This is a genomic window from Marinobacter sp. DUT-1 (assembly GCF_050379415.1).
Taxonomy (GTDB): domain Bacteria; phylum Pseudomonadota; class Gammaproteobacteria; order Pseudomonadales; family Oleiphilaceae; genus Marinobacter.
In genome coordinates, this window is record NZ_JBNRLS010000006.1 from 1 (window position 1) to 57410 (window position 57410).

The following is a 57410-nucleotide window of genomic DNA, read 5'->3' on the forward strand; positions in this document are numbered from 1 at the left end:
TAACGCGCGGAGCACAGCGGCGGCCCGTCAGGGACGTCCGGCGGCCACCGGCCGCGTACTGATGCGGCTGGTTATATTTTGCTGGCTTGGGCTTCAGGCTCTCGCCCACCACGCAACACCAAATATAGCAGCGGACCTGCAGATACAAACACCGCTGTCAGAACTAAAAACGGGATGACGTAGCCCAACCCTTTGCCGCGGCTTTTGGCGTCCTGGTACATCCAAATACAGGCCAACGCGGCGAGAATGTAGAGATCTATGACAACCTGGGCGGTATCCGGGCTAGACATCAGCTGAACACCGAAGGCCAGAAGCGACTGCTCGGCGCCTGCCATTACCCAGAAGGTAAAGCCCATGAACAGGCAGAGAACGATTAGGGGGATTGTCGATATTCTCATAATCTTCCTTGATTGAGGTTTAAGAAATATAACGCTTGCAGCATGCGCGCCCTTGGAATGGAGCCGAAGGCGCAATGTAAAGGGCGTCGCCGTGCCTGCACTGGTTAAGTTCTCTCAAACCCAAGCTGCGAGAGACACGATTAATACCAGAAATCCTACATTTACTCCGAGCGCATGCTTCCGGTACCTGTTTCCTTTCTCGTTGAACAAGGATGAATCGAATAGTGCCAGCGGCAGTAAGGCGACGATCCTCATCCTTCCAGGTACTACATTCAAAAACATCATGACGAAACAGAAGATGCCGTAAAAGCCTACCGCGAGAGCTATGATCACCAAAGAGAAAAGCAGAATGACATTCATGTTTTGAACTTAACGCCTGAGTTCAGCGGCATTTGAAGCGACGCCCGTTTTTGCGGCAGCAAAAATGGGTGGCGGGTCAAATGTCCGCAGCAACGATTTGTTGGGCCTCAGCTCCACAACCAACAACTCCATATTGGTGCGGAAACTGCGGCACCGAACAACACGTATGGGAACAGGAACTCAGCCACAGCATTACCGAAGAGCAGGCTTCGAACAAATGATATTGGCCAAATTAAAAGTACCGATGTCGACTTAAAGGATGCGCGCTGTTGATTCTTGCCTACGCGATGCCCATTTTCTGTGTAAATGAAGGTGCAAGCGGCTTGGATCGTGGTGCCGTTCAACTCCGGCGCGTGCACTTCTGGCGTATAGCCGGGTTCTAGGCGGTCTTTTCCGCCAACCTGCCTCTCGGCATCATCGATAAGTACTCGAACCCAGGGAAATGGCACTGACCAACCCCGAATTTCTTGCTTGAAGCGCTCCCCAAACTTAAACCGAGTGGATTGCCAAAACCGAATCTGGAACCAGACGAGAAGCCCCCAAACGAAGCCGGCAAGAACTTCAGGATGCTTAAATGAGACGTTTACAACTGCTAAACGAACGGTTGGATCGGTAACGAACCCTTCAGCTGCGTAAAAAACTATGACGCAGAATGCCGTAACGACGAGGTTTCGTCTCTCTGGTAACGCGTCGTTTATCGCCATGATTTCCCTGAGGCCCAACGCCAATATTAAGCGGCGCCCGACTAGGGCGTCCGGCGGACGGCCGTCAGGCCGGTAGCGAACTTGAATGACTTGTTAATGGCCGTTCACCACCGTGGTTGAGCCTGGCACCCAAGGCCCCATGCCCTCTTCCGGACAGCTTGCACCAACTCGACGGATGGCGAAAGGAACCAGAACGCAAAAGCGGCCAGCCCGATTACAGTCTGAGACGGACTGCCCCACAACTGGGGCACGCCATGAATACCAACACCGCTGACCTTTGTGGCACCCAAACCAGACAGCGAATTTTCCGGCCTTGGCGATCACCAGAGTGAACGGGCTTTGCAGCCAACCCTGAGGCCAAGGCCTTTGCACCGCACCCGCCAAAAACCCACAGGCGCCTGGCCGTTACCGCTTGGGCTCAGCCGCCGGTTTGGAGCGGCAGCGGAAAACCGGTCGGCTGGAGCCCCTTGTTAAATGCATTTGCGGGTCTCACCGACGATGGGCACTGTACGCACCTCAACGCCATTTTCGTCCAACGCGTTGAATATCTCCAGAGTATGGCCGCCAGTGAATTCGATTAACAATCTGGTCCAAATCTCCACCTCTGCCTCACCGATAGACATGTCACCTCGGCCAAGCGAGACGGACACGATTTTACGGCCCACGATTTTATCTAAAGCTTCAACTTTGTCGCACAACCAGCGAACAGTTGAGCCGCAAAGCGCAAAAGGCAACACACGACCATTCTCTATTGCTAAGTCATCAAACTTTTGCCAGGAAATAGATAGAGTTGAGCCGCCAATGCAGATAAAAAGAGGCAAGTCCATCCAATCAGACCACTCCTTGTCCTCTTCGACCCACAGTTGCGCCAATTCATATCCCACTAACTTTTTACCCACCAAAGAGGCGAAGCTCTCTCGAATCAGCTCAATCTTATCTTCAACAGTGGTCACATATTTCATGGGCATTTAACGCCAATGATAAGCGGCGCCCGTCTAGGGCGTCCGGTGGACGGCCGTCAGGCCGGGAACGAACTTAATTGACTTGTTAATGGCCGTTCACCACCGTGGTTGTGCCTGGTACCCAAGGCCGCATGCCCTCTCCCGGACAGCTTGCAACAGCTCGACCCATGGCGACAGGAAACAGAACGCAAAAGCTGCCGGCTCGTTTATCGTTTGAGACGGACGGCCCCATGACTGGGGGACGCCATCAATACCAACGCCGCTAAGTATTCTGGCAACCAAACCAAGCAGCGAATTTTCCGGCCTTGGCGATCACCAGAGTGAGCGGACTTTGCTACTGAACCTGATGCCAAGGCCTTTGCACCGCACCAACCCAAAACTCACAGAGACCTGGCCGTTAACGCCATGCGCAGCGGCCGGTTTGTGGAGCGCAGCGGAACAAATCGGTCCGACTGACGCTACTTGTTAGGGGCGTGCCTCATGTAAATGGCTGCCTGTCTACCCAACTGTTCCAGTTGATGTGCCCATCGTCAAACCCCACAATTCTCAGTATGCTCAGAGCGACTAGCTGACTGATGTGGAATATATAGTCGATAACCCTAAGGCGAACTATACTGCCGTTGATGTTCACCTCGGCTTCCAGCTCACTGTTATGGAATAACGCATTCCTTAGCTGAGCATACGTTGAAACTGCACGAACAAGTTCATCAGGACGATCTTGCGATACATCAAAACCCAACTGAGTTAACGCGGTACATATCGGTACAGATACATTTTTTGACGCTCGGTCATTCGTGACAGCCCTGCTATAGGACTCCAGACCAGAGAAAAGAAAGAAATACGATGTATCCAGGAACTGCTTTCTCTGCCGAAAAGTCTCCACGCACTTAAAGAATAGAATCCGAAACTGAGTGGACTCGCAGAATGCTTGGTCGCTTAGCCGATCAAGAGCACTGGCGATGAAGTCTTTTCGTGACTCCGGGAGAAATGCGTCAGCCATTAGTACCGCTCCGCCACCGTTATGCCTCTTGTGAGCGGCAATACTTTCTGGAAATTTCTCTGTGATGTTCGATTCGCCGCAGAAAACTGGAGATGTGACTAGGACTTCGAGGTGTTCAATGAAAGAGAGCACCGCCTCCAATTCAAATACAAATTCATCATTGGGCTGGTCAATGTAAGCCACCCCTGTTAAACGAAATTCGCTGAGATCTCGAGCTGCGTCTTTCACGCGGCGGTAGTCACTATCCGTCGGAACAATACGAAGTCCCGGAAGATCAATCTCCCGGGTTATGTTGTAGCCGTAAACACCACACGCGTATTTAAAACTCATAGCACCTAACGCCAGCCATAAGCGGCGCCCTGACAAGGGCGTCCGGTGGAGGGCCATCGGCCCGGAACAACCTTGATGGCCTTGTTAGATTTTATATGCATACCCCGTACATCCTGCACCAAAGCCATAAGCTAAAATAAGCAATAGCAACAAGCATTAATGGGCTATAAACCAACAACACCAGGCCACGTGGTCTGATTCCCATTGGCAGTTGCCATAAGGCAACGATGCCCCCTAGTGTGGAAACTACTGAAAGAACATGAAGATCGAGCTCAGTCCCTGATGCAGTAGTTGCTACTGATAATAAAATCACTATCAGTGGAGGTAATGTGGTAGCACCTATAATGCTAGCGGCTATACGCATTTCTGTCCGATGACAACTAACAGCTAATTATACGAACGCGTTCGTATATCACCCGTTCGTAAAACTCCATCTTATAACTCTCAAGATTTTTTAAAAAAACGCCTCAAAACCAGTCACTTGAGAGCATTCCACCACGGCTACCGCCGGAGTTATACGCCCACCTTCGAGCCACCCCTGCTCACCATTGCGGGCGTATAACTCCGCCCATTGTTTTCCATCTTTCCAACCCTATCAGATAGTTACACGGATTTCTCATGCGACTTTTGCAGTTTTGCGAACGCGTTCGTATAACTCCGCGCTACAGCTCTGTCTTGACTTCTGAATTCAGCGAATTACTGTATATAAAAACAGTACCTCAAGGATGATTGGATATGGATATCCCCTCCCCCCTTCCGGCACGGCCAACCCGCTTCTTGGACAAGGTCCGAAGCTTCATTCGGCTGCGTGGCATGGCGTTGAAAACCGAGAAAACCTATCTGTTCTGGATCAAACGGTTCATCCGGTTTCATGATCGGAAACACCCTGAAGCCATGGGAGCGGCCGAGGTGGAAGCCTTTCTGTCTCATCTTGTTTTACAGGCAAACGTCAGCACCGCTACCCAGAGAGTCGCGCTCAATGCGCTTGTGTTTCTGTACCGTGAGTTTCTGGGTCAACCATTGGAGGAGCTCAGTTTTGAGCGTGCGAGGAGGCCCAAGCGGTTACCCACCGTGTTCAGTCCTGAGGAAGCAAAGGCAGTCATCAGCAACCTGGAAGGCGAATACAGGCTTGTCGCCATGCTGCTCTATGGCTCGGGCCTGCGTATCAATGAAGCGTTGCGGTTACGGGTTAAAGACGTGGACTTTGATATGCAGCAGCTGATCGTTCGAAGTGGCAAGGGCGACAAGGACAGAATTACTTTGCTGCCGGACCGCTTGATTGAGCCATTACGGAAACAGATCGATTCTGCCCTGCACCAGCATCAGGTGGATCTGATCAAAGGGGTCGGTTCAGTCTATCTGCCTGCTGGGCTGTCACGAAAGTATCCGAATGCCAGCAAGGAGCCCGGCTGGCAGTACGTTTTCCCTGCAGCGGAGCTTTCCCGGGATCCGCGCTCGGGGGTCCGGAGACGTCATCATCTGCTCGACCGGACGGTTCAGAAACACTTCCGGCGCGCTATCCTGGATGCCGGTATTCGCAAGCATGCCGGCAGCCACACCTTCCGACACAGTTTTGCTACGCGGCTGCTTGAGGCAGGTTACGACCTGCGTACTATCCAGAAGCTGCTGGGGCATGCAGATGTGCGAACTACAGAGATCTACACTCACGTGGTTCGCAAAGGCGGCTTCGGCGTCCGGAGCCCCGTTGACACCGGTTTCTAGGAGTCCCGGTTACTGGCCGGTATCCGTTTGATGTGAATGTGCCTGACCAGTCGGATGGTGAGGTGTACAGAGGGGCAGTAAGGCCGGGATGGCCTCACTGCATGTTCTGGTAGGCGTCGTCGGTTCGGGCCGCCATCACGAAGTCGTTTTTGTGCAGGCCGCCGATCTTGTGGGTCCACCAGCGCACGGTGGTTTTCCCCCACTCCAACAGGATGGCCGGGTGGTGATTTTCGGCTTCGGCCAGGTCGGCCACCTTGTTGGTGAATGCCTGGGCCTGGACAAAGTTGCGGAATTTGAACACGCGCCGGAGCTGTTCCTCGCCATCCAGCTCGACGACTTCCCAGTCGGGAATGGATTTGAGCAGTTCGGCTTTCTCGTCTTCAGTGACTTGCGGTGCATCAGCACTGCAGGCTTCGCAGGTTTGCTCTTTCAGATCGCTCATTTTCACCTCCTTTTGCCTCTCTTTTCACCATGGGCTTCAACGCTCGTTTTATCAACCCGGTGCTTGAAATCGGCCCCTGTTCGGAATACTGTATATTTAAACAGTATTGGAGAGATTTTCCCATGAGTGAGCTGCTGAACACACTGATGCAGGATGCCCGTGTCTGGCAGGGGCAACGGCATCGCCGGACCACACAACCTTCAGAGCCCACGGGCTATCAGGTGCTGGATAACCAGTTGGGCGGTATTGGCTGGCCGCGGGGGGCGCTGAGCGAATGCCTGCTGGATGCCCCTGGCATCGGGGAACTACACCTGCTGCTACCGTTGATGCAAAGGCTGACGCACGCGGGCAAGACCGTGTTCTGGCTGAACCCTCCCCATACCCCCTATGCCCCGGCGCTGGCCCGGGAAGGGGTGGATCTGGATCAGGTGGTGATGATTCACACCGAAGACGCCGGCGATTTCCTGTGGACCCTGGAAAACTGCCTCCGTTCGCCAGTCACCGGGCTGGTGCTGGCCTGGCCGGGCAAACTGGCCACCCGCGAGGTGCGCCGGCTGCAACTGGCGGCGGAGGCAGGCAGCAATGTGTGCGTGCTGTTCCGGGAGCGCAAATATGCAGAACAGAACTCTCCGGCGGCCCTGCGCCTGGAACTGACACCGGGCGATAACCAGGACCTGAAGGTCAATGTGATCAAGCGCCGGGGCAGCTGGCCCGGGCAGCGGTGCAGCCTGGCCATGGCACACCGGGCCGACCTCGCGTTCCGGGAAGCTCCCCGGGTGGTGCAAGGCCCCTGGCAACACACACAACGATAGGGTTTCCATGCTCTGGCTGTACCTGCACTTTCCACACCTGCTGCTGGACCATATCCGCCGTGACCGGGAGGATCAACGCCCCCTGGTTATTGTGGAAGGCTCCGGCCAGCGCGTTATCCAGGCCTGCCCGGCTGCCCGGGACCAGGGCGTGCGTGCCGGCATGCGCCTGAAAACCGCCATCAACCTGGTCCCGGAACTGGGCATGGTGCGGGCACAGCCCGAGCAGGAAGCCCGGATACTGGAAGACCAGGCCCGGTGGCTGTACCGTTACGCTGCCCACATCGTATTGGTATCCCCGGATGGCCTCCTGGCGGAAATCGGCAGTCTGCAGAAGCTGTACGGCGGCCTGCCGGCGGTCTGGCAAACAGTGGAACAGGCCCTGAACGAACACCGGCTCACCGCCTGGATTGCCATTGGCCATACTCCGCTGTCAGCCCGACTGATTGCCCGGGCCGGAAAGGGGGAATGCACAGCGGACAAGGGCCACATTCTGCGGGCACTGGAGAATATGCCTCTGCTGGCCGCGGAGTTTGATGGCAAAACCTGCACCCGTCTGCAGCGTCTGGGCCTGAACACGCTGGGCGAGGTATTCGCCCTGCCAGCACCGGAGCTGGCCCGCCGGCTGTCTCCGGAAACCCTGGCCCGCATCCAGAAAATCCAGGGTACAAGGCCGGATCCGCAAACACCCTGGCAACCGCCCCACTCGTTTCGCCAGCAGGCGGATTTCATTCAGGAGATCGAACACACCCAGGGGCTGCTGTTTCCGCTGCAACGCATACTCTCGGAGCTGGAAGACGACCTGTGCTGGCGCCAGCAGGACACCGACAGCCTGCACCTGATCCTGCGCCATCGGCACGAGGAAGACACCCGACTGCGCATCCGCACCTCGGGGCCGGAGCACCGGGCCGAGGCCTTCCTGAACCTGATCCGGCTGCGATTGGAACAGCAGCCATTGCGGGCTCCGGTGGTTGCCCTGGTGCTGTCGGTGAAACGCTTCCTCGCCCGGGAAACATCCGTGGGTCAGGATCTTCTGGGCGAGAACCAGGACCTGAACGAGGCCTGGCACACTCTGATGAGCCGGCTACAGGCCCGGCTGGGCGAGCAATCCCTGAAACGGTTATCCCCCCAGGCGGACCATCGCCCGGAGCGGGCCTGGTCGGCCACAGAGGTGCAACAGAAACACAAAACCCGTCTTTCAGCCACGGAAAACCTGCCCCGCCGCCCACTCTGGCTGCTGCAGGGCCCGCAACCGCTGACCGAACCGCCGGCGGCCTGGTTTGCCGGGCCGGAACGCATCAGTGGCGGCTGGTGGGACGGCCAACGGGTACATCGGGATTACTACATCGCCCAGCTGCAAAGCGGCCAGCTGGCCTGGGTCTTCCGGGATGTGCGCAAGGGCTGGTTCATCCATGGCTGGTTCGGGTAACGCGATGTCCGGCTACGCCGAGCTCTTCTGTTTCAGCAACTTCACCTTCCTGACCGGCGCCTCCCACCCCCACGAACTGGCGGAACGGGCGGCGGAGCTGGGCTACACCGCCCTGGCCATCACCGATGCCTGCTCCGTGGCCGGCATTCCCCGAGCCTGGGCGGCCCTGAAGGAAAGCCCGGTCAAGCTGATTACCGGCAGCTGGTTCGAGCTGGAGAATGCCCCGGCTGGAGCTGCAATACCTCGCTTCATCCTCCTGGCCCGCACCCGCAGGGGTTATGGCCAGTTATGCCGGTTGATCACCACAGGCCGTCGCCGCGCCGAGAAAGGCCAGTACCAACTGTTTTTCAGGGATGTGGAAACCCACGAGCTGGACGATTGCCTGTGTCTCTGGCTGCCACCGGCCATACCCGCAGCGGATGCTGACCAGGCTCTGGCCTGCGGCGAATGGCTGCAGCGGCTGTTTGATCACCGGTTCTGGATTGCCGCCGCCCGCACCCTGGAGTCCGGGGAAGAGCAGCAACTGGCCCGCATCCGCTGGCTGGCCAACCAGCTCCACTGCCCCATCACCGCCTGCGGCGAAGCCCACATGCACAGCCGGGAACGCCAGCCCCTGCAGGACGTACTCACTGCCCTGCGCCACCACACCACCCTGGAAAACGCCGGCCACTGCCTGTTCCAGAACGGCGAGCGCTATCTGCGCCCCTTGCCGGTTCTGCAACGGCTGTTCCCGGAGGCCTGGCTACAACAGACCTTGCGCATTGCCCAGGCCTGCACCTTCGAGCCAGGCAGCCTGCGCTACGAATACCCGCCGGACCTGGTGCCGGAGGATGAAACGCCTGCCGGCTACCTCAAACGCCTGACCCGTGAAGGCGAGCGCCGGCGCTACCCGGATGGCACCCCACTCCAGGTCCAGGGCCTGATCCGCAAGGAGCTGGAGCTGATCTCGGAGATGAAGTACGAACACTACTTTCTCACCATCCAGGACATCGTCGCCTTCGCCCGCAGCCAGGGCATCCTGTGCCAGGGTCGGGGCTCGGCGGCCAACTCGGCGGTGTGCTACTGCCTGGGCATTACCGAAGTGAACCCGGCCAACGTGGAACTGCTGTTCGAACGGTTCATCTCCAGGGACCGCAACGAACCGCCGGATATCGATGTGGATTTCGAGCACGAACGGCGGGAGGAAGTCATCCAGTACATCTATCGGCGCTATACCCGGGAACGGGCCGCGCTGGCGGCCACAGTCATCCGCTACCGCCCCCGCAGCGCCATTCGCGATGTGGGCAAGGCCCTGGGTTTCGATCCGGCCCTGGTGGAACAACTGCTGGACGGCATCGACTGGCGGGACAAGGCCACCAACTGGCGCCAGCAGATCCTGGACAAGAACCTCACCCGCAACCCGAAGGTAGCGGACCAGTTTTTTACCCTGGTAAACACCCTGCTCGGCTTTCCCCGGCACCTGTCCCAGCATGTAGGCGGCTTTGTGATCAGTTCCGGTCCGCTGGCCGAACTGGTGCCGGTCGAGAACGCTGCCATGGAGGGCCGTACCGTGATCCAGTGGGACAAGGACGACCTGGAAAGCCTCGGGCTGATGAAAGTGGACGTATTGGCCCTCGGCATGCTCTCAGCCATCCGCAAGGCACTGGAGCTGATCAGCGAACAAAAAGGCGGCCCATTCACTATCCAGGACATCCCCCAGGAAGACCCGGACACCTACGCCATGCTCCAGAAGGGCGACAGCATCGGCGTATTCCAGGTGGAATCCCGCGCCCAGATCAACATGCTGCCGCGACTGAAGCCGGAGACTTACTATGATCTGGTCATCGAAGTCGCCATCGTCCGCCCCGGTCCCATCCAGGGCGACATGGTCCACCCCTACCTGCGCCGCAAACACGGCCTGGAACCGGTGGACTACCCCAACGACGCCGTCCGCCGCGTACTGGAGCGAACCCTGGGGGTGCCCATCTTCCAGGAGCAAGTGATCAAACTCGCCATGGTCGCCGCCGGCTTCTCCGCCGGCGAAGCCGACCAACTCCGCCGCGCCATGGCCGCCTGGAAATCCCACGGCGATCTCACCCCGTTCCGGCAAAAACTCATCACCGGCATGCTCGAACGCGGCCACGACGCCGACTTCGCCGAACGCCTGTACCAGCAGATCTGCGGCTTCGGCGGCTACGGCTTCCCCGAATCCCACGCCGCCAGCTTCGCCCTGCTGGTGTACGTCTCCGCCTGGATCAAACGCCACTACCCGGCAGCCTTCTACTGCGCCCTGCTCAACAGCCAGCCGATGGGTTTCTACTCCCCATCCCAACTGGTCCAGGACGCTCGCCGCCACAACGTCACCGTGTTACCACCGGACATCAATCACAGCCACTGGAACCACACCCTCGAAGGCCCGGACCACCACCTGCGCCTGGGCCTCAGAATCATCCAGGGCCTCTCCGCCAGCGGCGCCGACCGCATCCACCAGAACCGCCCGGCCAACGGCTACCGCTCCGCCGCAGAACTCCGCCGCCAGGCCGGCCTCAACCAGCGGGACATGGAACTCCTCGCCGGCGCCAACGCCATGCCCGGCTTCACCGCCAACCGCCACCAGGCCTACTGGCAACTGCTCGACCACGAACAGCCCACCGAACTGTTCGCCGCAGAAGACCCGGACGACTATCAACCGGAGCACTGCGACCAACTCCCCGAACCCACCGAAGGCCAGAACGTCGTAGCCGACTACGCCAGCCAGGGCCTCACCCTCCAACGCCACCCCCTGGCCCTGCTCCGGCAGCAAGGCCACCTGAGGTTCTGCCTCACCTCCGAACAACTCAAAACCACCAAAGCCGGCATCCCCGTCCAGGTCGCCGGCCTAGTCACCGGCCGCCAACGCCCCGGCTCCGCCTCCGGCGTCACCTTCGTCACCCTCGAAGACGAAACCGGCAACGTAAACGTCGTAGTCTGGCTGGAAACCGCACGGCGGCAACGGAAGCCATTGCTGACTGCCCGGCTGTTACATGTGAAAGGCGTGCTGGAGAGAGAGGGGGATATTGTGCATGTCATGGCGGGGAAACTGTCGGACCTGAGCCATCTGATCAACTCGTTACCGGTCAGTTCGAGAGATTTTCACTGATCTCGAATCTACACATACCTTCAGGGTCTCGTTTCCGGAATCCCACTGAATGGTATGGGCGCCTGTCAGGGTCTCCCTCCCGGGAATGTTGAAGGCCATGGATGGCCTGAAACAAGCGCACATGGACGTGCTCGTAGCGGTTCCCGGGAGGGAGACCCTGACAGGTGCTTGCACCTTAAGTTAACGGCCAGAAACAAGAAAACCCCGCCCAAAGGCGAGGTCTTCTCAAAGCAACGGCAAGTGATCAGCTCAACAACTTGATCATCACACCCGCAGCCACCGCAGAGCCGATAACACCAGCCACGTTCGGCCCCATCGCGTGCATCAGCAGGAAGTTCTGCGGATTGGCCTCCAGACCAACCTTGTTGGACACCCGCGCTGCCATCGGCACCGCGGATACACCGGCAGAACCGATCAGCGGGTTGATCTGCTCCTTGGTCAGCTTATTCATCAGCTTCGCCATCAGCACACCACAAGCGGTACCGATACCGAATGCCACAATACCCAGCGCCAGAATACCCAGAGTCTGGGCGTCCAGGAACTTGTCCGCCATCAGCTTGGAGCCAACAGACAGCCCAAGGAAGATCGTGGTGATATTGATCAGGGCATTCTGGGCCGTATCGCTCAGACGCTCCACCACCCCACACTCACGCATCAGGTTACCGAAGCAGAACATACCCAGCAGCGGCGCCGCGTCCGGCAGGAACAGAACCACCGCGATAAGAACAACCAGCGGGAAGATGATCTTCTCCTGCTTGCTCACCGGGCGCAGCTGGCTCATCTTGATGGCGCGCTCCTTCTGGGAGGTCAGCGCCTTCATGATTGGCGGCTGGATCATCGGCACCATCGCCATGTAGGCGTAGGCCGAAACCGCAATGGCACCCAGCAGATGCGGAGCCAGAACGCTGGACACGTAGATGGAGGTCGGGCCGTCCGCACCACCGATGATACCTATGGCCGCCGCTTCCAGGATGTTGAACTCCAGAACACCGGTCCAGTCCAGCAATGCAGCACCCAAGACGGTTCCGAAGATACCGAACTGAGCTGCCGCACCCAGCAACATGGTCTTCGGGTTGGCCAACAAAGGACCAAAGTCAGTCATGGCACCCACGCCCATGAAAATCACCAGCGGCCCGATGGTGCTGCCGATAACCACCGAGTAGAAGTTATACAGCATGCCATTGCCGTAACCGAAGTCCTGGGCAATGGAATTGGCCATCGCCATCTCGGAGTAACTGGCCTCCTTGACAGCAACCTTGAAGGCTTCCTTCAGCTCGGGCGTCACCGCCTGGCCGGCCTGATAGGCCACATCCAGCGGTGCGGCCAGTGCGGCCAGAATCTGGGTCGCGTCGCTCTTGAGCGCGAAATGGATGGCATTTTCCGCCGCAGTCAGGGCGAGCCCTGCCTCCGGGATGTTCGCCAGGATGCCGCCGAAACCGATCGGTACCAGCAGCAGTGGCTCAAAGCCCTTGCGAATCGCAAGGAACAGCAGAAGCAGGCCGATGGCGATCATGATCACCTGGCCGAGCTCGATGTTGAACAGGCCACTACCTGTCCAGAGTGTCATTAATTTATCCATGGAATGCTGGCCCTTATGCGATTGTCAGCATTTCATCATCAGGGGATACGGCGTCACCGACCTTGATGAAGACCTCACCGATGGTACCGGCTTTGGGTGCGCGAACTTCGGTTTCCATCTTCATGGCTTCGAGGATGATCAGGACATCGCCCTCTTCCACGGTGTCACCCGGGGAAACCAGAACCTTGAAGATGTTGCCGCCCAGCGGTGCCACCAGAGGCTCACCTTCGCCGGCAGCAGGGGCCGGTGCGGAGGACGCCGCCGGTGCGGAAGCAGCACCACCCTCACCCTGGATCTGGGTGATCTCACCGCCTTCGGAAACAGCAACCACAAACTTCTTGCCGTTCACTTCCACGGTGTAGGTCTCGGGGCCTTCAGATTTCTTGGCCGGAGCAGCGCTTTCGGCGGTCGGAACCGGCTCGAATGCATCCGGGTTGCCACGGTTTTCCAGGAACTTCAGGCCGATCTGCGGGAACAGCGCGTAGGTCAGCACGTCGTCTACGGTGTTTTCCGCCAGTTTGATGCCCTTCTCGTCGGCCAGTTTCTTCAGCTCGTCGGTCAGCTTGTCCATTTCCGGCTCAAGCAGGTCGGCCGGACGACAGGTCACGGGCTCTTTTCCGTCCAGAACCCGCTCCTGCAATTCTTTGTTCATGGGCGCCGGTGCTGCACCGTATTCGCCTTTGAGGATTGCAGAAGTTTCTTTGGAGATGGACTTGTAGCGCTCGCCGGTCAGAACGTTCAGTACCGCCTGGGTACCCACGATCTGGGAAGTCGGCGTTACCAGCGGGATAAAGCCCAGGTCTTCGCGTACCTTGGGAATCTCGTCCAGAACCTGGTCGAACTTGTCGCTCGCGTTCTGCTCACGCAGCTGGTTTTCCATGTTGGTCAGCATGCCACCGGGCACCTGGGCAATCAGGATGCGGGAATCGGTACCCCGGAGGCTGCCCTCGAACTTCGCGTACTTCTTGCGAACTTCGCGGAAGTATGCAGCGATTTCTTCCAGCAGGTTCAGATCCAGGCCGGTATCCCGGTCGGTGCCTTCCAGGATCGCCACCACGGCTTCGGTGGGCGAGTGACCGTAGGTCATACTCATGGAGGAGATAGCGGTGTCCACGTTATCGATACCGGCTTCCGCCGCCTTGATGGCAGTGGCGGTCGACATGCCAGTCGTTGCGTGGCACTGCATGTGGATCGGAATATCCAGTTCTTTCTTCAGACGGCTGACCAGATCGTAGGCCACGTACGGCTTGAGAATACCCGCCATATCCTTGATCGCGATGGAGTCGGCACCCATGTCGGCCACTTCCTTCGCCAGCTCGACCCACATCTCGATGGTGTGAACCGGGCTGGTGGTGTAGGCAATGGTGCCCTGGGCGTGCTTGCCGGTCTTGCGAACGGCCTTGATGGCGCGATCCAGGTTGCGAGGGTCGTTCATCGCATCAAAAATACGGAATACGTCGACGCCATTCTCGGCGGCACGCTCACAGAAACGGTCCACCACGTCATCCGCATAATGGCGGTAACCCAACAGGTTCTGGCCACGCAGAAGCATCTGCTGCTGAGTGTTGGGCATGGCTTTTTTAAGCTCGCGGATGCGGTCCCAGGGATCTTCGCCCAGGTAGCGGATACATGAGTCAAAGGTAGCTCCACCCCAGGATTCCAGAGACCAGAAACCGACTTTGTCGAGTTTCTCGGCAATGGGCAGCATGTCATCCAGCCGCATACGGGTGGCAAGCAGGGACTGGTGGGCGTCACGCAGAATTACGTCCGTAATCCCCAGCGGTTTCTTTGTGTCAGTCATCGTGTCAGCCTTCTGTTAAAAGGTTCTAATCTGTTACCGGGTCACTTCTTGTGGCGTGACCGGTATTGTGCAATCGCCTTCTTGATGGCCTCGGCGGTGTCAGGATCAACCGACGCGGGCGCCTTTGGCTTGGCACGTGGTGTTCTGGCCGGGGTTGCCGGCTCTGGTGGCGCAAACCGTCCAATGAGTTTGGACATGAGGAGTGTCGCGAATACCAGGACAATCAGGAACACGAACACGAAGCCCATGCCTGCGATCATCAGATCAACGGCTTGTGACATCAGCTCATTCATATCGAACAGCTACCTGTATTGGTTTGTGTGATTTCCCCGCCTTGCCCGGTCCGACCACTTAGACTAAGGTCTTACAGCCTTATCGGGACAAATCGGGAGGCAAAATCCTGCGTAATTTACCGTTTTCGCCTGCCGCGAGCAACCTGAACGAGTTTTTCCATACGGGCTTTCCGAGGCGCGTGGCCCGAATTGACAATTCTCCACAGCCCGGAGCCGTTCCGAATTCAGGCATATCTGACACGTATTTTCCGCCCCTTGATCCGCCCCTGTTCGAGGCGCTTCAGAGCCTTGGCTGCAAGCTCCCGGTCGATAGCAACAAAGCACTGAAAATCAAACAGATCGATCTTGCCCACAGCCTTGCCGGGAATGCCCGCTTCACCGGTCAGCGCGCCCAGAACATCACCGGGTCGCACCTTGTCCTTACGGCCGCCGGCAATACACAGTGTCCTCATGGCCGGTGCCACGGGCCGGCGCGGCACCGCCAGCAGGACTTCGGTATCGCCCCACTCCACCGGCCGCTTCCGGGCAGCTTCGAGCTGGCTGATCTTGTGGCCTTTGGCCGGTGTGCAGAGTGTGACCGCCAGGCCCTGTTCACCCGCACGGCCGGTCCGGCCCACACGATGGGTATGAACTTCGGGATCCCTTGCCGGCTCGGCGTTGATCACCAGGGGCAGGGATTTGATATCCAGCCCCCGGGCGGCCACGTCAGTAGCCACCAGTACCGAGCAACTCTGGTTGCCGAAACGCACCAGCACGCTATCCCGTTCCCGCTGCTCCAGATCCCCGTGGAGCGCTAGAGCAGAAAAGCCACTGTCCCGCAGGCTGTCGGCAAGCTCATCACACTGCTGTTTGGTGGTACAGAACACAATGCAGGATGCAGGCTGGCGCTCAGATAGTACCGCCATGACCGCTTCGGCGGTGGCTCCGGAAGGAATCTCATAGAAGAGCTCGCGAATGTCCGGATTCTCCGCGGACGACTCCGCCCTCACATCCACGGGTTCGCGCTGGTAACGGCTGCTGAGTTTGCGGATAGCCTCCGGCCAGGTGGCGGAAAACATCAGGGTCTGGCGGGTATCCGGCGTGTGGGAAAGGATGTCCTCCATCGCTTCCTGAAAGCCCATATCCAGCATCCGGTCCGCTTCATCCAGGACAACCGTACTGGCCTTGTCCAGCTTCAACGTGCCCTTGCGCAGGTGATCCTGGATACGCCCCGGCGTGCCCACAACGATATGCGCCCCGTGGCTCAGGGAGCCGATTTGCGGGCCGATGGCAACCCCGCCGCACAGGGTCAGCACCTTGATGTTCTTCCGGGCCCGGGCAAGTTCCCGCAGGGATTTCGCCACCTGATCCGCCAGCTCCCGGGTCGGGCACAATACTACCGCCTGGACAGCAAACAGCCGCGGCCGGAGACCCTCGATCAACCCGATTCCGAACGCCGCCGTTTTCCCGCTACCGGTCTGGGCCATGGCAATCACATCCTTACCTGCCAGACAATGGGGCAATGCCCGGGTCTGGATCTCGGTGGGTTGTTCGAAGCCGAGCTGCTCAAGATTGGCAACCATGGCGGGTGACAGACCAAATTCTTTGAAGGAAGACATACAAGAAAATCCCGGGGACAGCCGATGCTGGTTATGGAGGCAAAAACGAGCGCGTATACTACACCATCAGGATACCCGATTTGGTAAATAATAAACGGAGCTACCGATGGCATCCCTACAGGATCAGTTACTGAAAGCCGGCCTGGCTGACGAGAAGAAAGCCAAGGCCATCCGCAGCGAAAAGCGCAAGCAACGCAAACAGCAGCCCAAGGGGGCGGTACAAGTCAACGAGGCGGAAATCCGCGCCCGCGAGGCCCGGGAAGAAAAGGCCGAACGGGACCGCCAGCTGAACCTGCAGCGTCAGAAAGAAGCGGAGAAAAAAGCCATACAGGCCCAGATCCGCCAGCTGGTGGAAACCAACCGTCTGGATCGCAGCCGGGGCGAAACCTCCTACCAGTTCGTGGATGGCAAGAAGATCAAGAAAATCCTGGTGGACGACACCATGGTGGACCAGCTCTCCCGCGGCCGCCTGGCGGTGGTTCGCCTGGACGAAAATTACGATATCGTGCCGGAAAAGGTCGCCCGCAAGATCATGGAACGGGACGAAGGCGCCGTCATGGTGCTGCATGACCGCAAACAGGATGATCAGGGCGAGGACGACCCCTACGCCGGCTACGAGATCCCTGACGACCTGATGTGGTAGGTATTAGTAATAACTTCCCGCCCGGCGGCGCTGAACTAGACTGCAGGAACAGTCTCATTCGGGAGGATAACACCATGAAACTGAAAACCTCACTGATTCGCACCGCCGGCGTTGCCATGCTGGTTACCATGGCCAGCTTTCCCCTCGCAGCCCAGGAAGAAGAAGCCGTCTTCGGCCGGGAGCTGATGACCCAGCAGGAGATGCAGGAACACCGCCAGACCATGCAGAACCTCAACACCCAGGCGGAACGGCAACAGTACCTGCAGCGGCACCGGGAACGCATGCTTGAGCGCGCCCGCGAGCGCGGCGTAGAGCTTCAGAACGGCCAGGGCCCTGGGCAAGGCATGGGCAACGGACAAGGCCAAGGCATGATGAATGGCCAGGGTCAGGGCATGATGAATGGCCAGGGTCAGGGCATGATGAACGGTGGCCAGGGTCAGGGTAATCGCCAGGGTATGGGTGGCGGACAAGGCCAGGGTAATGGTCAGGGCATGATGAATGGCGGACAAGGTAACCGTGGCAACAAAGGCTCCGGCGGTGGTGGCAACAACCAGGAGTACAAGATCAAGGGATCTGGCGGCCAGGGTGGCGGTGGCTGATTTCGAGCCCGCCAATTTACCCGGGAATAAAAAACGGGGCTGAAAATTCAGCCCCGTTTTCGTTTACGACTTATAAAGTACTGACTGAATCAGGCAGCCCCGTGACGCTTGCGCGCCCACAGACCGGCCAGAGCCGCCAGCACCATGCCCGGCAATACCGGATCAAAGGGACCACCCGGCTTGCCGGCGGTGCAGCCAAGGATCGGGCCGTCGCCCTCAGGAACAGGCGTTGCGGGAATATCTGGTACCTCGGCAGCGCTATTCAGGCCGGTGACCCTGAGCGTAAAAGTACAATTTGTCTCGACACCATCCCCGGTGCAGGTCGGCCAGGAGGAAGTATCGGCAACACGGATGGAAGTGTTGATGTTCACATTGGCCAGATCTTCCACGGGACCCTGAACATAGCCCGGGACTCGCTCGTAAGTCTCGATATCACTGGCAATCAGGGCATTCATGTCCTCAAGCGTTACCCAAGACTCGTCTGACGCCAGCAGGTACATCCCCTCCTCACCTTCATCAGCCATCCAGGTGGCGTAGAGTTCTCCATTCTGCAACACCTTTGGCGGATTAGCCGGCCAGGCATCCGGTGCCGCGATGGCCACTGCCTGACCATCAATCAGGATCTTGAAATCACCATCGTAAGTCGCATCAGCCGCTACCGGCTCCAGTGGGAGCGAAATTGCATCATCCTCTGTGACGGTAGAACCGCCCTCGTCCAGCGTTGCAACAAGCGGTCGAACGTTACTGAGGTCGTAGGGCGTCGTGTTAACACCAGCGTCAAAGGATCCGCCATTGGGGTCATAGACTATGGCACTCACGGTCTCCGTTCCGCCTTCCTTGAGTACGGCCTCGACAGGCACATCGTTGTACGTTTTCGGAAACGCCTTCAAGTCCTGCACATCTGTCGCAGGGTCATCATAGGCCAGAAGGATGGAGTCATCCGCAGGGTTACCGTTGTGATCGATAAACCAGCCGGTCGGCACCTTCGCTAATGCAAGCCAGTCGCCAAAAAGACCCGCGTACTCGGCTGGAATCACGCCATCGGTTTCCAGAACGTCCTCATCAGCAACTGTTGTGCCCTCGACAAAGTCGGCGATACTGACGCTGAAAAACGGCAGGCCTTCAACACGGCTGCCCCCGAAAAGACCTCCCGGAAACTTGGCAAGAGTCCCGACGGACAGCTTGCTGGATCCATCGGCGAGGAATCCGAACGACAAACCGTCCTCAGCTGAAGAGGGCATGAACTCGTTGCCTATGCCAAACCCGGTTTCAATGCGGAAACCTTCCAGCGCACCAGCGACGGAATTCGTGGCATCGGTCAGATTCGAAAGTTTGCCGATCACCCGATAGAGTTTGGAAGCGTCATCCGCGGTTACGTTGAACACCAGATCAATGGGCCCGTTGGTTTCAGTTGTCTTCAGCTTGAAACGCTTGCCTGAACCGCCCGGAGCCATGCAGTTCACCTCAAGATCCGGTTGAGCCATGATGCAACCGGCAAACTCGTAAGGCACTTCGTCTACATTCCCGGTGAACGCCTCGTTGTAGACCGAGATACCCAGCCCTTCAACACCGCTGTCATTCACCGGGTCAAACCAGCCAAAGCTTGCGGTGCCAGCAGTATCGGTATAAACGAGCGTTTTTCCGTCCACCGGTGGAACAGAAAGGTTTTCGGTATTCACATTCTCCACCGTCGCGCCAAGGGCTAACGGAGACACTCCAAGAAATGAACATAATCCCACTACGGGTAACGACTTCCCTGCAAATTTTCTAATTTCCATACAGTTTCCCTCTGAACATCGGGAGTTGGTTTGTTACTCCCTTTAAACCTTAGAAAGTCTCAAACGGTATTCAAGTACGATTTCGGCATACACTCGCCGTTCTTACTACTGAATCCGTCAAGATCCCCTCTGGTTTCCGCAAATAAAAAAAGGGGCTGAAAATTCAGCCCCTTTTTCGTTTACAACTCAGATACTAATCGAATCAGGCAGTCCCGCGACGCTTTCGCGCCCACAGACCGGCCAGAGCCGCCAGTACCATGCTCGGCAGAACCGGATCGAATGGAGAGCCCGGCTTGCCTGCGGAGCAGCCGAAGATCGGGCCATCGCCCTTGGGAATGGGCGTCGCCGGAATGACAGGGACATCCGCTGCATCGTTGAGGCCGGTGACCCTTACTGTGAATGTACAGTTTGTTTCATTGCCATCACCGGTACAGGTTGGCCATGTAGACGTATCAGCCACACTGATTGATGTGTTGACGTTGACATTCGCCAGGTCTTCAACCGGTCCCTGTACATAGCCGGGTACTCGCTCCAGGTCGCCTGAGGAGGCCGCAATCTCAGCGTTCATCTCGTCGACGGTCACCCAGGATGAATCCGAAGCCAGCTGATACAAACCGTCCTCACCTTCATCTGCAAACCAGGTTGCGTAGAGGTCACCGTTGCCGTCCAGCACTTTTGGCGGGTTCGCCGCCCAAGTATCGAAAGCAGCGATTGGAACTGCTTTGCCGTCAATCAAAAGTTTGAAACCCTCACCCGTTCCGTTGTAATCCTGGACAAAAAGCGTTGAGGCATCGCCAATTGACGTAAGCGTAATTGCATCCGGAATTGCACCTTCTGGATCGCCTTCATCCAAGGTATCAACAAGCGGCTGGACATCACTCACGTCGATGGTAGTAGGGTTGCCAGTTTCATCAAGCACTGTGGCGAACGAGTCACCATTTGGGTCGTAATTCTGGGCGTTAATTTCAATCTCGGCAGTCGCAGGATCACCATCAAGATCCCGTGTTTCCACCACTACATCTTGGAAATTCTTTTGAAATGTCTTCCAGTCCTCCGCATCCGTCACAGGATCTTCGTAAGCCAGGAGTATGGAGTCATTCGCCGGATTCCCATCGTGATCGATGAACCAGCCGGTCGGCACCTGCGCTAGCGGCACCCAGTCTCCGAAAAGGTCCGAATACTGAGCCGGAATTACACCGTCGGTTTCCAGAACGTCCTCATTCGTGGCTGATGGTCCCTCGGTGAACTCGGCGATGCTTGTGCTGAAGAACGGGAGGCCTTCAACCTTGCTGCCGCCGAAAAGACCACCGGGATACTTTCCGACTGGGCCGACGGAGAGTTTGCTGGAACCGTCTGCCACCATACCGAAGGAAAGGCCATCCGCTGCCGAAGAAGCCATGAAATCATTGCCGACGCCAAAACCGGTTTCAAAACGGAAGCCTTGGAGCGTTCCGTCTGTGAGATTCGAGAACTTGCCAATCACTCGATAGAGTTTGGAGGCATCATCAGCAGCGACGTTGAAGACCAGGTCTATCGGCCCGTTGGTTTCGGTTGTCTTCAGCTTGAATCGTTTCCCGGAATCGCCGGGAGCCCGGCAGTTCACCTCAAGATCAGGCTGCGCCATGATGCAACCTGCAAACTCGTATACCTGTTCATCGATTGTGCCACTGAACGACTCGTTATAGACAGAGATCCCCAGCCCGATGTCACCACTGTCATTGACCGGGTCAAGCCAGCCAAAACTCGCGGTTCCGGCGGTATCGGTGTAAACCAGTGTTTTCCCCTCGACCGGAGGAACCGACAGGTTATCCGTATTAACACTCTCAATCGTCGCCCCAAACACCGCCGGCGACAAACCAATCGCAGAACACATCACCGCAGCGGCCAGCGGTTTCCGTACAAATTTTGTCTTCGTAGCCCTCATGGTACTTCCCTTTTTATAGCAATTGATTTCCAAGCTTCGCCGGTATGAAAGTAGAAGTCCCCTAAGTTATTTTCAAATACGATTTCGGAATAAAAGAACGATGCCGGCTTAACCCGTAATCCCGATTCTTCATCGGTAATCTGCCGATGCCCTGCTAATCTTGGAGGGTAAGCCCACTGAATGCCTTGCGGAGCCCGGTTATGGCTGTTCGGGACAACTGGATTTCCATCTCAGAAAAAGCAGAATCCGATGCGGTATGTCCTGCCGCGACACCCGGCATGGCTGCGACAAAATGTCGCACACCCATTGTTGCCCCCGACATGTGCCTGAAGCGATACAGCATTCATCAAAGGGGGCGCACCCTAGCCCGAGGTATGGCCATTGGCTCCAGTGTCGCAACGGGCAGGGTTTGCAGGGTGACCTCGCAACGTGATGCTGCAGCTTGCCCGGATCACTCTGTGCTTGTGACCTCGGACACCGGGCCCGACTGGCTACCGGTTCTGGAGCGCGTCAGTGCCGTCGTAACCGAGCATGGGACCCGTACCTCCCACACAGCCATCGCATGCCGCGAGCTCGGGATTCCGGCCATCGTGGATGCTGCCGGGGCCATCACGGGGCTGAGGGATGGTGATCCCGTTACTGTTTACTGTGCCGAAGGCGATGTTGGGTTCGTCTACGAGGGTTTCGCAGATGTTCAGGTTACGGAGATAAACCCCGATTCCATTCCCATCACCCGCACTCGGATCATGCTCAATCTGGCCAATCCGGCAGCTGCCCTGCGCTGGCAAGGCCTGCCTGCCGACGGTATCGGCCTGGCGCGGATGGAGTTCCTCGTCAGAAACCTCATCGGAGTCCATCCGATGGCCCTGCTCTACCCTGGGCGAGTGACGGACAAGGAAGAGCGCAAACGGATCTCGGAGCTCACTGCGGGCTGGCAGAATCCCGGGACCTACTTCACGGAAGCCCTCGCCCAGGGCATCGCTCAACTGGCCGCATCCCAATATCCGAAACCGGTCACCGTGCGCACCAGCGACTTCAAGACCAACGAGCAGATAAAACTGATCGGAGGCCGGGACTTCGAACCACTTGAAGCCAATCCGATGCTGGGCTGGCGTGGGGCGAGCCGCTATTACAGTGCCGAATTTCGGGAGGCCTTTGCTCTCGAGTGCCAGGCGATCAGAACAGCAAGGGATGAAATCGGAATGGACAACCTCCGGATCATGATCCCGTTCTGCCGCACTCCGGAGGAAGCGGACAAGGTGCTGGACGAGCTGTCAGCGAACGGGCTGGTCCGCGGTAAGGGAGGCCTTGCCGTTTACATGACTGCCGAGGTGCCCGCCAACATCGAGCTTGCGGACGAGTTCAGCGAACGTTTTGACGGCTTCTCCATCGGCACCAACGACCTGACTCAGCTCACCTTCGGTGTCGACCGGGATTCTGAGAGCCTGTCAGAGCTGTTCAATGATCATCATGAAGCCATCAAGAGGATGATCACCCGCCTGATCGATACCGCCCATCGCCATGGCCGGGAAGTCGGTCTCTGCGGGCAGGCACCGAGTGATCACCCGGAGTTTGCGGCCTTCCTGGTACACTGCGGTATCGATTTTCTCTCGGTAAGCCCGGACAGCTTCCTGCGAGTGAAGGAACAGGTTGCCCGAGCCGAATCAGCGGGAGCAGCGCCATGACCAGCAGAATCAAACCCTCCGAGGGCCAGGGCAGCGTCACCGCAGTGCGGGGCAACGTGGTGGACGTGCATTTCGGCTCCGCCCTGCCCTCCCGCAACGCCGAACTGCGGACCGGCAAGGACTGGCACGTGGTGCTGGAGGTGCAGACTCACCTCAATACCACTACTGTGCGCTGCATCGCTATGAACTCCACCCGGCGACTGGCCCGGGGCGAGCCTGTCCGACAGACCGGATCGGGGCTCAAGGTGCCGGTCGGCCCTTCTCTGCTGGGCCGCATGATCAATGTCTTCGGCAAACCGGTGGATGGTGGCGCCGCTATCGAAACCACCGAGTACTGGCCCATCCACCGCCCGATGCTGCCACTCGCCGAGCGCACCACCAGTACCGAGATCTTTGAAACCGGGATCAAGGCCATCGATCTGCTCGCACCCATGGAGCGCGGTGGCAAATCCGGCATGTTCGGGGGCGCGGGCGTCGGCAAGACGGTTTTGATCAACGAGATGATCAACAACATGGCCGAGCAGTATGAGGGCGTCAGCCTGTTCTGCGGCATTGGTGAGCGCATGCGCGAGGCCGAGGATATGTACAGCTCCATGCAGGAATCCGGGGTACTGGAGAAAGCGGTGTTGGTCTACGGCCAGATGAACGAACCGCCCGGCGCGAGGTTCCGGGTTGGCCATGCCGCCCTGAGCATCGCGGAGCATTTCCGGGATGTGCAGAAGCGGGATGTGCTACTGCTGATCGACAACGTGTTCCGGTTCGTCCAGTCAGGGACCGAAGTTTCCGGCCTGATGGGCCGGATTCCGTCCCGGGTGGGCTACCAGCCGACCCTGGCCACCGAACTGGCGGCTCTGGAGGAGCGGATCTGCAGCTCGCGCAATGGCAGCATTACCTCGGTGCAGGCGGTCTATGTACCCGCAGATGACCTGACGGACCCTTCCGCCACCCATATTTTCGCGCACCTGACCGCCTCCATCGTGCTCTCCCGGAAGCGGGCCAGTCAGGGCCTCTACCCCGCCGTCGATCCCCTGAAAACGGACTCGAAAATGCTGACCCCCACCATTGTCGGCCCTCGCCATTACCGGGTGGCCCAGGCAGTGCGCAGTACTCTGGCGGAATACGAGGACCTCAAGGACATCATCTCGATGCTCGGGATGGAGGAACTGTCCCGGGAGGACCGGGCCACGGTGAGCAAGGCCCGCCGGCTGGAACGGTTCCTGACCCAGCCGTTTTTCACCACCGGGCAGTTCACCGGCAAAGGCGGTCGGCTGCTGCCCCTGGAAAAAACCATCGCAGGCTGCGAGCGGATTCTGGCCGGCGAGTTCGAAAAGGTCAGCGAAAAGGCCCTGTATATGATTGGTGACATCGACGAAGTGGATATCCCGGAGGCCAGTCATGAGTCCTGATCAACCACGGACCGGGGACTGCATGAATCTCCGGCTGTTGCTACCGACGGAAGTGCTGCTGGAGCAGCCCGTTTCCAAGATCGTTGCCGAGGCGGAAAACGGCGAGTTCTGCCTGTTGCCCAGGCACATCGATTTTGTCGCAGCGCTGGTACCCGGCGTTCTTTCCTTCTATACCAGTGAGGGGCAGGAACACTTTGCCGCCGTGGACCGGGGCATCCTGGTGAAGTGCGGGCGCGATGTATTCATTTCCACCCTCCAGGGTGTTACCGGAAAAGACATCACGGAGCTGCAGGCACTGATCGAGGAACACTTCCTGGAGTTGGACGAACATGAGCGTAAAGCCCGCAGCGCACTTGCCCGACTCGAGGCCGGCGCCCTGCGAAGGTTCCTTGATCTCAGGGAGCAGTTCCATGACTGACAGACCCGACCCGCCACGGCCTGACAACGACCCGGAAGATCTGGGTAACACAGTCGGCCGCCGGGCAAGGCGCAAGCAGAAAGCCCGGGCAGAGGGCCGCCGCACGGCCTGGTTCGGGCTGGGCATGTTCGGACTGGTGGGCTGGTCTGTGGCTGTCCCGACCCTGCTTGGCATCGCCATCGGCGTCTGGGCCGACCGGCGCTGGCCTGGAGAGGTGTCCTGGACGCTGACCCTCCTGATTATCGGCGTGGCCCTGGGTTGCCTGAACGCGTGGTACTGGATCAAACAGGAGAGTGAGGATGATTGACGGAGAACCTCTTGCCGGAATTATGCTTGGCTACGGCGCAAGTTTTGCGTTCGGTTGCCTGCTGGGCAGCGCCTTTCTCTGGGGGCTGTGGCTGACCGTCCGCCACCTTCCGACGGTCGACCATCCGGCCTTGCTGATGCTCGGAAGCTTGTTGGTCCGGTTTGGTATCACCCTCGCAGGATTCCTGTTGATTGCCCGGGTGTCCGGTTGGGAGCATCTTCTGGTGGCCGCGGTTGGCTTCACCCTGCCCCGGCTCGTCATGAAGCACCGGATTCAGGGCGCCCCTGCCGGGGAGGATCCGCAGGCATGACTATCTCGCCAGACAGCATCGTCTACTGGCAATGGGGCGATTTCGCCCTGAATGCGACCATCGTGTTTACCTGGCTGGTGATGGCCCTGCTGACACTGGTTTCCTGGCTGGTGAACCGGAAACTCTCGGAAGGCCACGAGCTGTCGCGCTGGCAAAACCTGCTGGAGGTGCTGGTGGTTGGCATCCGGGACCAGATCGCCCAGGTCAGCCATCAGCAGCCGGGACCCTACCTGCCTTTCGTGGGTACCCTGTTCCTGTTTATTGCCAGCGCCAACCTGCTCAATGTGATTCCGGGTTACATGGCCCCCACGGGATCGCTGTCGACCACAACCGCCCTTGCCATTTGCGTGTTTGTTGCCGTGCCGGTTTTCGGCATTGCCAGCAAGGGCGCCGGGGCCTACCTGCAGCATTACATCAAGCCGACCCCACTAATGCTGCCGTTCAATGTGATCGGAGAGATTTCCCGCACGGTCGCGCTGGCTGTGCGTCTTTACGGCAACATCATGAGTGGCACGGTCATCGTCGCCATCCTGCTGAGCCTGACCCCCTACTTCTTTCCGGTGGTCATGCAGTTGCTGGGGCTGCTTACCGGCATGATCCAGGCCTACATCTTTGCCATTCTCGCCATGGTCTACATCGCTTCGGCCACCACGGTCCATGAGCATGGCGAGCCAGACGAACATCAGCAGAAAACACCACCGTCCGAACAGTAAAGGAGTTGCATCTATGGACAGCATTTCTCTCATCGGCATGGTTTCGGTCATTACCGCCGGCCTCACCATCGCCATCGGCTCCATCGGGCCCGCGTTCGGGGAAGCCCGTGCCGTAGCCCAGGCCCTGAGTGCCATTGCCCAGCAGCCGGATGAATCCGCCACGATCACCCGCACCCTGTTCGTGGGTCTGGCCATGATCGAGTCAACCGCGATCTACTGCTTTGTGGTGGCCATGATCCTGATCTTCGCCAACCCTTTCTGGGACCATGTAACGGCGGCTGCCGGAGGCTGATCCATGGAAATCAACTGGATCACGGTCTCGGCCCAGGTTGTCAATTTCCTGATCCTGGTCTGGCTGCTCAAGCGCTTTCTCTACCACCCGGTTATCCGGGCCATGGACAAGCGTGAGCAGAAGATCCGCAACCGTATGGATGAGGCGGACGACCGTGAACAGCAGGCAATTCAGGTAAAACAAACCTACGAGGAGAAGCTGACCAATTTCCAGAAGGAGCGTGAGGAGCTGCTTGAAGAAACACGCCATGAAGCGCGCCAGACCCGCAGCGAAATGCTGGATCAGGCCCGTGAGGAAACGGCCCGGGCGCGCAGCCACTGGATGCGCGAGGTGAGCGAGGAAAAGACTGCCTTTATCGACGGGCTGCGGCACCAGTCACTGGACGTGGTTGAATCAATGATCCGGAAGGCTCTGCAGGACCTGGCCGACGAGCGGCTGGAGGAAAGAGCTGTCCATACCTTTATCCGGAAACTGCGCTCGCTGGACGATACAACCCGGGAAGCCCTGGAGCATTCGGCCGAGCCCGCCACAATCGCCAGCTCGCTCGAGCTCGATCCGGCACTGAGAAGCAGCGTGACCCGGGCAATCCACGAACACATCGGCGCCGATCTGGCGGTGAGCTATGTCCAGGCACCGGAGCTGATCTGTGGCATCGAGCTGACCTGTGAGGGCCAGCGGATCAGCTGGAACCTGTCGGACTACCTTGAAGAGCTGACAACGAGTATCGAGAAGGCTTTCGAGCCCCTCAATACCGACGAGCCGGGAGCCTGATGCCATGCTGACACAGATGCTCGATGACACCATGGAAACCATCCGGAGCGTCGCCGAGGATAACCGGTTCTCCCTGCACAGTCAGGAAACCGGAACCGTCCTGCAGGTCGGTGGCGGCATTGCCCGGGTGCGCGGCCTCGCCAGTGTTTCCTCGGAGGAACTGGTGCAGTTCCCCGATGGCGTTCTTGGGGTGGCCATCAACCTGGAGCCGGACGAAGTTGGCATCATGTTGCTCGGCGATAGCGAGAAGCTCAATGCCGGCATACGGGTGACTGCAACCGGCCGGGAAACCGATACTCCGGTGGGTGACGGGCTGCTTGGCCGGGTGATTGACGCCACAGGCCGGGTACTGGATGGGGGCAAGCCGCTGGAGTTCCACGAACGCCGCCCCATCGAACGGCCGGCGCCGGAAATCATCGAACGGGCGCCGGTCACCACCCCGCTGGAGACCGGCATCAAATCCATCGACGCCCTCATTCCTATTGGCCGGGGTCAACGGGAGCTGATCCTCGGTGACCGCCAGACCGGCAAGACGTCCATTGCCATCGACACCATCATCAACCAGCGGGACAAGGACGTGGTGTGCATCTATTGTGCCGTTGGCCAGCGGGCAACCTCGGTTGCCAAGGTGGTGGAAACGCTCCGCCAGCACCAGGCTATGGAGCACACGGTCGTGGTGGTGGCCTCGGACGACAATCCCCCCGGCCTTCGCTACATCACCCCCTACGCCGCTACCACCATGGCGGAATATTTCATGGAACAGGGCCAGGATGCGCTGATTATCTATGATGACCTGACGCGCCACGCCCGGGCCTACCGGGAGCTGTCACTGCTGCTGCGCAGGCCACCGGGCCGGGAAGCCTATCCGGGCGATATCTTCTACATCCATTCCCGGCTGCTGGAACGCAGCACGCACTTGCGCAGCGAGTTCGGTGGCGGCTCGCTGACTGCTTTGCCCGTTATCGAAACCCAGGCCCAGGATATTTCCGCCTACATTCCAACCAACCTGATTTCCATTACCGACGGCCAGGTTTACCTGTCACCAACGTTGTTCCAGAAAGGCCTCTTGCCCGCCATCGATGTGGGCAAATCCGTGTCACGGGTTGGCGGGAAAACCCAGCACCCGTCCCTGCGAAACGTGGCAAGCGACCTTCGCCTGGCCTACTCCCAGTTCGAGGAGCTTGAAAACTTTGCCCGCTTTTCCACTCGCCTGGACAAGGACACCCGCGCAACCATCGAGCGTGGCCGGCGCGTCCGGGAAGTACTGAAACAGAGCGAACACCGCCCCCTACGGGCCTGCGAACAAGCGGTCATTCTCTTTGCCGTAAACACCGGAATGCTGGATAACCTACCGGCGGACAAGGTGTCAGAAGCGGAACAGGTAATTCAGATGCACCTGCTCGAATCCTTGCCGGAGATCTGTACTGAGATTGACAGCGGCAAGAAACTGGAGGTCGAACAGTGGCAGCGGATCACCGAGGCCATCGAAGCGGCACTGGCAGAATTCACACCCTCAGAAACGGACCAGTCCTGATATGGAATCTCTCGAGCACCTGCAGAAACGGCTGGACAGCCTTGGTGATCTCCGTGGCATCGTCAAGACCATGAAAGCGCTTTCAGCAGCCAACATCCACCAGTATGAACAGGCGGTCAGGGCGTTGGCGGGCTACTACCGCACGGTGGAAATGGGCCTGCATGTGGTTCTGAAGGACTTTGATCCCGGGAGCTTTGCAGGGGGGTCACCCAAGGGAAACCACCGCCTGGGTGCGGTTGTTTTCGGCTCGGACCATGGTTTGTGCGGGCGTTTCAACGAGGATATCGTGGAGTATTCACTGAAGCGCATGGAGAGCATTCCGGCAGACCGGGACAGCCGTAGAATCCTGGCTGTGGGTGCCCGGGCGGCCGCCAGTCTCGAACATGCAGGCCAACCTATTGAGGAAGAATTTTCGGTACCGGGCTCGGCAAGCCAGATTACCAGGATGGTCGGCCAGATCCTTCTGAAGATTGATGAATGGCGGGAACAGGGCGGAGTGCACTATGTGTACCTGTTCTATAACCGTCACACCAGCATGCAGAGTTATCACCCAACTGGCGTCGAGCTGTTACCGGTAAATCTGAGACGCTTTCACCGGCTGGAAGAAGAGCCCTGGCCATCCCGGAGCCTGCCCACCTACACCATGGACCGGCAGGCGCTGTTCAGCCGCCTGCTGGACCAGTACCTGTTCGTGGTGATCTTCCGGGCCTGTGCGGAATCCCAGGCCAGCGAGCATGGCGGGCGCCTGGCCGCCATGCAGGCGGCTGAGCGCAACCTGGAGGAAAGACTCGGTGACGTGACGATGGACTACCGACGCGCCAGGCAAACAGTCATCACCTCGGAACTGCTGGACCTTGTGGCCGGATTCGAGGCTATTGAAACCGATGCCGGGCGGTCACTCTAGCGGTTACTGATCGCGGTTCCAGTAAACCCGGACGAGGTTCGACTCCTTGGTGTACTGGATTTCCAGCTCACCATCGTAAGCACGCTCAATGGCCTCACCGGTGCCGCGGGGTAGATGCAGGTCTGTGAATTTGACGATCAGCTCCCCATCCGGACCATCCTCGACGCCCATCAGTCGCTTCATGGGATGATCGGCCTTTTCTTCCTCAACCTTGTTATGGATAAGTTTGAGAATTTCGTCCCGGTGCTTTCCGAGGAAGGCGCCAGAGAGAGTGAGAATGCCTGCCGGCATGTCATCGCGGATCCGCTCACAGGCCGGGCACATCATCTCATGGGCCTCCCCGACCGGTTCCGCCGACCACTGCCAGCGCCCCTTCTCGAAAACCGCACTGCACTTGGGGCATACAGTGGGCTCCTTGGGCTTGCTCCGGGCCATGTACGGGTCGTGAATCTCCTCCTTGATCAGCCTGTCCCCACGGCCGCGTTCGGCTACGTCACCATCTTTTCCACTCATAGATTTGCTCCTTTCCCTGTTTTTCCGGAATGTCGGTGTCAGTGCAGCCTGTGTCGCTCAAAGATCTCCCGGACTTCCCGCTCGGTTTCCGCCGGCACAATGACCTTGACCTGCTTGGCGTCTTCGTCGATGTAGATGTTATCCCGGGGAATGCCGGTGGCGATCAAATCGTCCCAGGTATTCTTGGCCTGGTCGTGATCGTCGTAGGAGCCGTTTATGGTTTTATTCATCGGTGGACCTCCTTGCCAAATGATTTGCTTGCACCTTGAAGAATAGGCAGGAGGGTGAGATTTGTGCAAATAATGAACGGTCAGAAATTGACGGAGGGCAATACAAAGCAAAACGCCTCAGCCTGTGGGGTACACAAACTGAGGCGTCTCGATCTTGATATGGCGCGGCTGGGAGGATTCGAACCTCCGACCGCCTGGTTCGTAGCCAGGTACTCTATCCAGCTGAGCTACAGCCGCTTGAAACTTTGGTTGTTGGCTAGCCAACTTTTTTACTGAAATAAAGAGATTTTTGAATAAGTGGCGCGGCTGGGAGGATTCGAACCTCCGACCGCCTGGTTCGTAGCCAGGTACTCTATCCAGCTGAGCTACAGCCGCGCATCAAAACTCTCATTTCAAACTTCTTCAAGAGTCGAGTGCTACCTCAACGATTCTCTGCCTTCCACAAAATGGAAATGGCGGAGAGGGAGGGATTCGAACCCTCGGTACGATTGCTCGTACGGTTCCTTAGCAGGGAACTGGTTTCAGCCACTCACCCACCTCTCCTTGAGAACGGGGCGTATACTACCATAATTTTTCTGTTTTCATAGGGTTGACACGAGATTTTTCAGCCTCGATTTACCCTGATATAAAAAAAGCCGTTCGGGTTATTCCTGAACGGCTTTCTACTGATCAACGATTGCCCGGTTCCGGCTCTTCGGAGCCTTTTTCGGACTGAATCCGCTGATAGATTTCTTCGCGGTGTACCGCAACATCCTTCGGGGCGTTTACACCAATGCGAACCTGGTTCCCCTTCACTCCCAGAACGGTGACAGTGATTTCATCACCGATCATCAGAGTTTCGCCAACGCGGCGAGTCAAAATCAACATATCCCTTACTCCCTATCCAGAGCTTCTACCTGTTCCGAAAAAAATGCTTTCGCATACTTTTTGTACTTCTTACGTTTATAATGGGATCACTGATCGTTCAACAGACGCACATTCACTTATACGAATGGGTTTTCTGATAGATTCGATTAATGACTCCCTTGTTATGAGACCCTCGGATAAGCTTGGCATCCGTTGGTTCAGGCCTCTTCCTGTACCCCGTTCTTGTCCAGCTCGAAAGCACTATGCAGTGCACGAACGGCAAGTTCGAGATATTTCTCATCGATCACCACGGAAATCTTGATTTCCGATGTGGAGATCATCTGAATATTGATGCCTTCATTCGACAGCGCTTCAAACATCCGGGAGGCAACACCGGCGTGGGAGCGCATGCCCACACCCACAATGCTGACCTTGGCAATCTTGCTGTCGCCAACCACTTCGCCTGCGGTCAATTCATCGGCAACACCCTGAAGCACTTCCTTCGCCCGCTTGAAGTCGTTCCGATGCACCGTAAACGTAAACGCAGTCTTGTTATCCTCGCCCACGTTCTGGACGATCATGTCCACTTCGATATTGGCGTCGCTGACCGGTTTCAGGATACGCGAGGCGCTGCCCGGGGTATCGGGAACACCGGAAATCGTCAGTTTGGCTTCATCACGGTTAAAAGCAATGCCGGAAACAACCGGTTGTTCCATGGCGTTTTCATCCTCAAAAGTAATCAGGGTGCCCTCGCCTTCCTGGAAGCTGGACAGCACCCGTAATGGAACGTTGTATTTACCTGCAAACTCGACTGAACGAATCTGGAGCACCTTGGATCCCAGGCTCGCCATTTCGAGCATTTCCTCGAATGTGATCCGTTCCAGGCGACGTGCACTGTCAACGACCCGTGGATCGGTGGTGTATACACCATCCACATCAGTGTAGATCTGGCACTCATCCGCCTTCAATGCCGCCGCCAGCGCCACCGCGGTGGTATCGGAACCGCCACGGCCGAGGGTCGTGATATTGCCGTTCTCGTCGATACCCTGGAATCCGGCAACGACTACCACCCGACCAGCATCGAGATCTGTGCGCATGTTGTGCTCGTCAATATGCTGGATGCGCGCTTTGGTGTGGCTGCTGTCGGTAAGGATCCGCACCTGGGAACCAGTGTAGGAACGGGCATCACAGCCTCGTTTCTGCAGGGCCATGGACAGCAGGGCAATAGTGACCTGCTCACCGGTAGAGACCAGCACATCCATCTCCCGAGGCGTGGGTTCTTCCATAATGTCACTTGCAAGAGCAATCAGGCGGTTGGTTTCGCCGCTCATGGCGGAAACCACGACCACCACATCGTGACCTTCCTTGCGGAAACGGCAAACCTTCTCGGCAACCGCTTCTATGCGCTCGGTGGTTCCCACCGAGGTACCACCAAATTTCTGAACCAACAGAGCCATGTCTTTCCCAAACTCCGATACGGGGAATCGCAGCGGGGGCCTGCCCCACCAATCAAAAGAAAACGGGCGGGATTATAAACCCCAGCCCGCTTCCGAAAACAGTTGCTTAAGCGATATTTTTTTCAACCCAGGCCGGCACACCGTCCAGGGCCTCCGCCAGCTTGGACGAATCATTGCCTCCGCCCTGGGCCATATCCGGTCGGCCACCGCCCTTGCCGTCTACCTGGGCAGCCAGGTGCTTCATCAGGTCGCCGGCCTTGATGCGATTCGTGGCGGACTTGGTCACGCCGGCCACAAGAATCACTTTGCCATCCTCGACTGTCGCCAGTACTACCACGCCCTCACCCAGCTTGTTCTTCAGTTGGTCAGCGGTTTCCATCAGGGCCTTGCGGTCCGCGCCTTCCAGATTGGCGGCGACGACCTTGAGGCCGGCGACTTCCACCGCAGAAGCCGCAAGATCACTCCCTGCGGAACTGGCAAGCTTCGCCTTGAGCGCGTCCACTTCCTTCTCAAGCTGGCGATTGCGATCCAGCGCGCTCTGGACCTTCTCGACCACGGTTTCCCGGGTCGCCCTGACCAGCTTCGCGGTATCACGGAGGGTGCGTTCGGTTTCCTCAACCCACTCAAGGGCACCGAAACCGGTCACCGCCTCGATGCGACGAACGCCGGAGGAAATGCCGCTTTCAGAGGTAATACGGAACAGGCCAATATCACCGGTGCGGGCCACGTGAGTACCACCGCACAGCTCGACGGAATAATTGTCGGTACCCATGCTCAGGACACGGACGCTATCACCGTATTTCTCACCGAACAGGGCCATCGCACCTTTCTCTTTGGCACTTTCCATATCGGTGATTTCGGTCTGGACCGGCGTGTTTTCCAGTACCTGCTCGTTCACCTGGCGCTCGATCTCCCTGAGCTGCTCCGGCGTGACCGCCTCAAAGTGGGAGAAGTCGAAGCGCAGCTTGTCCGGATCCACCAGGGAACCCTTCTGGGTGACATGCTCACCCAGCACCTTGCGCAGGGCGGCATGCAGCAAGTGGGTCGCCGAGTGGTTGCGCTTGGTACGCTCGCGACGGGCATGGTCGATACGGGCATCAACTTCCAGGCCCGGGAACAGCTCACCCTCGATCACGGTGCCAATGTGCAGGTGGTTGTCACCTTCCTTGCGGGTATCGGTCACCTTGAACCGGCCGCCACTCCAGGTCAGCAAACCGGTGTCGCCCACCTGGCCGCCGGATTCGGCGTAGAACGGGGTACGCTCAAGCACCACTACCGCTTCGTCGCCCGCCTCGGCGTTCTTCTGATCGCTGCCAACCAGCACGGTGCGAATCCGCTCGTGGCCATCGATATGGTCGTAACCGGTGAATTCGGTCTGCCCCTCCAGGTTCAGGCCGGTAGCGTTGTAATCAATGCCGAACTTGCTGGCGGCACGGGCACGATCACGCTGGGCCTCCATCGCCTTTTCATAGCCTTCGTAATCCAGAGTCAGACCACGTTCACGGGCGATATCGTTGGTCAGGTCCACCGGGAATCCGTAGGTGTCATACAGGGTGAAAATGGTTTCACCCGGAATCTCGGACCCTTTCAGCTCGGCGATATCCTGCTCCAGCAGGCGCAGGCCCTTGTCCAGAGTCTTGGCGAACTGTTCTTCTTCCTGCAGCAGTACCTTCTCGATCTGCTTCTGGCTGCTGACCAGCTGCGGGTAGGCCTCGCCCATCAGCTTCACCAGGGCATCGGTGAGCTTGTAGAAGAACGGCTCGGTGGCGCCAAGCTTGTTACCGTGGCGCGCCGCCCGGCGGATAATCCGACGCAGCACGAAGCCACGGCCTTCATTGGAGGGCATGACACCGTCCGCAATCAGGAAGGCGCAGGAACGGATGTGGTCCGCAACCACCCGCAGTGATGCTTCGGTAGTAGCCACGCCGCCCAGGATTTCAGAAGCCGCCTTCAGCAGATTCTGGAACAGGTCGATTTCGTAGTTACTGTGCACGCCCTGCAGCACGGCGGTAATACGCTCCAGGCCCATGCCGGTGTCCACGGACGGCTTGGGCAGCTTGAGCATTTCGCCATCAGCCGTACGGTTGTACTGCATGAACACCACGTTCCAGATCTCGATGTAGCGGTCGCCATCCTCTTCCGGGCTGCCGGGAGGGCCACCGGCCACTTCCGGGCCGTGATCATAGAAAATCTCGGTACAGGGGCCACACGGGCCGGTATCGCCCATCTGCCAGAAGTTGTCGGAGGCGTAACGGGCGCCCTTGTTGTCACCAATGCGGACGATGCGGTCCGCGGGCACACCGATTTCCTTGTTCCAGATATCGTAGGCTTCGTCGTCCTCGGCGTAGACGGTCACCCAGAGCTTGTCCTTGGACAGGTTCAGCCATTGATCACCGGTCAGGAAGGTCCAGGCGTAGTTGATAGCCTCGCGCTTGAAGTAGTCACCAAAGCTGAAGTTACCCAGCATTTCAAAAAAGGTGTGGTGACGCGCAGTGTAACCGACGTTCTCGAGGTCGTTGTGCTTGCCACCGGCGCGAACGCATTTCTGGGAGGTGGTGGCCCGGGTATAGTCACGTTCTTCGCGGCCAAGGAACACGTCCTTGAACTGGTTCATACCAGCGTTGGTGAACAGCAATGTGGGATCGTCATGGGGTACGAGCGAACTGCTCTCGACGATGGTGTGCCCCTGCTGTCTGAAATATTCGAGAAACGCCTGTCGCAACTCTGCGGTTTTCATAGACCTTTGATACCTTTCCAGAAACCCGGCGGGGAGCCCCTCGGGTCCGCGATTGAATACGAATACTTACATGCGTGTGCAAATCCGCTACTCTAGCACACGCCGAGAACATGAAAAACGTGAAACCTCACAGGAGACCCCATGCCCCGACGCTTTCATGACGCCGAGGAACTGTTCCCGCCAGCGACGTTTACCAAGCGCGCCCTTGCCATCATTTACGATGGCCTGATCAGCATCGCCGTATTGCTGGTGGCCACCTGGGTGTACACCATGATTGCCGGCTGGATTATCGGCTGGGACCACTACGAACAGATGGCCGAAGCCGGCCAGTTATCCGGTGAACCGGGCCTGACTTTCGTGCTCTTCCTGGTGCTGTATCTGTTCTTCGCCTACTTCTGGACCCGGATTGGGCAGACCCTGGGCATGCAGGTGTGGCGGATCCGCATCGAGAACCTGGACGGTACCTCCGTGAGCTGGACCCAGGCCCTGCTGCGTTATGGCACTGCTGCAGCGGTGATCTTCATCGCAATGCTGGCCGGCTATTACGTGGGCCCTGTCACCCTGCTTCTGACCGTCCCTGCCATTATCGCCCTGTTCCTGCCGATCAACGGGCTGTCGGTTACCGACCGCACCTCCAACAGCGTGGTCGTCCAGATACCCAGGGAAGCGAAGAAAAAGAAACTCTGAGTCCGGCCGGGAAGGCTACCCGGCCCGCCGCATCAGCACAGCCCCCACTACCGCGTTGACCGCGATCGGAATCAGCACCGCCAGCATTGGATTGAAACCGTAAACCACGCTCATGGGACCGAGCAGGTCCTGCATGTACTTGAACAGTAATCCGACCAGCAGACCGGTGAACACCCGGAAGCCCATGGTAACGGATCGCAGCGGCCCGAAGATGAACGAGATGGCAACCAGGACCATCACCGCCGTTCCCAAAGGCATCAGGGTCTTTTTCCAGAATGCCAGCCAGTAATTGGCCGCGTTCAGGTCCTGTTCGCCCAGATAGGATGCGTAGGTATAGAGACCAGTCATCGACAGGTTCTCAGGCTTGACGATGAGCACACTGAGAACCTGGGGCGTCAGTCCGGTTTCCCACCGCAGTACCTGTTTCCTTTCCAGGCGCGTGCCGTCCTCTTCAATATGGGTTGTCCTGACCTTCTCCAGGGACCAATGATCACCCTGGTAGATTCCCCGTTCCGCGAAGCTCGAGGATTCCAGCTGCATGTCGTCACTGAACCGGAACAGGGAAACTCCGTATAGCACGCCGTTGGGCTGGACGGCATTGAGATGCATGAACACATTCCCTTCCCGGTGCCACACCCCATGGGCCGAAGCCACGTTCTTGCCGGCGCCCAGGGCCATCGCCTTCTGACTCTGGGCATAGCGCTCGGCAGGCGGCGCCACGTACTCCCCGATCAGCACACCCAGGAGAACCACCACCAGGGCCGGCTTCATCGCCGACCACACAATACGCTTCAAAGAAACACCGGCAGCCCGAATGACCGTCAGCTCCGAGGAACTGGCCATGGAGCCCAGACCGATAAGACAGCCCATGAACGCACCCAGTGGCAGGTAGTCATAGATTCGCCGGGGCAGTGTGAGCAGCACATACCAGAGCGCCTGCAACGTGTCGTAGTCGTTGCGGGTATCCTCCAGCTCAGCGATAAAAGCAAAAATCAGGTCCAGCGACAGTACCACCACCATGACCAGGAACATCGCCCCACCCACGGTGCGCATGGTATAGCCATCAATCTTACGCATGGGCGGCGCCCTCCCTCATCAGGCGGCGCCTATGCAGCCACGGGGGACCAAACTGCAGCCACAGACCGAATAGCAGGAACAGGGCATGGACCCAGAGCATGCCGATCCACTCAGGCACTTTACCGTCAGCCAGGGCATCCCTGGCCACGATGAGCAAACCAAGGTAAGTGATATAGACCAGCATGGCCGGCAGTAGATGGAAGAATCGCCCCTGCCTCGGATTGACCCGGCTCAGGCGCACGGCCAGAAGCGTGATAATGGGAACAATCAGAGGCAGCGACAGCCGCCAATGCAACATTGCCCGGTCCTCGGGATCATCCGATGCCCACAGCCGCGCGGTGCTGACCCCATCCTCGAGCTCGACGTCACGGGCCGTGCCACTCTGGATTTTTAGCCCGTAGGCCCCGAACTCGGTTACCTTATAGTCCAGCGCCCCGGGTGAGCCGTCGAATCTTGCGCCCTGTTCCAGAATCAGGAACCGACTTCCGGTTTCTTCATCGATCAACTGGGAACCGGCCTCCGCCGTAATGATACTCAGGCCCTCGCCATTACGACCGTATTCGGCAATGAACACACCCTCCAGACGGCGTTTGTCATCGCTGAGATCTTCCGTATAGGTCACGCGGCCACCGGAAAGCAGGTTTTGGAACCGGCCCGGTGCCAACATCTCGAACTCCGTAGCCTTGGCCTGCTCGGCAAAGATGTACTCAACCTGTTTCATCCCCCATGGGGACACATACAGACTCATGGCCCCGACGGTCAGCATCACCGGAAGGCTGCCCAACAGGGTCTTGGTCAGTAACTGCCGGTCACTGGTGCCACAGGCGAACAACACCGTCATCTCGCTCTCGAGATACATCCGTCCGTAGGCAAGCAGGATGCCGATAAACAGGCCAAGGGGCAGGATCAACTCGAGAAAGCCCGGGAACCGATACATCATGATCAGCGCCAGCACATCCGCCGACAGCTTGCCCTCGGCTGCGCTGGCCAGGTATTTGATGAAGCGGCCACTCATGAATACCAGCAGCAGGATGCCGGAGACAGCAACCATGCTGATCATGACCTGGCGAATGAGATAACGGAAAATAATGCTCAAAACGGTCTCTCTGGCCGCACCTGCGGAAACGAATGGAGGAATCCGGAAACAGCGCGTATTCTATGTAACCTTTGGTCTGAATGACAGAGCCGTGGGATTACATCCAGGCCACAGCCGTACCTGCACCGCCCGGTTGATTAACCCCCTGCCGACCCCAATGCTAGACTAGAACAAACACTCAACCCGCATCCCCGCGGACGTTTCTTCAGAATCACCAACAGGAGTTGCCATGAACTTCAGCCTGAGCAGCAAAGCTATCGCAACCACCAAGGCGGATTGCCTTGTCGTCGGCGTACCCGAAAAAGGCGACTGGCCCGAGTCGACCACCCACGCCGACGAAGCACTCGACGGACTGATCAAGAAGCTGCAGACGGCAGGAGACATCACCGGCAAGAACGCCAGTACCAGCCTATTCCCGCTCGACGGTCGCCCCTGGAGCCGCCTCCTGGTAGTCGGCACCGGTAAGAACGACGACCGCACACCGGCCAACTTCCGCAAGGCCGTTACCGCTGTTCTCGGCGCCCTCAAGGACGGCCCCTCGAAAAGTGCCCTGATCGCCATGGCGGATACCCAGGTCAAGGGCGACCCGGCCGTCACCTCCGAAGAGGCACTGCTGAACGTCATCGGCCGCATCCTGGAAGAACAGCTCTACACCTTCAACGAGTTCAAGAGCGAAAAGCCTGCGGCCCGGAAACTGAACAAGGTCACCGTGGTCGCCTCCGGCGGCGGCAAGGCTCTGAAGGAAGCTTTCAACCTGGGCCTGGCCACCGGCCGCGGCATGAACTTCACCCGCGACCTGGGCAACACCCCACCCAACGTCTGCCACCCGATCTGGCTCGCCGACCAGGCCAAACAGCTGGCCAAGGAATACGACAGCATCAAGACCGAAGTGCTTGATGAAAAGCAGATGGAAAAGATGGGCATGAACACCATCCTCGCCGTCGGCAAAGGCAGCACCCAGCCTCCACGCCTGATCGTCATGGAATACCGTGGCGGGAAAACCAAGGACAAGCCGTATGTCCTGGTGGGTAAAGGCATCACCTTCGACACCGGCGGCATCAGCCTCAAGCCCGGCGAAGGCATGGACGAGATGAAGTACGACATGGGCGGCTCCGCCGGCGTCTTCGGCACCATGAAAGTACTCGCCGAAACCAAACCCAAGATCAACGTCGTCGCGGTCGTGGCCGCTGCCGAAAACATGCCGGACGGCGGCGCCTCCCGCCCGGGCGACATCGTCACCACCCTGTCCGGCCAGACCGTCGAAATCCTCAACACCGACGCGGAAGGCCGGCTCGTGCTGTGTGACGCCCTCACTTACGTGAAGAAATTCGACCCGGAAGTGGTGATCGACATGGCCACCCTCACCGGCGCCTGCATCATCGCCCTGGGCAACCAGGCCACCGGCCTGCTGGCCAACAATGACGAACTGGCCAACGAACTGCTTGCCGCCGGCGAACGCACCGGCGACCGAGCCTGGCGCCTGCCCCTCTGGGAAGAGTACCAGAGCCAGCTCGACAGCAACTTCGCCGACATGGCGAACATCGGCGGCCGCCCGGCAGGCACCATCACCGCCGCCTGCTTCCTGTCCCGGTTCGCCAAGGAATACCGCTGGGCCCACCTGGACATCGCCGGCACCGCCTGGCTCTCCGGCAAAGCCAAAGGCGCCACCGGCCGTCCGGTACCGCTGCTGGTCGACTACCTCATGTCCCACGCCGGCAAATAATGCAGGACAGACAGCCCCAAAACACCCCGGACCCCGGCAGCCCCGCTGCCGGCCCGTCCGGGCAGGAAGACCGGAACCAGCGCTACTGGTTCCACATCCTTGCCAAAACAACCCCCGCTGCCCGCAACCTCCACGCCGTCAAACTCGTGGACAAAGCCTGGCACCAGGGCGACCGCGTCTGCATCGTCTGCGACACCATGCAACAGGCCCAGGAACTGGACGACCTCCTCTGGAACTTCAGCCCCGATGCCTTCATCCCCCACTCCATCGTCCCGGACTCAGCCACCACCTGCACCGACCGCGTCGGCATCCTTCTGTGCCCACCGGTCGCCGAAGACTGGGATACGGTCATCATCCTGTCGGCCAGCTTGCCGGCCGATGCAGACCGCTTTAAACGGCTGGCACTGGTTGCCCATAACGATCCGAATGTACTGAATCAGGCACGATCCCACTTCAAGCAGCTTCGAGCTCTCGGCATCGAACCCAGAGTTCACGACCAGCGAAAGCGGTAAAGCGGCGAATTGCACTGAGCCAGATCTGCGCGGTTGGGGCAGGCTTTCCAAAAATCTCGAAGGCCAGGGATGGCCTGAGAGAAGCGCACAGGGACGTGCTTGTAGCGGTTTTTGGAAAGCCTGCCCCAACTGCGCAAGGCACCAAACCTGCAGGCTTGGCGTTTAGAGAGGTTCGCTGCAAACAACCCGACCATGTATAATCGGGCGTCTAATTTTTCCCTTGTGAATCAACCAACGGTCACTGCAGAAACCCATGGAAAAAACCTACCAGCCAGAAAACATCGAGCGCCAGTGGTACGAAAACTGGGAATCCAAAGGGTACTTCCGCCCCAGCGGTGAAGGCCAGTCCTACAGCATCGCCATCCCGCCCCCCAACGTGACCGGCAGCCTCCACATGGGCCATGCCTTCCAGCACACCATCATGGACACCCTCACCCGCTACAAGCGCATGCAGGGCCGGAATGCACTGTGGACCGTCGGCACCGACCACGCCGGCATCGCCACCCAGATGGTTGTCGAGCGCAAACTCGCCGCCGAAGAAGGCAAAACCCGCCACGACCTCGGCCGGGAAGAATTCATCAAACGCATCTGGGACTGGAAAGAACATTCCGGCGGCACCATTACCCGCCAGATGCGCCGCCTGGGCAACTCAGTGGACTGGAGCAACGAACGCTTCACCATGGATGACGGCTTCTACAAGGCCGTCCAGGAAGTGTTCATCCGCCTTTACGAAGACGGCCTGGTCTACCGTGGCAAACGGCTGGTGAACTGGGACCCGAAACTGCACACCGCCATCTCCGATCTCGAGGTGGAGAACAAGGAAGAAAAAGGCTTCTTCTGGCACCTGCGCTACCCGCTGGCCGACGGCGAACAGACCCAGGACGGCAAAGGCTACCTGGTGGTCGCCACCACCCGACCGGAAACCCTGCTCGGTGACACCGCCGTCGCCGTGCACCCGGACGACGAGCGCTACCAGCACCTGATCGGCAAGTTCGTGACCCTGCCGCTGGTCAACCGCCGGATCCCCATCGTGGCCGACCACCACGCCGACCCGGAAAAAGGCTCCGGCTGCGTCAAGATCACCCCGGCCCACGACTTCAACGACTACGCCGTGGGCAAGCGCAACAACCTGCCCATGATCAACGTCATGACCCAGGATGCGAACATCCGGGACGTGGCCGAAGTATTCAACGCCGACGGCACCGAGAATACCGAGATCGACGGCAAGATCCCGGCTGCCTACGCCGGCCTGACCCGGGAAAAGGCCCGGGACCAGGTGGTCACCGACATGAAGGTCAACGGCCTGCTCGAGCGGGTCGAAGACCACGTGCTGAGCGTGCCCCGCGGTGACCGCTCCGGCCTGATCATCGAGCCGATGCTCACCGACCAGTGGTTTGCTGACGCCAAAACCCTGGCCAAGCCCGCCATCGAAGCGGTTGAGGACGGCCGCATCCAGTTCGTACCGAAGCAGTACGAGAACATGTATTTCGCCTGGATGCGCGACATCCAGGACTGGTGTATTTCCCGTCAGCTGTGGTGGGGTCACCGGATCCCGGCCTGGTACGACGCCGAGGGCAACATCTATGTCGGCCGCAGCGAAGAGGAAGTGCGCCAGAAGCACAACCTGGCCGCCGACGTCGCCCTGGAACAGGATGAAGACGTGCTGGACACCTGGTTCAGCTCCGCCCTGTGGACCTTCGGCACACTGGGCTGGCCGGAAATCACCGAACGCCTGAAGACCTTCCACCCCACCGACGTGCTGGTCACCGGTTTCGACATCATCTTCTTCTGGGTCGCCCGGATGATCATGATGACCATGCACTTCATGAAGAACGAGGATGGCACCCCGCAGGTGCCGTTCAAGACCGTCTACGTGACCGGCCTGATCCGGGACGAGCATGGCGACAAGATGTCCAAGTCCAAGGGTAACGTCATCGACCCGCTGGACATGATCGACGGCATCAGCCTGGACGACCTTCTGGACAAGCGCACCGGCAACCTGATGCAGCCCAAGCTGGCCGAGAAGATCGGCAAGCGCACCAAAAAGGAATTCCCGGAGGGCATTACTGCCCATGGCACCGACGCCCTGCGCTTCACCCTGGCGGCCATGGCCACCACCGGCCGCGACATCAACTGGGACATGAAGCGCCTGGAAGGCTACCGCAACTTCTGTAACAAGCTGTGGAACGCCGCCCGCTACGTACTCATGAACACCGAGGGCGAAGACTGCGGCGTGAACGACGAGCCGGTGCAACTGTCCCTGGCCGACCGCTGGATCATCAGCGAGCTCCAGCACTGCGAGCAGGAGGTGATCCGGCATCTGGACCAGTACCGCTTTGATCTCGCCGCCTATGCCTTGTACGAGTTCATCTGGAACGAATACTGCGACTGGTACCTGGAGCTGTCCAAGCCGGTACTGAACGATGACAATGCCAGCGCCGACGCCAAGCGCGGCACCCGCCGCACCCTGGTGCGGGTGCTGGAAGCGGTCCTGCGCCTGGCGCACCCGATGATGCCGTTCATCACCGAGGAAATCTGGCAGCGCATCGCCCCGCTGGCCGGCAAGAACGGCGACAGCATCATGCTTCAGCCGTTTCCGCAACCCGACGAAAGCAAGCAGGACGCCGCCGTCGCTGCCGATATCGAGTGGCTCAAGGGCGTGATTGTGGCGGTGCGGAACATTCGTGGCGAGATGAATATCTCTCCCGGCAAGCAGGTTCCGGTTCTGCTCAAAGGCGGCAGCGCCGAGGACGAGCGTCGCATGAACGACAACCGCCAATTCCTGATTTCCCTGGCCAAGCTGGAGAAGCTGGAGTGGTTCGAGGGTGACAAGGCCCCCATGTCCGCCACCCAGCTGGTGGGCGAGATGGAAGTGCTGGTACCCATGGCCGGCCTGATCGACAAGGACGCCGAGCTCAAGCGTCTGGACAAGGAACTGGACCGCCTGCAGAAGGAAATCGGCCGCCTCGAAGGAAAGCTGGCTAACGAGAAGTTCACCGCCAAGGCACCCGCCGACGTAGTCGAAAAGGAGAAGGAAAAACTCCGGGACGCCCAGGGCAGCCTGAAGCGGCTGAGTGACCAGCGGGCCGACATCGAGGCCATGTAAGGCCATGATCGGCATCCTGGGCGCAGGCTCATTGGGGCGGCTCTGGGCCGCCCTGTTCCCGCAGGACCAGGTTGCCTTTCTGCCGCGACCGGACGCCGATCCGGCTGCGGCCACCCTCGGCTATACCTTCGAATCAATCCAGGGCAGCCAACGCACCATTGCCCTGCCCTGGCTCCAATCCCCGGATGACCTGACCTTGCTGCTGGTCACCACCAAGGCCGGCGACACCCTCGACGCCCTCCAACACTGGCTGCCCCGGATACCGGAATCGGCCCCCATCGTCCTGTTCCAGAACGGTCTCGGCAGCCAGCAGGCAGTCGCGGACGCCTGGCCCGAACGCCCCATCCTGGCGGCTTCCACCACCGAAGGCGCCAACCGGCCGGATGCAGCCCGCGTAGTCCATGCCGGTACCGGTGAAACCTGGGTCGGCCCACTGACCTCCGCCGCCCGGACAGAGCTTGCTGGCGTGGTCGCACAGCTTTCGATAACAGGCCTGTTGGTCCATGCCGAAGACGAGATCCTCCCCCGGCTCTGGCAGAAACTGGTGGTCAACGCCGGTATCAATCCTTTCACCGCCATTCTGGACTGCCCCAACGGCGACATCCTGGCCAATGAGTTCTTCCTGAGTCACATCGACCCGCTGTGCAGCGAAATAGCCCGGCTGATGGCCGCTGGGGGCATTGGCACCCCCTCTCCCGAAGAACTGCGCCAGAGAATCGAGACCGTCGCCCGCAACACCGCCCGGAACACCTCGTCCATGCGCGGTGATATCCTGAACGGACGGACCACAGAGATCGACTTCATCAACGGCTACCTGGTGCAGCTCGGCCGGCGCCTTGATATTCCGACAGCGGTGAACCAATTGCTGACGGACAAGGTAAAACAACTGTCGCCACATTAAGAATCAAAGGAGTCTCCTGATGGGCAACCGCCTTTCGAAGATCTACACCCGTACCGGAGATGACGGTTCCACCGGCCTCGCGGACGGCAATCGTATCGCCAAGAACGCCCAACGGGTCGAGGCCATGGGCACGGCTGACGAACTCAACTGCCACATCGGTCTGCTGATCGAGGCGCTGGACCAGGACGACGAGTTGATCGAATCCCTGCGGCGCATCCAGCACCACCTGTTCGATCTCGGCGGCGAGTTTGCCATTCCCGGCAGCCGGGTCATCGGCGATGATCACATCCAATGGCTGGAGGAAACCCTGGACCGGCACAATGAACACCTGCCTCCGCTGAAGAATTTCGTGCTTCCCGGCGGGACGGCTGCCGCGGCCCAGTGCCACCTCGCCCGGGCCGTTTGCCGCCGGACCGAGCGGGTAGTGGTGGCGCTCGGCCACGAGGATTCCATCAATACGGCGTCACGCCATTACCTCAACCGGCTGTCGGACCTCCTGTTCGTTATCGCACGGATACTCGCCCGCCGGAGTGGCGGTGAGGAGATTCTCTGGGAGCAAAAAAAATCCGGCCTCTAAGGGCCGGATTTCTTCGATCGGATCAGGTCAGACGACACCGGCAATTACCAGCAACGCCAGCCCACACAGCCACGCGAGCATGGTGCGGTTCAGCAGGTCCCGGACCGCGGCCACGCTGGTCGTGCCGAACCGGGACCACTCATCCGGATGCACCTTCAGGAACCGCTCCGGATCAAGCGCGTAACCGGTCAATGCGCTGTTCGCTGACTCGGCCAGCAGCTCCCCGGCCGGCTTGCGGACCGCCAACAGCAAGCTCTTCGCCTCACCCAGCCAGCCGGCCAGGTCGCCGGCAACCCCGAAGGTTACCGAGACAAGACGGGCAGGAATCCAGGCCAGCCATTCGGCCCACCGGACAAACCGGGGCCGCGCCGCAGCCTGGGGCCACTGTTCCACCAGGGCAACCATGCCCCGGGCCAGGATAGCGGCAGGCATGCCACCTACCACGAACCAGAAGGCCACCAGGAAGTACCGTTCGAAGATCGATACCATGAAGGCCCGGGACAATGACAGATGCATGCTTTCCGCCGAACTGTCCTCCCGGCGGTCCTCCACTGGCAAACAATCCCGGACATGGTGCCAGGCGGCCTGCATATCATCGCGACTCCAGGCATCGGAATAGGCACGCAGCACCCGCTTCCAACCGGGAGCGCCCATCATAGCTACCAGCACGACAAACTCCACAGGATAGACCAGCCAGCGCAACCCGTACCCGGTCAGCAGATATTCCAGCAAGCCACTGAGGAACGCGGGCAGCAGCACCAGTGCCAATCCGCCGGCAATACTGGTTTCCGCGCCCGCATGAACCCGACTGCCCCGATGGAACCAGGCCCGCCACAGGGCATCCCCGGAGAAATGCCCCGAGCTGTCCAGTTTCCGGCGTACCAGGTACGCCAGAAGGAAAACAATCAACACCATCAGGCGAGCTCTCCGGATCCGGAACGGGCATTCAGGCAGGCCATGAAATACTGCCAGTCAAAGGCGGGCCCGGGATCGGTTTTGCGGCCGGGAGCGATATCACTGTGACCAGTGATCCGACTGACATCGATCTCCGGCCACGCCGCCATCACCTGGCGGGCAATTGCCGCGAGCTCACGGTATTGGGCCTCGGTGTAGGGGATATCATCAGCCCCTTCAAGCTCGATACCGATAGAAAAGTCATTACACTCCTCGCGGCCATCAAAACAGGATCGCCCGGCATGCCAGGCCCGGTCCAGCAGACTGACAAACTGGATCACCTCGCCGTCCCGGCGAATCAACACATGGGCGGAAACCTGGATATCTGCGATGGTTTCAAAGTAAGGGTGAGCGGCCGGATCCAGTCGGTTACAGAAGAAGTCCTGTATCTCCGGGCCACCGAACTGCCCTGGCGGCAAGCTGATGTTGTGAACGACCAGCAGGCTGATATCGGCCCCTTCCGGCCTGGGCCCATAATTGGGTGATGGACACCAGACGACTCCCGACAGGCGCCCTGTTTCCCTGAGACTGGCAATCCCGCGTTTCGAAATCATCAGTCTTTTCGGCTGCTGCGCAGGTTATCGATGATGGATTCCAGCGCCCGGTCAAAGATAAGTCCGTCATCCAGCATTCCGATCTCGCCGGCGGCCATGGCCCTGGCCAGTTCTTCCCGCTGGTATTCCGCCACTTTTGCACCACTGCGGTTTACAAAAATGTATTTGCCAGTGGCCTTGATGAATGCCGCCAGCTTGCAGCGGGTCCTGTTGTCGTGGCGGTTCAGTTCTATCCAGGAACCGACCCGAAGACTATCTGCCCGGGCAAGCCATTCTGCTTCGACATCCGGTTCGCCAACAGAGACATCATCCTGGCCGGACAGACCGGTGTCTGGCAGTGCCTCCTCCGGTAAAGTCTCCTGGTGGTCGACCGGCGCTTCCGGCTGGGGCACGGCGGTTACCAGCCGCTGGAAAACGTCAACATGGGCCAGTTCCAGATCCCGGATCGCCGAATCTGTGGCAAAGGGATCCCAGGAAATCTCCTGCATGGCCTTGCGAAACTCATCCACGATTGCGGGAATGGCTCTCAGAAGATCACTTCTCGTGGTTTCGGTGATCGGTCTCGGGTCAACACTCCAGACCAGACGTTCGGTAAACTCCCGGGCATTTTTCCAGGCAGTACTTTCTTCCCCCTGGCGCAGGAAAACCCACTGCAGGTAACGGGTCCAGGGTTGCTCGAGCAACGCCATCACCGGCTCCGGGATGTCCCGGTTATTGCTCACCCGGGACACCATTGCCTCGACCATCTCGTTGGCCCGCTCCTGCCGTGCCCGGCCCTCCTCGGCGTCTCTCAGACGCTGCTCCACCAGCTCCCGGCGGCGGCGATCCAGATCCATGAAGTGACTGAAGTCCTTGAGCAGCTCCTCGAACAGAGACACATTGGTGGTGAACTCGTTCAGAATCCTGTCGACAATATATTCAATCTTCTCCCTCAAGGGGTCCCGCTGGCCCGGTCTCTTCTCTGTCCAGCCAATGGCCGACAACGCCATGTCATTAAGCAGCTTGCGTACCGGATGGCCACCCCGGTTGAAAAAATTCGGATCACTGAGGGCGACCTTGAGAACGGGGATCTGCAATCGGGAAATCAGGGCTTTCATCACCGCATGGAGCTGACGGTCCTCGAGAATGAAGTCAAACAGCATGGAGACGAGGTTGATCACATCGTCGTCCATCTGGCCGACCTGCATCGGTTTTCCTTCATCGGTCTTCAGCACCAGCAGGATCTGATCTCTGAGCGGAACCACTTGCTCCGCTTCCCAGCTCACCGCCTGGACCTGAACCTGGCTGAGCTTTGACACCAACCCTTCGGTGTCCAGAAACGCAACCCCGGACTGGCCCGTACCGTCACCGGAAGAGTCACTGCCCTGACGCAATAATGCACTCAACTCCGAGAAGGTCGCGCCGCCCGCATTTTCACCCGTGGCCGCATCCGCGGCTGCCGGTTGCGCCTGACCGGGCTTGTCACCGGAGGACTTCGCAGCCGTGCCGGACTTGGACCCCGGCACCGGCGGACGCTTCATATCAGGAAGCACGCCTTCGTCAATCAGCGTTTTGTTGGCCTGTTGATAGAAATTGGCAAGGATATCCGCCAGCAGTCTGTCAAACAGCTTGAGCACCACCAACTTCGCCCGGATATCGATATCCAGGTCAGCACAGGCCTCACTGACACCGCCACAAATCACTTCGGGGCTCAGGGGCATCTGACTGTCGGAGAGCTCACTTGCAGGAACCAGGTGATTGACTCTCACCGTGAGCAGCCGGATGGCATCGGCGTAGCGATTGCGCAGTTTGTTGATCAGGTTCTCGATGGCAACCTGTTGTTCAAGCTCACCGTGGTCCATCAGGCTGAGGTTGTCCTGATCGACTTCCTCCAGGTCGCCACGGGCAACGTGGGGGCGGAACCTGCCTATCTCGTTAAAGGCCCGGGAGACATACTGCAGGATCGAGACGGAGATGGATTTGCGACGCAGGCGGAGCTCCCGCATGGCGTCAAAATAGGCAAGCTGGCCGTGTTCGTTGCCGGCCCGGTCGGCCAGCTCGAAGAGGGCATCGTCAGAGCGGTCAAAAAATTCGTTGAGAACCGATTTCAGTTCCCGGCCCGACGCATCCCGTAAACGGATCAGCGCAGGTGGTAACGAGAACTGGCCCGCCTGCTTCCTGTCCTGAAAGCTGACTACCTTGTTATCCTGCGCCATTGCCTAACTCCGGGGTCATGGATTGTCGAGTGTCCGTGTGTATAAGTTACTATAATAGAAGCTCTTAGCGTCAGATTCTGTCAGATTTTGTCACCAATTGTGTCACAGAGGAGCCATCCGCGGAGCAAACGTGACCCCGCTCACATTTGGTGATTGCCAGACATGGCTTTAGAATCGTGCGCCAGTTTTCTTTTCCCATGACCAGACCGGACCCGACACCATGCTCCCTGCCGAACTCCTGCGCCAGTCCAGAATCGAATCCGTTGCCCAAAGCCTGCGGGAAGACATCGGTGATGGTGACATCACGGCCAGGCTGATTCCAGCCGACAAACTCGCTACCGGCCGGGTGATTACCCGTGAAGCCGCCACCCTCGCCGGCCGGGAATGGGTCGATGAGGTGTTCCGCCAGGTGGATCCTCAGGTGACCTTGTTGTGGCAGGCCAATGACGGTGACCGGGTCAGTCCGGATCAGGTCCTGTTCACCATGGAAGGCGCCGCCCGCAGCCTGCTCACCGCAGAGCGCACGGCCCTGAACTGGCTTCAGACCCTGTCCGGAGTGGCGACCACATGCGCGACCTATGCCGAGAAAGTCGCCCATACCGGGGTGAAACTCCTGGATACCCGCAAAACCTTGCCGGGCCTCCGGCTTGCGGAGAAATACGCGGTCACCTGTGGCGGCTGCCACAACCACCGCATCGGGCTTTGGGATGCGTTCCTGATCAAGGAAAACCACATTGCCGCCTGCGGCTCGATTGCCAAAACCATCGAGGAGGCTCGCCGCATTGCCCCCGGCCGACCGGTCGAGGTTGAAACGGAGAACCTGGACGAACTCGACCAGGCCCTGGCGGCAGGTGCTGACATCATCATGCTCGATGAGTTTTCGCTGGATGACATGCGCACTGCCGTAAAGGTCGCTGCCGGCAGGGCCAGGCTCGAGGCCTCCGGAGGCATCAATGACCGGACCCTCGTGCCCATTGCCGAGACCGGCGTGGATTATATTTCCATCGGTGCGCTGACGAAGGATCTGAAGGCCGTGGATCTGTCCATGCGACTGGACTGACCCGACTCACTTACCGGACAACAGCTTGTCCATTTTCTCCAGTTCCCTGACCAGCCCATGGCCGGATTCCGGCCGGCCACGGAAGTGTTCTTCTGCCATGGGTGCAATACCCGACACCGCTGGTAAAGGGTGATCATTCTCGATCAGGATTTTCATCCGTTCCACGAACACAAACTGGAGCCATTGGGTGAACTCCATGGTGTCCAGGCAAAAAGGCTTCTCGCTCTGGAATGCGTCCTCGGGCGGCGGCTCGCTCTCCCATACCTCCAGCTGCCGAAGTTCGATCTCGATCTGCAGCAGACTGTCCGCTACCCGGGCAACTTTTTTCTGTTCGTCAGTCATGCAAATACCTAGTCGTTCAGCGGCTCCAATTCCACCGCCTCACCATGCAGGACCCGGAACAAGTCTTCATACTGGCGAGTCAGCGGGTGCTTCGGGGCCATGTGAATGAGTGGCTGCCGGCTCTGATGGGATTCCTTCATCTTGACCGAGCTGGACAACCGGACCGGCAATACCGGCAGGCCTTCCTCTGTGAGCTCCAGTACCAGCTTCCGCGGCAGGCTGGCCCGGGGCTGGAACTGGTTGGCAATGATGCCTTCCACCACCAGGTCCTGATTATGATCTTCCTGCAACTCCCGGATTTCGTTGAGGATGTTGTACAGCGCCTGGCGGGAGAAGTCGTCGCAGTCGAACGGAATCAGGCAGCGCTGTGCTGCAATCAGCGCGGAGCGGGTATAGAAATTCAGCGCCGGAGCCGTATCGACGTAAATCGCATCGAAACTCTCCCCCAGTTTCTTCAGGGCTTCCCGGAGTTTGTAGATCTTGTGCTTGGCTTCGAGTTTGCGCTCCAGGAAATCCAGTTCGGGACTCGACGGCATTACAAACAGGTTGTCGAACGGCGTCGCGTGTACGAATTCGTCCGGGCGACGGTTGAACACGGTAAACGCAACCGTTTGCTCCAGCAGGTCTGCCACCGTGTCACGAAGCTCCGCGGCCGGCCTGCCCAACAGGTAGTGGGTCGAATTGCCCTGGGGATCCAGATCGACCACCAGGGTGCGCTTGCCCCGGGCAGCGCTGATAGCCGCCAGATTGCAGGTGATGCTGGACTTGCCCACTCCGCCTTTCTGATTGAATACAACCCGTCTCATGTCGTCCCTCCGTTAACCCGTGATCGATTTGCCATCCTTTGTACCACTGCCACCTTCACCATCCCATGACCGTTTTGACGAAAGGAATGGTCAGCCGCCTCTGGGCCTGTAATGAGTTCTCGTCCAGGACATCAAGCATGGCGAGCAGGTCGCCCAGGCGGCGTGGCGCCCGACGCATGATGAAGCTGGCGACATCGTCGCTCATGACCAGGCCACGCTGCTCGGCCCTGGCCTGAAGAATGGTCTGACGGTCTTCGTCCCGGTAGATACCGAGCTGCAGGGTCAGTCCGTGAGTGAGCCGTGAAACCAGATCCGGCAGTTGGAAGCCAAGGGAAGTCGGCACTTCAGAGATGCTGACCATCAACAGGCCGCCGCGATCGTGAATACGGTTGTAAAGGTGGAAAACAGCTTCCTCCCAGGTGGCATCACCGGCGATCCGGTCCAGATCATCGAGGCAGACAAGATCCTGGGTATCCAGGCCGGCCAGCGCCTCGGGGCCGAACGGCTCAAGCTCTGCGATACTGATACACACGGCTGACCAGCCGCGCGCCTCGGCATGGTGACAGGCCGCCTGGAGCAAGTGACTTTTCCCGGTATCCGAATCGCCACAAATGACCACTACCGGAACCCCGGCCGGCTGATCGCAGATTGCTTTCAGGCGCCGTGCGGCTTCAATGTTGCGATCACCATGGAAATTATCGAACCGGGCGTCGTCCCGTAACTTGACCCCGAGAACCAGTTGGGAAGCGCTCATGACTGCTTGGCCCTCCAGGCCCGTACACCCCAGACCAGCACGTAATGCCCGCCGCTGATCACGGCCGAAACCGCCACCAGCAGGATACCCGCATCCAGGACCCATGGCTGCATGGGCAAATCTGCAAGCAGGATGATGATGGCCAGCACGACCAGGATCTGGATCAGCGTATTGATCTTACCGAGCACGCTCGGCTCCATTTCATACCGCCCGATGCTGTAATGATAGGCTAGCGCCCCGATGACAATCAGAAGGTCACGCCCCAGCACAACCAGAAACAGCCAGACCGGCAACACCGAAGTCAGCGTCAGCATCAGATACGCCGTGATCAGCAGGGCCTTGTCTGCCAGCGGATCCGCGATTGCGCCAACCCGGGAACGCCAGTTGTAATGCCGTGCCAGGAAGCCGTCAAAACCATCAGAAACCGCCGCCACGAAAAAGATCAGCAGGGCCAGCCGATAGTTCTCCATCCACAGGGCGCCGGCAAAGGGAGCTATCAGCACAATGCGCAGGAACGTCAGCGCATTGGGTATCCATCGCCAGCGTTGCGATTTCACAAGGCTCCCTCCGGTAATGCCTTACTCTTCTCCGGCATTTCCAATGGCTGGTGACGGTTGCCAGCGGTAGTACAGCAACTGGTAAAGCGATTCGAAGGCCTGTTCCGTACCCTCGGAATCCAGTGGCAGTTCTCCGGACTCAGGCCCGGCGTTTGCCGCCTTTTCGGTGGCTGCATTGTCCATGGCCCCGGCACCACTCTCAACCCCGGCTTCCGGCACGGCTTCAGCTTCTGAAGCGGGACTCGCCTCCGGCTCTGGCTCCGTGCTCTCCGGCTCCGGATCGGGCACATAGGAACCGGCGTCCAGGGGGATAAAGCGGGGATCCAGCGCAACATACTCCTTGAGCTGGTCCAGTTCGCCGTTGAAGGTGACTCGCAGGGTCAGCTGATCACCTTTGACCCGCGAGGCGCCCACTGCCTGAACCGGCGTGAACCCTTCAAGAATCCGGGTTGCCTTGCCGTAATCCTCCACCGACTGGATACCCTGTATAACGATATCAACCTGGGGGAGATCGCCCACTTCGCCTGCGGCTACCGCATAACGACCGGCATACCGATCTGCCCAGCGGTCAATCACCGCCCGGGCAAGGGCCTGGGGATTTGCGGCGGTGGCCACTTCCTCACCACCGTCCATGGACATGCCGTCAAAGACCCAACCGGCACGCCACTGGCCGCCACTCTGACTGACCCGGACCAACGCCATCACATCATGACTGGTGTCCGGCGCGGAGGAGCGAACGCGGCCGACAAACTGACCCCAGATCTCGGACAGCAACTCCCGGTCACCCCGGAAGGTTTCGGGGGGAAGTGCCAGCGGAAGCCCCCGCTCGCTCGCCGCCTGTGCAAAAGCTGACTGCCATTGGTCCGCCTCGCCACCTTCTGTGATCAGGCGACGGGATCCCCTTTCCTCGACCGCGACCCAGGCCAGGGTCAGGGGCCGGTTAGCGCCCCAGACCGGGGCATCGATGGAAGCCAGGGCCCGGTTGACACCAACCGCCCCGAACGACATCTGCAACCGGCTGCCACCATCCTCTCCCCGGAGGAACTGGTAGGAAAGCAGCAGGGATTCTGCTTCGGCAAGTACTGACTGAGCGCCATCCCGGGCCAGCACGTCCCGGCTTCCGGAGACACGCACCAGCACGCGGCGCAATCCCTCTGCATAACCCTGCTGCAGCTGCGCTGCGGAGGAGCCGTCCACCGGCACCTCGACGGAATAGAGCCCGGAGACTGTTACTGCCTGAGCCGGCGCACCCAGAAAGGCAAAGCCCAATAACAAAACGGCCGCCCGCACGGCAGCCCTGGATACCCGCGCCAAGTATTGTCCTTTTACTGACATGAATCACCCTGGTGTTCGCATGGATGGCGCATAGGATACACCATGGCCTATACAGTGAGTAGCTGTTAAAATCCGCGGCCTGTCCCACTTTTGCCAACGGCCCTATAAACACCATGAGCGAACAGAAGCCCTCCCTGACTTACCGCGACGCCGGCGTTGACATCGACGCGGGCAACGACCTCGTCAACCGGATCAAGGACACCGCCGCCCGCACCCGCAGGCCGGAAGTGCTTGGCGGCCTCGGCGGCTTCGGCGCCATGGTAGCCATCCCCCCGGGCTACAACGAACCGGTGCTGGTTTCCGGCACTGACGGTGTTGGCACCAAGCTACGGCTGGCCATGCAGCTCGAAAAGCACGACAGCATCGGTATCGACCTGGTTGCCATGTGCGTCAACGATCTGGTCGTCGGTGGCGCCGAGCCGCTGTTCTTCCTGGATTATTACGCCACCGGCAAACTGAACGTTGATGTGGCCTCCCAGGTGGTATCCGGCATCGGCGAAGGTTGCGAACAGGCCGGTTGCGCCCTGGTGGGAGGCGAGACCGCCGAGATGCCGGGCATGTACGAAGGCGAAGATTACGATTTGGCAGGGTTCTGTGTCGGCGTGGCAGAGCGCAGCGAAATCATTGACGGCAGCCGTGTACAGGCCGGCGACGTGCTACTGGCCCTGGGCTCCTCCGGCCCCCACTCCAACGGTTACTCCCTGATCCGCAAGATCCTGGAAGTGAGCAGGGCCGACCTTGATCAGCCTATCGGTGACACCACCCTGGCCAACGCTCTGATGGCCCCGACGCGGATCTACGTCAAGAACCTGCTGCAACTGATCCGTGAAGTGGATGTCCGCGCCCTCTCCCACATTACCGGTGGCGGCCTGCCAGAGAACATTCCCAGGGTACTGCCAAACGGCAGCATCGCTGCCATTGATACCGAGAGCTGGGAGCTGCCTCCGGTATTCCAGTGGCTGAAAGATGCTGGTGGCGTTGCCATCGAGGAAATGTATCGCACCTTCAATTGCGGCATCGGCATGATTGTCTGCGTTCCGGCCAACCAGAAAGACCTGGCGCTGGATACTCTCAATGCCATGGGTGAGAAGGCCTGGCAGGTCGGCGTAATCGAAAACGGTGATGATGCGGAAGCCGATGCGGTGGTTCGTTACGCACCGGGACTGCTGTCAGCATGAAGGCAGAACAAGCTCCACTGCCCAAGATCCTCGTCCTTGTTTCCGGCAGCGGCACCAACCTGCAGGCGCTGATTGATGCCAGCCGGGAACGCGACTTTCCCGGCCAGATCACCGCCGTTGGCTCCAACCGCCCCGGGGTCTTTGCCCTGGAGCGGGCGGCCCAGGCCAACATCGAAACCTTTGTGGTCGATCACAAGGGATTCGAAAGCCGGGAGGATTTTGATGCCGCTCTGATGGCCGAGATTCGCCGCCACAACCCCGACCTCATTGTTCTGGCAGGCTTCATGCGGATCCTGACCACGGACTTTGTGCGGGCCTTCCGGGGCAAGATGCTCAACATCCATCCATCCCTGTTGCCCAAATACACCGGCCTCAACACCCATCAGCGTGCCATTGAAGCGGGCGACACCCTGCACGGGGTTTCGGTTCATTTCGTGACGGAAGAGCTGGATGGCGGCCCGGTGATTGCCCAGGCGGAAGTTCAGGTGGCTCCGAACGACACCCCGGAATCCCTGGCAGAGAAAGTACAGGAGAAGGAACACATACTGTATCCGATCGTGGTTCGCTGGTTCTGCGAGGGTCGCATCCAGCTGGGCAGCGACTACATCCTGTTCGACGGCGAAATCCTGAAAGCCCCGATGCGGCTGCCCGACAACTGAACAGATTGTCATCCTCACGCCGTCCGGGAGCAGCTACACTGTCGCTGACTTTGACAGTTTGAAGGTTTGGCTCATGCGCATGTCAGGATTATCCAGAAGACACGGCAGAACCCCTGCATTCCAGCGGCTGGCCATGCTGGCCCTCCTGCTCTTACCCATCGTCTCTACGGCACAGGAAGCCACTCAGGAGTTGATTTCCTCCCGCGTGAGCTATACCGCTACGATGGACAAAGGTCTCGAGATAAACGGCACCGCCGTGCGCAGCCTCACCTCACAGAACAACGATATCTGGCTATACCGCACCGATGTCGACTCTTTCATCGCCGATATTGACGAATCCCTGATCCTGAAATGGGAAAACGGCCGGGTGATCCCCCTGCGTTACCGTTACCGCCTCTCCGGCGTTTTTATCAGGGACCGGGAGCAGTCCATCGACTTTGACTGGGACAAGGGAATCGCAACCGGCAGCTATCGGGATAACAGCTTTGAAATACCTTTGAAGGAAGGCGCCCTGGACCCGCTCGGCTTCCAACTTCAGCTGCGCCAGGACATCAAGGCCGGCAAGCGGGAAATGAGCTACCAGGTGATCGACGGCGGCGACTATGACGAGGAGAAGTTTGCCGTCATCGACGAAGAGCGGGTATCCACCAATGGCGACACCATCACCCTGCTCAAGGCAGAGAAGGTGCGGGGCGAGAATGCCCGGCGCCAGACCCTGATGTGGTTCGATCCACAACAGGATTTTCTGCTGTCACGTCTGCTGCAGATTGAACCCGACGGCAGCCGTTATGAATTGCGCCTGAAGGATGCAGAACTGGGGCACTAAGCTTTCCTTCCGGCCTCTGCCCACACGGCTTTCACTTCGTCCGCAATGATCCGGAGGCCTTCGGCCACGCGCTCATCGTCCTGGGAATAGGTCACCCGCAGGCACTCGTGGCGGTGGCGCCAGCCATCCTCCGGCAATCCCGGGAAGAAGTAGTGCCCGGATACCACCAGCACGCCCCTGCCCTTCAGTCGCTGGTATAGCTCCAGACTGGAGATGGGCAGGTCCGGGAACCATAACCACAGGAACATGGCGCCTTCGGGTTTATGGATATACCAGCGGCAGCTGTCCTCGCCCATAGCCTCCCGAAAGACGGCCACCGCCTTTTCCATCTTGGCCTTGTAGAAGGGGCAGACCACGTCCCGGCTCAGGGACAGAATTTCCCCGGATCGCACCAGCGGCTCCGCCAGCATGGCACCGAAACTCCCGGTGGCCAGATTCAGGATCGCATTGATTCCGGACATTGCCTTGATGATCGGCTCGGCGGCGATGACGATACCGGTGCGTGCGGCCGGCAGGCCCAGCTTGGAGAGACTCAGGCAGAGTATGATTTGCTCGTTCCAGTTGGGATGCGCATCCACGAAGAGCAAACTCGGGAACGGTGTGCCGTAGGCGCCGTCGACAATCAGGGGAATGTCGTGCTGCCTGGCCATCACTTCCAACCGGGCCAGCTCACCGTCGGTGATGACGTTGCCGGTGGGGTTGGTCGGCCGGGAGACGCAAATCGCCCCGGTCTCGCCGGTGACTTCCACCGCATCAAAGTCCACGCGGTATTTGAATTCATGGGCATCGGTGAACGAGATATCCGGCTGCACAGCCCGGAACAGTTCCGGCTCGATGCCGGCATCGGCATAACCGATGTACTCCGGCGCCAGGGGCAGCAGTATGTGTTTGTGGTGGCC

The 57410-nt window shown here is 59.1% G+C and carries 53 protein-coding genes and 3 tRNA genes (1 of these 56 running past the window's edge); 26 read left to right on the forward strand and 30 right to left on the reverse strand.

Annotated elements, in window-relative coordinates; translation table 11 throughout:
* Window positions 1–71: 71 nt before the first annotated feature.
* The 4 genes from ACQUTG_RS16835 to ACQUTG_RS16850 form a co-directional block, all read right to left on the reverse strand.
* Window positions 72–398: a DUF2834 domain-containing protein gene (locus ACQUTG_RS16835; protein WP_428919839.1), complete on the reverse strand. Its 327-nt coding sequence runs from the start codon at window positions 396–398 to the stop codon at window positions 72–74.
* Window positions 399–865: 467 nt separating this feature from the next.
* Entirely contained in the window at window positions 866–1462 is a 597-nt protein-coding gene (locus tag ACQUTG_RS16840; protein ID WP_428920495.1) for a hypothetical protein, read from the reverse strand.
* 470 nt (window positions 1463–1932) lie between these two features.
* Window positions 1933–2424: a hypothetical protein gene (locus ACQUTG_RS16845; RefSeq protein ID WP_428920496.1), complete on the reverse strand. Its 492-nt coding sequence runs from the start codon at window positions 2422–2424 to the stop codon at window positions 1933–1935.
* A 478-nt stretch (window positions 2425–2902) separates the two neighbouring features.
* Window positions 2903–3754, reverse strand: coding sequence for a hypothetical protein (locus tag ACQUTG_RS16850; RefSeq protein WP_428920497.1), 852 nt, complete (start codon window positions 3752–3754; stop codon window positions 2903–2905).
* Window positions 3755–4489: 735 nt separating this feature from the next.
* On the opposite strand from ACQUTG_RS16850, the gene ACQUTG_RS16855 reads away from it, so the two are divergent.
* Entirely contained in the window at window positions 4490–5476 is a 987-nt protein-coding gene (locus tag ACQUTG_RS16855) for an integron integrase (RefSeq protein ID WP_428920498.1), read from the forward strand.
* A 94-nt stretch (window positions 5477–5570) separates the two neighbouring features.
* Here ACQUTG_RS16855 and ACQUTG_RS16860 read toward each other — a convergent pair whose 3' ends face one another.
* Window positions 5571–5918: a 4a-hydroxytetrahydrobiopterin dehydratase gene (locus ACQUTG_RS16860; RefSeq protein WP_428920499.1), complete on the reverse strand. Its 348-nt coding sequence runs from the start codon at window positions 5916–5918 to the stop codon at window positions 5571–5573.
* A 122-nt stretch (window positions 5919–6040) separates the two neighbouring features.
* Here ACQUTG_RS16860 and imuA point away from each other — a divergent pair, with 122 nt between their 5' ends.
* From imuA to ACQUTG_RS16875, 3 genes are read left to right on the forward strand one after another with little or no spacing between them, the layout of a single operon-like run.
* Window positions 6041–6730: a translesion DNA synthesis-associated protein ImuA gene (gene imuA, locus ACQUTG_RS16865; RefSeq protein WP_428920500.1), complete on the forward strand. Its 690-nt coding sequence runs from the start codon at window positions 6041–6043 to the stop codon at window positions 6728–6730.
* 7 nt (window positions 6731–6737) lie between these two features.
* On the forward strand, window positions 6738–8156 hold the full coding sequence (locus ACQUTG_RS16870) for a Y-family DNA polymerase (RefSeq protein ID WP_428920501.1): 1419 nt from the start codon (window positions 6738–6740) through the stop codon (window positions 8154–8156).
* The gene (locus tag ACQUTG_RS16875; RefSeq protein WP_428920502.1) at window positions 8140–11274 is read left to right on the forward strand and encodes an error-prone DNA polymerase; all 3135 of its coding nucleotides are present in this window, start codon (window positions 8140–8142) and stop codon (window positions 11272–11274) included. The genes ACQUTG_RS16870 and ACQUTG_RS16875 overlap by 17 nt, the downstream gene beginning before the upstream one ends.
* 244 nt (window positions 11275–11518) lie before the next feature.
* On the opposite strand, the gene ACQUTG_RS16880 is transcribed toward ACQUTG_RS16875, so the two are convergent.
* From ACQUTG_RS16880 to dbpA, 4 genes are all read right to left on the reverse strand, one after another.
* Window positions 11519–12853 (reverse strand): sodium ion-translocating decarboxylase subunit beta, encoded by a 1335-nt coding sequence (locus ACQUTG_RS16880; RefSeq protein WP_428920503.1) that lies wholly within the window; start codon window positions 12851–12853, stop codon window positions 11519–11521.
* Between the two features lie 13 nt (window positions 12854–12866).
* On the reverse strand, window positions 12867–14654 hold the full coding sequence (oadA, locus tag ACQUTG_RS16885; protein WP_428920504.1) for a sodium-extruding oxaloacetate decarboxylase subunit alpha: 1788 nt from the start codon (window positions 14652–14654) through the stop codon (window positions 12867–12869).
* Between the two features lie 41 nt (window positions 14655–14695).
* On the reverse strand, window positions 14696–14947 hold the full coding sequence (locus tag ACQUTG_RS16890; RefSeq protein ID WP_410329914.1) for an OadG family protein: 252 nt from the start codon (window positions 14945–14947) through the stop codon (window positions 14696–14698).
* A gap of 224 nt (window positions 14948–15171) precedes the next feature.
* Entirely contained in the window at window positions 15172–16545 is a 1374-nt protein-coding gene (dbpA, locus tag ACQUTG_RS16895; protein WP_428920505.1) for an ATP-dependent RNA helicase DbpA, read from the reverse strand.
* Between the two features lie 106 nt (window positions 16546–16651).
* Here dbpA and ACQUTG_RS16900 point away from each other — a divergent pair, with 106 nt between their 5' ends.
* Together ACQUTG_RS16900 and ACQUTG_RS16905 are read left to right on the forward strand one after the other, a co-directional pair.
* Complete coding sequence (locus ACQUTG_RS16900; RefSeq protein ID WP_428920506.1) at window positions 16652–17188, forward strand: DUF2058 domain-containing protein; 537 nt, start codon at window positions 16652–16654, stop codon at window positions 17186–17188.
* Between the two features lie 74 nt (window positions 17189–17262).
* A complete protein-coding gene (locus ACQUTG_RS16905) occupies window positions 17263–17787 on the forward strand; it encodes a hypothetical protein (protein WP_428920507.1) in 525 nt (174 codons plus the stop codon).
* Window positions 17788–17876: 89 nt separating this feature from the next.
* On the opposite strand, the gene ACQUTG_RS16910 is transcribed toward ACQUTG_RS16905, so the two are convergent.
* Window positions 17877–19466: a choice-of-anchor F family protein gene (locus tag ACQUTG_RS16910; protein WP_428920508.1), complete on the reverse strand. Its 1590-nt coding sequence runs from the start codon at window positions 19464–19466 to the stop codon at window positions 17877–17879.
* 301 nt (window positions 19467–19767) lie between these two features.
* On the reverse strand, window positions 19768–21489 hold the full coding sequence (locus ACQUTG_RS16915) for a choice-of-anchor F family protein (protein ID WP_428920509.1): 1722 nt from the start codon (window positions 21487–21489) through the stop codon (window positions 19768–19770).
* Window positions 21490–21947: 458 nt separating this feature from the next.
* Between ACQUTG_RS16915 and ACQUTG_RS16920 the strand changes: the two genes are divergently transcribed.
* From ACQUTG_RS16920 to ACQUTG_RS16965, 10 genes are read left to right on the forward strand one after another with little or no spacing between them, the layout of a single operon-like run.
* Window positions 21948–23174 (forward strand): putative PEP-binding protein, encoded by a 1227-nt coding sequence (locus ACQUTG_RS16920; protein WP_428920510.1) that lies wholly within the window; start codon window positions 21948–21950, stop codon window positions 23172–23174.
* Window positions 23171–24580, forward strand: a complete 1410-nt coding sequence (atpD, locus tag ACQUTG_RS16925; protein ID WP_428920511.1) for a F0F1 ATP synthase subunit beta — start codon at window positions 23171–23173, stop codon at window positions 24578–24580. Before ACQUTG_RS16920 ends, atpD begins: the two co-directional genes overlap by 4 nt.
* A complete protein-coding gene (locus ACQUTG_RS16930; protein ID WP_428920512.1) occupies window positions 24570–24998 on the forward strand; it encodes a F0F1 ATP synthase subunit epsilon in 429 nt (142 codons plus the stop codon). Before atpD ends, ACQUTG_RS16930 begins: the two co-directional genes overlap by 11 nt.
* Window positions 24991–25305, forward strand: coding sequence for an AtpZ/AtpI family protein (locus tag ACQUTG_RS16935; protein ID WP_428920513.1), 315 nt, complete (start codon window positions 24991–24993; stop codon window positions 25303–25305). Before ACQUTG_RS16930 ends, ACQUTG_RS16935 begins: the two co-directional genes overlap by 8 nt.
* Window positions 25298–25615, forward strand: a complete 318-nt coding sequence (locus tag ACQUTG_RS16940; protein ID WP_428920514.1) for an ATP synthase subunit I — start codon at window positions 25298–25300, stop codon at window positions 25613–25615. Before ACQUTG_RS16935 ends, ACQUTG_RS16940 begins: the two co-directional genes overlap by 8 nt.
* Window positions 25612–26328: a F0F1 ATP synthase subunit A gene (locus ACQUTG_RS16945; RefSeq protein WP_372988172.1), complete on the forward strand. Its 717-nt coding sequence runs from the start codon at window positions 25612–25614 to the stop codon at window positions 26326–26328. Before ACQUTG_RS16940 ends, ACQUTG_RS16945 begins: the two co-directional genes overlap by 4 nt.
* 13 nt (window positions 26329–26341) lie before the next feature.
* Entirely contained in the window at window positions 26342–26620 is a 279-nt protein-coding gene (locus ACQUTG_RS16950) for a F0F1 ATP synthase subunit C (RefSeq protein ID WP_092002893.1), read from the forward strand.
* A gap of 3 nt (window positions 26621–26623) precedes the next feature.
* Complete coding sequence (atpF, locus tag ACQUTG_RS16955) at window positions 26624–27391, forward strand: F0F1 ATP synthase subunit B (protein ID WP_428920515.1); 768 nt, start codon at window positions 26624–26626, stop codon at window positions 27389–27391.
* A 4-nt stretch (window positions 27392–27395) separates the two neighbouring features.
* A complete protein-coding gene (locus ACQUTG_RS16960) occupies window positions 27396–28925 on the forward strand; it encodes an alternate F1F0 ATPase, F1 subunit alpha (RefSeq protein WP_428920516.1) in 1530 nt (509 codons plus the stop codon).
* 1 nt (window position 28926) lies between these two features.
* A complete protein-coding gene (locus ACQUTG_RS16965; protein ID WP_428920517.1) occupies window positions 28927–29829 on the forward strand; it encodes a F0F1 ATP synthase subunit gamma in 903 nt (300 codons plus the stop codon).
* A gap of 3 nt (window positions 29830–29832) precedes the next feature.
* Here ACQUTG_RS16965 and ACQUTG_RS16970 read toward each other — a convergent pair whose 3' ends face one another.
* From ACQUTG_RS16970 to alaS, 8 genes are all read right to left on the reverse strand, one after another.
* Window positions 29833–30342 carry a BCAM0308 family protein gene (locus ACQUTG_RS16970; RefSeq protein ID WP_428920518.1) on the reverse strand — a complete coding sequence of 170 codons (510 nt, stop codon included), beginning with the start codon at window positions 30340–30342 and terminating at the stop codon, window positions 29833–29835.
* Window positions 30343–30380: 38 nt separating this feature from the next.
* The gene (locus ACQUTG_RS16975; RefSeq protein ID WP_343816916.1) at window positions 30381–30572 is read right to left on the reverse strand and encodes a hypothetical protein; all 192 of its coding nucleotides are present in this window, start codon (window positions 30570–30572) and stop codon (window positions 30381–30383) included.
* Window positions 30573–30732: 160 nt separating this feature from the next.
* Window positions 30733–30809: transfer RNA gene (locus tag ACQUTG_RS16980), tRNA-Arg, on the reverse strand.
* 61 nt (window positions 30810–30870) lie between these two features.
* Window positions 30871–30947: transfer RNA gene (locus tag ACQUTG_RS16985), tRNA-Arg, on the reverse strand.
* 78 nt (window positions 30948–31025) lie between these two features.
* Window positions 31026–31115, reverse strand: a tRNA-Ser gene (locus ACQUTG_RS16990).
* A gap of 126 nt (window positions 31116–31241) precedes the next feature.
* Window positions 31242–31439, reverse strand: a complete 198-nt coding sequence (csrA, locus tag ACQUTG_RS16995) for a carbon storage regulator CsrA (protein WP_092002912.1) — start codon at window positions 31437–31439, stop codon at window positions 31242–31244.
* A 197-nt stretch (window positions 31440–31636) separates the two neighbouring features.
* Complete coding sequence (locus tag ACQUTG_RS17000; RefSeq protein ID WP_428920519.1) at window positions 31637–32875, reverse strand: aspartate kinase; 1239 nt, start codon at window positions 32873–32875, stop codon at window positions 31637–31639.
* Between the two features lie 106 nt (window positions 32876–32981).
* Entirely contained in the window at window positions 32982–35612 is a 2631-nt protein-coding gene (gene alaS / locus ACQUTG_RS17005) for an alanine--tRNA ligase (RefSeq protein ID WP_428920520.1), read from the reverse strand.
* Window positions 35613–35753: 141 nt separating this feature from the next.
* Here alaS and ACQUTG_RS17010 point away from each other — a divergent pair, with 141 nt between their 5' ends.
* Window positions 35754–36299, forward strand: coding sequence for an RDD family protein (locus ACQUTG_RS17010; RefSeq protein ID WP_428920521.1), 546 nt, complete (start codon window positions 35754–35756; stop codon window positions 36297–36299).
* 15 nt (window positions 36300–36314) lie between these two features.
* On the opposite strand, the gene lptG is transcribed toward ACQUTG_RS17010, so the two are convergent.
* Both lptG and lptF read right to left on the reverse strand, forming a co-directional pair.
* Entirely contained in the window at window positions 36315–37376 is a 1062-nt protein-coding gene (lptG, locus tag ACQUTG_RS17015) for an LPS export ABC transporter permease LptG (RefSeq protein WP_428920522.1), read from the reverse strand.
* Window positions 37369–38472, reverse strand: a complete 1104-nt coding sequence (gene lptF, locus ACQUTG_RS17020) for an LPS export ABC transporter permease LptF (protein WP_428920523.1) — start codon at window positions 38470–38472, stop codon at window positions 37369–37371. The genes lptG and lptF overlap by 8 nt, the downstream gene beginning before the upstream one ends.
* Window positions 38473–38701: 229 nt before the next feature.
* Here lptF and ACQUTG_RS17025 point away from each other — a divergent pair, with 229 nt between their 5' ends.
* From ACQUTG_RS17025 to ACQUTG_RS17045, 5 genes are all read left to right on the forward strand, one after another.
* The gene (locus ACQUTG_RS17025) at window positions 38702–40195 is read left to right on the forward strand and encodes a leucyl aminopeptidase (RefSeq protein WP_428920524.1); all 1494 of its coding nucleotides are present in this window, start codon (window positions 38702–38704) and stop codon (window positions 40193–40195) included.
* On the forward strand, window positions 40195–40707 hold the full coding sequence (locus ACQUTG_RS17030; RefSeq protein ID WP_428920525.1) for a DNA polymerase III subunit chi: 513 nt from the start codon (window positions 40195–40197) through the stop codon (window positions 40705–40707). The genes ACQUTG_RS17025 and ACQUTG_RS17030 overlap by 1 nt, the downstream gene beginning before the upstream one ends.
* A gap of 253 nt (window positions 40708–40960) precedes the next feature.
* Window positions 40961–43813, forward strand: a complete 2853-nt coding sequence (locus tag ACQUTG_RS17035; protein WP_428920526.1) for a valine--tRNA ligase — start codon at window positions 40961–40963, stop codon at window positions 43811–43813.
* 4 nt (window positions 43814–43817) lie between these two features.
* Window positions 43818–44714, forward strand: coding sequence for a ketopantoate reductase family protein (locus tag ACQUTG_RS17040; protein WP_428920527.1), 897 nt, complete (start codon window positions 43818–43820; stop codon window positions 44712–44714).
* A gap of 19 nt (window positions 44715–44733) precedes the next feature.
* Window positions 44734–45291: a cob(I)yrinic acid a,c-diamide adenosyltransferase gene (locus ACQUTG_RS17045; RefSeq protein WP_428920528.1), complete on the forward strand. Its 558-nt coding sequence runs from the start codon at window positions 44734–44736 to the stop codon at window positions 45289–45291.
* Window positions 45292–45318: 27 nt separating this feature from the next.
* On the opposite strand, the gene ampE is transcribed toward ACQUTG_RS17045, so the two are convergent.
* Genes ampE through ACQUTG_RS17060 form a run of 3 tightly spaced genes read right to left on the reverse strand, consistent with a single transcriptional unit; the run spans window position 45319 to window position 48994 of the window.
* A complete protein-coding gene (gene ampE / locus ACQUTG_RS17050; protein ID WP_428920529.1) occupies window positions 45319–46206 on the reverse strand; it encodes a regulatory signaling modulator protein AmpE in 888 nt (295 codons plus the stop codon).
* Entirely contained in the window at window positions 46206–46799 is a 594-nt protein-coding gene (ampD, locus tag ACQUTG_RS17055) for a 1,6-anhydro-N-acetylmuramyl-L-alanine amidase AmpD (RefSeq protein WP_428920530.1), read from the reverse strand. The genes ampE and ampD overlap by 1 nt, the downstream gene beginning before the upstream one ends.
* Entirely contained in the window at window positions 46799–48994 is a 2196-nt protein-coding gene (locus ACQUTG_RS17060; protein ID WP_428920531.1) for a DUF1631 domain-containing protein, read from the reverse strand. The genes ampD and ACQUTG_RS17060 overlap by 1 nt, the downstream gene beginning before the upstream one ends.
* Before the next feature lie 220 nt (window positions 48995–49214).
* Here ACQUTG_RS17060 and nadC point away from each other — a divergent pair, with 220 nt between their 5' ends.
* Window positions 49215–50054, forward strand: coding sequence for a carboxylating nicotinate-nucleotide diphosphorylase (gene nadC / locus ACQUTG_RS17065; RefSeq protein WP_428920532.1), 840 nt, complete (start codon window positions 49215–49217; stop codon window positions 50052–50054).
* A 6-nt stretch (window positions 50055–50060) separates the two neighbouring features.
* Here the strand turns inward: nadC and ACQUTG_RS17070 are convergent, their stop codons facing one another.
* From ACQUTG_RS17070 to ACQUTG_RS17090, 5 genes are read right to left on the reverse strand one after another with little or no spacing between them, the layout of a single operon-like run.
* Window positions 50061–50396 carry a YqcC family protein gene (locus ACQUTG_RS17070; RefSeq protein ID WP_428920533.1) on the reverse strand — a complete coding sequence of 112 codons (336 nt, stop codon included), beginning with the start codon at window positions 50394–50396 and terminating at the stop codon, window positions 50061–50063.
* Window positions 50397–50404: 8 nt separating this feature from the next.
* Window positions 50405–51202 carry a ParA family protein gene (locus ACQUTG_RS17075; protein WP_428920534.1) on the reverse strand — a complete coding sequence of 266 codons (798 nt, stop codon included), beginning with the start codon at window positions 51200–51202 and terminating at the stop codon, window positions 50405–50407.
* Between the two features lie 55 nt (window positions 51203–51257).
* Window positions 51258–51956 carry a DnaA regulatory inactivator Hda gene (hda, locus tag ACQUTG_RS17080; protein ID WP_428920535.1) on the reverse strand — a complete coding sequence of 233 codons (699 nt, stop codon included), beginning with the start codon at window positions 51954–51956 and terminating at the stop codon, window positions 51258–51260.
* On the reverse strand, window positions 51953–52513 hold the full coding sequence (locus tag ACQUTG_RS17085) for a CDP-alcohol phosphatidyltransferase family protein (RefSeq protein WP_428920536.1): 561 nt from the start codon (window positions 52511–52513) through the stop codon (window positions 51953–51955). The genes hda and ACQUTG_RS17085 overlap by 4 nt, the downstream gene beginning before the upstream one ends.
* A gap of 21 nt (window positions 52514–52534) precedes the next feature.
* Window positions 52535–53827 (reverse strand): DUF2066 domain-containing protein, encoded by a 1293-nt coding sequence (locus ACQUTG_RS17090; RefSeq protein WP_428920537.1) that lies wholly within the window; start codon window positions 53825–53827, stop codon window positions 52535–52537.
* A 134-nt stretch (window positions 53828–53961) separates the two neighbouring features.
* Between ACQUTG_RS17090 and purM the strand changes: the two genes are divergently transcribed.
* The 3 genes from purM (at window position 53962) to ACQUTG_RS17105 (ending at window position 56511) form a co-directional block, all read left to right on the forward strand.
* Window positions 53962–55026: a phosphoribosylformylglycinamidine cyclo-ligase gene (gene purM / locus ACQUTG_RS17095; RefSeq protein WP_428920538.1), complete on the forward strand. Its 1065-nt coding sequence runs from the start codon at window positions 53962–53964 to the stop codon at window positions 55024–55026.
* Window positions 55023–55685, forward strand: a complete 663-nt coding sequence (gene purN, locus ACQUTG_RS17100) for a phosphoribosylglycinamide formyltransferase (protein WP_428920539.1) — start codon at window positions 55023–55025, stop codon at window positions 55683–55685. The genes purM and purN overlap by 4 nt, the downstream gene beginning before the upstream one ends.
* Before the next feature lie 79 nt (window positions 55686–55764).
* Window positions 55765–56511 (forward strand): DUF3108 domain-containing protein, encoded by a 747-nt coding sequence (locus ACQUTG_RS17105; protein ID WP_428920540.1) that lies wholly within the window; start codon window positions 55765–55767, stop codon window positions 56509–56511.
* On the opposite strand, the gene ACQUTG_RS17110 is transcribed toward ACQUTG_RS17105, so the two are convergent.
* Window positions 56508–57410, reverse strand: the 3' portion of a protein-coding gene (locus ACQUTG_RS17110) for a valine--pyruvate transaminase (RefSeq protein ID WP_428920541.1). 375 nt of this gene lie beyond the right edge of the window; 903 of the gene's 1278 nt are visible here — the last part of the coding sequence; its start codon lies beyond the right edge, outside the window; it ends in the stop codon at window positions 56508–56510. The two genes, ACQUTG_RS17105 and ACQUTG_RS17110, sit on opposite strands and share 4 nt — an antisense overlap.

Coding starts and splice junctions, on each gene's coding strand:
- ACQUTG_RS16970 (WP_428920518.1), bottom strand. CDS start 30,342: ATGAGTGGAAAAGATGGTGACGTAGCCGAACGCGGCCGTGGGGACAGG.
- purM (WP_428920538.1), top strand. CDS start 53,962: ATGAGCGAACAGAAGCCCTCCCTGACTTACCGCGACGCCGGCGTTGAC.
- ACQUTG_RS17040 (WP_428920527.1), top strand. CDS start 43,818: ATGATCGGCATCCTGGGCGCAGGCTCATTGGGGCGGCTCTGGGCCGCC.
- ACQUTG_RS17075 (WP_428920534.1), bottom strand. CDS start 51,202: ATGAGACGGGTTGTATTCAATCAGAAAGGCGGAGTGGGCAAGTCCAGC.
- csrA (WP_092002912.1), bottom strand. CDS start 31,439: ATGTTGATTTTGACTCGCCGCGTTGGCGAAACTCTGATGATCGGTGAT.
- ACQUTG_RS16960 (WP_428920516.1), top strand. CDS start 27,396: ATGCTGACACAGATGCTCGATGACACCATGGAAACCATCCGGAGCGTC.
- ACQUTG_RS16900 (WP_428920506.1), top strand. CDS start 16,652: ATGGCATCCCTACAGGATCAGTTACTGAAAGCCGGCCTGGCTGACGAG.
- ACQUTG_RS16860 (WP_428920499.1), bottom strand. CDS start 5,918: ATGAGCGATCTGAAAGAGCAAACCTGCGAAGCCTGCAGTGCTGATGCA.
- ACQUTG_RS16850 (WP_428920497.1), bottom strand. CDS start 3,754: ATGAGTTTTAAATACGCGTGTGGTGTTTACGGCTACAACATAACCCGG.
- ACQUTG_RS16975 (WP_343816916.1), bottom strand. CDS start 30,572: ATGAATAAAACCATAAACGGCTCCTACGACGATCACGACCAGGCCAAG.
- ACQUTG_RS17060 (WP_428920531.1), bottom strand. CDS start 48,994: ATGGCGCAGGATAACAAGGTAGTCAGCTTTCAGGACAGGAAGCAGGCG.
- ACQUTG_RS16940 (WP_428920514.1), top strand. CDS start 25,298: ATGATTGACGGAGAACCTCTTGCCGGAATTATGCTTGGCTACGGCGCA.
- ACQUTG_RS17105 (WP_428920540.1), top strand. CDS start 55,765: ATGTCAGGATTATCCAGAAGACACGGCAGAACCCCTGCATTCCAGCGG.
- lptG (WP_428920522.1), bottom strand. CDS start 37,376: ATGCGTAAGATTGATGGCTATACCATGCGCACCGTGGGTGGGGCGATG.
- ACQUTG_RS16880 (WP_428920503.1), bottom strand. CDS start 12,853: ATGGATAAATTAATGACACTCTGGACAGGTAGTGGCCTGTTCAACATC.
- atpD (WP_428920511.1), top strand. CDS start 23,171: ATGACCAGCAGAATCAAACCCTCCGAGGGCCAGGGCAGCGTCACCGCA.
- ACQUTG_RS17045 (WP_428920528.1), top strand. CDS start 44,734: ATGGGCAACCGCCTTTCGAAGATCTACACCCGTACCGGAGATGACGGT.
- ACQUTG_RS16840 (WP_428920495.1), bottom strand. CDS start 1,462: ATGGCGATAAACGACGCGTTACCAGAGAGACGAAACCTCGTCGTTACG.
- purN (WP_428920539.1), top strand. CDS start 55,023: ATGAAGGCAGAACAAGCTCCACTGCCCAAGATCCTCGTCCTTGTTTCC.
- ACQUTG_RS16875 (WP_428920502.1), top strand. CDS start 8,140: ATGGCTGGTTCGGGTAACGCGATGTCCGGCTACGCCGAGCTCTTCTGT.
- ACQUTG_RS16935 (WP_428920513.1), top strand. CDS start 24,991: ATGACTGACAGACCCGACCCGCCACGGCCTGACAACGACCCGGAAGAT.
- imuA (WP_428920500.1), top strand. CDS start 6,041: ATGAGTGAGCTGCTGAACACACTGATGCAGGATGCCCGTGTCTGGCAG.
- ACQUTG_RS16945 (WP_372988172.1), top strand. CDS start 25,612: ATGACTATCTCGCCAGACAGCATCGTCTACTGGCAATGGGGCGATTTC.
- dbpA (WP_428920505.1), bottom strand. CDS start 16,545: ATGTCTTCCTTCAAAGAATTTGGTCTGTCACCCGCCATGGTTGCCAAT.
- ACQUTG_RS16870 (WP_428920501.1), top strand. CDS start 6,738: ATGCTCTGGCTGTACCTGCACTTTCCACACCTGCTGCTGGACCATATC.
- hda (WP_428920535.1), bottom strand. CDS start 51,956: ATGAGCGCTTCCCAACTGGTTCTCGGGGTCAAGTTACGGGACGACGCC.
- ACQUTG_RS17000 (WP_428920519.1), bottom strand. CDS start 32,875: ATGGCTCTGTTGGTTCAGAAATTTGGTGGTACCTCGGTGGGAACCACC.
- atpF (WP_428920515.1), top strand. CDS start 26,624: ATGGAAATCAACTGGATCACGGTCTCGGCCCAGGTTGTCAATTTCCTG.
- ACQUTG_RS17010 (WP_428920521.1), top strand. CDS start 35,754: ATGCCCCGACGCTTTCATGACGCCGAGGAACTGTTCCCGCCAGCGACG.
- ACQUTG_RS16835 (WP_428919839.1), bottom strand. CDS start 398: ATGAGAATATCGACAATCCCCCTAATCGTTCTCTGCCTGTTCATGGGC.
- nadC (WP_428920532.1), top strand. CDS start 49,215: ATGCTCCCTGCCGAACTCCTGCGCCAGTCCAGAATCGAATCCGTTGCC.
- ACQUTG_RS16930 (WP_428920512.1), top strand. CDS start 24,570: ATGAGTCCTGATCAACCACGGACCGGGGACTGCATGAATCTCCGGCTG.
- ACQUTG_RS17070 (WP_428920533.1), bottom strand. CDS start 50,396: ATGACTGACGAACAGAAAAAAGTTGCCCGGGTAGCGGACAGTCTGCTG.
- ACQUTG_RS16890 (WP_410329914.1), bottom strand. CDS start 14,947: ATGAATGAGCTGATGTCACAAGCCGTTGATCTGATGATCGCAGGCATG.
- oadA (WP_428920504.1), bottom strand. CDS start 14,654: ATGACTGACACAAAGAAACCGCTGGGGATTACGGACGTAATTCTGCGT.
- ampE (WP_428920529.1), bottom strand. CDS start 46,206: ATGGTGTTGATTGTTTTCCTTCTGGCGTACCTGGTACGCCGGAAACTG.
- ACQUTG_RS17030 (WP_428920525.1), top strand. CDS start 40,195: ATGCAGGACAGACAGCCCCAAAACACCCCGGACCCCGGCAGCCCCGCT.
- ACQUTG_RS16915 (WP_428920509.1), bottom strand. CDS start 21,489: ATGAGGGCTACGAAGACAAAATTTGTACGGAAACCGCTGGCCGCTGCG.
- ACQUTG_RS16845 (WP_428920496.1), bottom strand. CDS start 2,424: ATGAAATATGTGACCACTGTTGAAGATAAGATTGAGCTGATTCGAGAG.
- ACQUTG_RS16950 (WP_092002893.1), top strand. CDS start 26,342: ATGGACAGCATTTCTCTCATCGGCATGGTTTCGGTCATTACCGCCGGC.
- ampD (WP_428920530.1), bottom strand. CDS start 46,799: ATGATTTCGAAACGCGGGATTGCCAGTCTCAGGGAAACAGGGCGCCTG.
- ACQUTG_RS16905 (WP_428920507.1), top strand. CDS start 17,263: ATGAAACTGAAAACCTCACTGATTCGCACCGCCGGCGTTGCCATGCTG.
- ACQUTG_RS16855 (WP_428920498.1), top strand. CDS start 4,490: ATGGATATCCCCTCCCCCCTTCCGGCACGGCCAACCCGCTTCTTGGAC.
- ACQUTG_RS16965 (WP_428920517.1), top strand. CDS start 28,927: ATGGAATCTCTCGAGCACCTGCAGAAACGGCTGGACAGCCTTGGTGAT.
- ACQUTG_RS17025 (WP_428920524.1), top strand. CDS start 38,702: ATGAACTTCAGCCTGAGCAGCAAAGCTATCGCAACCACCAAGGCGGAT.
- alaS (WP_428920520.1), bottom strand. CDS start 35,612: ATGAAAACCGCAGAGTTGCGACAGGCGTTTCTCGAATATTTCAGACAG.
- ACQUTG_RS17035 (WP_428920526.1), top strand. CDS start 40,961: ATGGAAAAAACCTACCAGCCAGAAAACATCGAGCGCCAGTGGTACGAA.